The following is a 55372-nucleotide window of genomic DNA, read 5'->3' as shown; positions in this document are numbered from 1 at the left end:
CGGGATAGGCGCCGTATACTCGTCGATGCCGACGACAAGCGCGTAGGAATCGGCGGCCAGTGCCGGTGCTGTGAGCAGCATGGCCGCTCCCGCCAGCACGGCCTTGACCGGCATCAGAAGGCTTTGGCGTCGCGCCACGTCTCGGTCCCCAGTCTGCGCCGCCGCGCGTCATCCTCACTCCGAGCGGCCCGCCGGCGGGGCGTGCCTCAAGACTTCTTCGGCGCCTTGCCCGGAATAGCGGGCAGGCTGACCAGGAAGGTGGCGATGGCCTTGCGGTCATCGTCGCTGAGGCGGCTGGTGTTCTGGATCACCTCCGCCATGCTGCCGCCGGCCGAATCGAATTCCGGCGTCAGGCCGCTCTTCAGGAACTCCACGATATCCGCCTCCTTCCAGGATCCGATGCCGTCGGCATGGGGGGTGATGTTCGGCACCCAGCCCTTGCCTTCCGGATCGGGACCGCCGGAAAAGCGCTTGTCCGCCTCAATAGCGCCAAAGGCATTGCGCGGACTGTGACATTCGGAACAGTGCCCGGGCCCGAGCGCCAGATAGGCTCCGCGGTTCCACTCCGGACTCTTGCCCGGATCGGGCGTAAAGGGTTTGTCGTCGAAATAGAGGAACTTCCAGGCGCCGAGCAGCCGGCGGATATTGAAGGGAAAGCCGATGTCATGCGGCTTGTCGGCGGAGTCGACCGCCGGGAGCGTCCTCATATAGGCATAGAGATCCCGTGCATCCTCCAGCTTGAGCTTGGCATAGGAGGTGTAGGGCAGCGCCGGGTAGAGATGCTCGCCCTCGCGGCCTATGCCGCGCTGGACGGCATTCACGAAGTCCAGCTCGCTCCATGCGCCGATGCCTTGCTTGGGATCGGAAGAGATGTTGGGGGCGTAGAAGGTGCCGAAGGGCGATCCAAGCGCGAGGCCGCCGCCAAGCTTGAGCCTGTCGTCCTGGCCGGGGGTCTTGTGGCAGGAGACGCAGCCGCCGATCGTGAAGATCGTCTCGCCATTGGCGAGGTTCGGCTTGTAGCCGGCCGTGAGGGCCGATGCGGGCAGTGGCGAAGGCTGCGTGACGAACCAGAACACGCCCAGGCCGATGACACCGAGCACAACCAGTCCGCCAATAATTTTCTTCCAAGACATCCGGGAAAGCCCCCTTTTCCGGCCTGAACGCGATTACCCAGGCTCAACGCCTGAACACTTCCATCAGCCCCTCTATTCGAAAGGTGAATGCCGCAGACCGGGATGCCCCTTATCCAGACGGCCTGCCGTGATGCCTGCGTGAATCATGTCACCGGGACAGATTCAACGGTGCTCAAGCAGCATTACCGGGACGAACCCGGTAATGCACGAAGCGGTCGGCACGCTCGGATGCGTGCCGTATCTGCCAGGACCATCAATCCTTCTTGATGCGGTAGGCGCCGTGGCAGCTGTTGCAATTGGACGCAAGCGTACCGAAGGCCTTGGCGAAGCTGGCCTGGTCGGTTGCGCCCATCGCCGCCGTGGCATCGGCGGAGAGCTTGGCCGCATGGGACTTGAAGCCGGCCATGTCTTCCCAGATCTTCGGCGAGGCGGTGGTGGGATCGGTGCCGCCCGTCTTGGAATCATCCGGGAAGAGAGTGGGCAACTTCGCAGCGTCGTCGACATAGACCTGCAGCAGCGCCTTCACCTTTGCCGCGTCGAACGGCGTGTCACCCTTGGCATAACCCGCCGCTTCCTTGGTGTTCTTGGCCATGGCCTTCATAAGTGCCTGGCGGTCCTCGATCGGACCAGCGAAGGCAGTCGTGACGCCGACGGCGACCAAAGCGGCGGCGATGACAAAACGTTTCATGCAAAGTTCTCCCTGACCTGGGCATAGCGACGCGGTGGCGAAATAGCACCTTGTTTTGGCGTCGATCGCAAGTGGGTATATTTGAATTATTTCAAATCACATGATGGATTTCGGACTTGACCTTTACGCTTGTCATGATGGTGTCACCGTGTTTGCGATGACCGTCCGGCACGCGGCCACACAGACATGTGCGTTGCCTCGATCCCCTCGTAATATGCAAATCTATGCTGGCGGATACCTGCAGAACGCTGTTTGCGTCGTGGATTCGACGCCAATTTCGATTCAATGCAGGGTTGCATTTCCCAGTGTCGCACCCCTATCGTCCGACCATTGACCGGACTCGACCGGCCCCTCAATATCGCGGCCCGGGCGTACCCATGCCGTGCCGCGACCTCACGAGAAAATGATAGGAAACGACCATGCCGACCAGCAATTCACGAATGACGGCCATCGTCTGCCATGGCCCCGAGGACTATCGCGTGGAGGAGGTCGCCCGGCCGGTCGCCGGCAACAATGAACTTGTGGTGAAAATCGGCGCCTGCGGCATCTGTGCCAGCGACTGCAAGTGCTGGTCGGGTGCGCAGATGTTCTGGGGCGGCAAGAATCCCTACGTGAAGCCGCCTGTGGTGCCAGGCCACGAATTCTTCGGCTATGTCGAGGAACTCGGCCCCGGCGCTGCCGAACATTTCGGCGTCAAGCCCGGTGACACCGTGATCGCCGAGCAGATCGTGCCCTGCGACCGTTGTCGCTATTGCCGGTCGGGCAGCTACTGGATGTGCGAGGTTCACAACATCTTCGGGTTCCAGCGCGAAGTCGCCGACGGCGGCATGGCCGAGTACATGAAGTTTCCCTCGACGGCGCGGGTCCACAAGATCCCCGCCGACATGCCGCTCGATGACGCGGCGGTGATCGAGCCGCTTTCCTGCGCCATCCACACGGTGCAGCGGGGTGACATCCAGCTCTCCGATGTCGTGGTGATTGCAGGCGCCGGCCCGCTCGGCCTGCTGATGACACAGGTCGCGCGCCTGAAGACGCCCCGCAAGCTCGTGGTCATCGATCTCATGGACGACCGACTGGAGCTTGCGCGCGGTTATGGTGCCGACGTCACCATCAATCCCAAGAAGGAGGATGCCGACGAGGTGGTGCGTTCGCTCACCGACGGCTATGGCTGCGATGTCTATATCGAGACGACCGGCCATCCCAGCGGCGTGACGCAGGGTCTCCAGATCATCCGCAAGCTCGGCCGCTTCGTCGAGTTCTCGGTGTTCGGTTCGGAGACCTCGGCGGATTGGTCCATCATCGGCGACCGCAAGGAACTCGACATCCGCGGCGCCCACCTCGGCCCCTATTGCTACCCGATCGCCATCGACCTCCTGTCGCGCGGGCTGGTGACCTCCAAGGGCATCGTGACCCACCACTACGACCTGGGCGACTGGGACGAAGCGATGAAACTCGCCAACTCCACCAACTCGATCAAGGTACTGCTGACGCCCGGGGTGAAGCGGTAGAGCCATTCCGGACGCACGGACATCCTGCTCGCAGACGATGGCTTGCAAGGCAGGCGCACCAAAACACGGCGGGGCGATCATCGGTCGCCCCCATGCCCTCCCTCCCCGTCGTAATCGGGTATGATGCCATGGCGATCCCAACGCCCGGGACTCGAGCTTGCATCCTCCTCGGCGAGGCCACATATGGCCCCTATGAACTACCTCGCCCACCTGCTGCTCTCACCGCCCGATGCCGCGTTCCGGGTGGGCAACCTGCTACCCGATCTCGTGCATCTGCCCGAGCAGGAAAAGTTCACGGGTCGCTATCGCGAGGGCATCGAGATGCACCGGCGCATCGATGCCTTCACCGATGCGCACCCGGTTACCCGGCGCAGCCGGGAACGACTGTGGCCGACCTATCGCCGCTTCTCCGGCATCATCGTCGACATCGTCTACGATCATTGCCTGATCGAGCGCTGGCGGGCGTATCACCCCTGCTCCCTGTCCGACTTCCTGGACGAGGTGCGTAGCGGCCTGCCGCCGTTGGAGGCCGATCTGCCGGAGACGACCTACCGCCACATCCGGTCCATCACGCAATGGGCAGGCGACTACGCCACGCTGGAAGGCGTCAGCGACGCCATGAAGCGGGTCGGCAGCCGCCTTCGCCGCCCGGTCGACTTTTCCGGCTTGTACCCCGAGCTGGAGCGCCATCGGCAAGGGTTCCTCGATGATTTCGATTGCTTCTTCCCCCAATTGCTCGCGGCAACGGGAATCGATGCCCAAGCCGTGCAATCCGCGTCCTGACTCCCCCGGCATCCCCCAACATTACCAATGGATTAAATCTGCATCCGGATTCACGCCTCGTTAAGCAGCGGAGCGGGAACAATTCTCCCGTATTCCCGAAGAGGCTTTTTGAAATGACGGCTCAGCTTTCCATTCTTGCATTCCTGATCTTATCCCTGATCGCCACCAGCGCCTTCGCCGCGACACCCAAGACCCTCGGCGTATTCGGCAAGTGGAGTGCATGGACCTACACGGAAAACAACGGGCCCCGCTGCTTCGTATACTCGAAGCCCGACAGCATGAAACCGGCCACGCTCGACCATGGAGATGTTTCATTCTTCGTGCGTACCACTCGCAGCGGCGAGGCTGGAACGGAAGCGAGCTTCCAGACCGGTTACGAGTTTGCACCGAATTCGGACATCCTGGCCGAGGTCGGCAACCAAACCTTCCACATGGTCGCTTCCGGCAACAGCGCCTGGCTGCGGCGCTCCGGTCCGCGCGAACACGAATTCCTCACGGCCCTCAAAGCGGAGCGCACCCTGTCCATTGCCGCCCGCTCGAAGCGCGGCAACAGGGTCGAGTACAGCTTTTCCCTCAATGGCTTGACCAGCGCCGTCAACCGCGCGCAGCAGGCCTGCCCCTGACGCCCCCTCGCCCGCCTCATCCATGCTGAGCAGGATCTCTTCGACATGCCGGCCGGCCGATAGCCGGCATGCTTAATGCTCCCACACCTCTCGTAAGGAAAGATTCACTATCAGGGCCGTAAGGTGACGGCCAAAGAAGTTCCTGTTGCGTTCGAGTGTTTTCATGAGTTCCTCCTGGCTTCCGCTTTCGCTCCAACACCGGGAGACGCAACGAAGCAGGCCGCCTCTCCCGGCCCGTTGGCTTGGTATCCTGGGCTTTTCGCTGAGCTTCGCCGTCGCGATGCCCGCTTTTGCCGACGACCAGCCGAACTACTCGCCCCACACCTACGACCTCACCCTCCGCGCCATCACGGACTACGAGGAGATCGCCGGCAATGGCGGCTGGCAGGCCCTCCCGCCCGGCGCCGCCGGCATGCGGATAGGTGCCCGCGGTAAATTCGCCAAGCTGCTGCGCGCAAGGTTGATGGCGACGCGTGACCTCGACCCGAGCCTGCCCGCGAGCAGCGAATTCGACCAGGCGACGCAGGACGCCCTCAAGCACTTCCAGGCCCGGCACGGCCTCAGCCTGACCGGCTCGATCGGCCGGCTCACCCTGATTGCACTCAACGTGCCTGTGGAAGTGCGGCTGCGCCAGCTCGACGCGTCTGCCAACCGACTCGCGACGCTGAAGTTCAAGTTCGGCGAGCGCTACATCGTCTCCAACATTCCGGCAGCAAGCCTCGAGGCGGTTTCGCACGGGGTGGTCGACCGTTCCTACACCACGGTGGTCGGCAGCCCGGATCGCGCCTCCCCGACGCTCACCACCAATGTCACCGCCATCAACATCCTGCCCTACTGGAATGTGCCGCAGTCGATCCTCAAGGCCGACATCATTCCCAAGCTGCAGCGCAACCCGGGCTATCTCACCGACAACCACATGCGGATCTTCAGGGGCCGGCAGGAGATCGATCCGCATAATGTCGACTGGTCGACGGCAAAGGCCACCGACTACCTGGTCAAGCAGGATCCCGGCGTGTGGAACTCCCTCGGCTTCCTGCGCCTCGACATGCCCAACAAGGATGCGGTCTATATGCACGACACGCCGCATCGCGAGCTTTTCCGAAACGATACCCGCTTCGGTTCGTCCGGCTGCACGCGCGTTGCCGGTGCGCAGGATCTCGCCGCCTGGGTGATGGAAGGCTCGGACTGGACGGGGCAGGCCATCCAGGACCAGATCGATTCCGGCGTGCCGAAGACGATCAAGCCGGCCAAGGCCGTGCCGGTGGCCTGGGTCTATCTCACCGGCTGGGGAGCGCCCGATGGCACCGTCCAGTTCCGGCCCGATGTCTACAGCATCGACACGCCGGCGGAGCCCGATCCGGCGCCGACCGATGCCGTGGCGGCCAGCGGTGCCACCACCGATCGCACTGCCTCAGTACCCGTCTCGGCCCCCGCACAGCCTCGCAGGCCCGGAGCGGCTTCGCCTGTGGCGGTAAAGCCGGTGACCACGACAATCGTGAAGACCCGTCCCATCATCATCGACGCTGCCGCGACGGCGAACTGACACGGGGCCGCGGATGTCCGGTCCGCGTTCCCAGCATTTCTCTTGCCGCGCGCCCAAAAGTGCTATTTGGTCCGCGCCATGTCCCCATCGCCCTCCTCCGCCGCGACCCAGACCCTGCCGCAGCTTCTCGTGACACCGGGCTTTGCCGATTACCGCCTGGTCGATTGCGGCGAAGGCCGCAAGCTCGAACGCTTCGGCAAACTCCTGGTCGACCGGCCCGAACCCCAGGCCATGGGAGCCAGGCGCAAGCCGGGCCTCTGGGAGAAGGCCGATGCGGTGTTTCTCGGCATGAACGCCGAAGACGAGGGTTCGGACGGGCGCTGGAAATTCGCCGGCAGGCCCGTGGAGACTTTCCCGGTCTCCTATCGCGGCGTTGCCTTCCATGGCCGCTTTACCCCCTTTCGGCACCTGGGCTTCTTCCCCGAGCAGGCTCCCCACTGGGATTACATGATCGAGCAGTTGCAGGCGCTCAGGCGTCCGGCCCGCGTGCTCAACCTGTTCGGCTACACCGGCGTCGCCTCCCTCCTCGCCGCCAAGCACGGCGCTCAGGTCACGCATGTCGACGCTTCCAAGAAATCGATCGGCTTTGCCCGCGAGAACCAGGCGCTTGCCGGGCTTTCAGATGCCCCGATCCGCTGGATCGTCGACGATGCCGTGAAGTTCACCGCACGCGAGGAGCGTCGCGGCTCGAAATATGACGTGGTGCTGCTCGACCCGCCAAAATATGGCCGCGGCCCGGGCGGCGAGGTCTGGGACCTCTTCCGCGACCTGCCGAAGATGCTCGATCTCTGCCGGGCCGTCCTGACGGACAAGCCGGCGTTCGTGATCGTCACCGCCTATGCGATCCGGGCTTCCTTCGTCGCCGTGCACGAACTTACGCGCGAGGTCTTCGGCGATCTCGGCGGCGACATCGCCTCCGGCGAACTGGTGGTCTCAGAGGAAGACTCCGGCCGCCTGCTCTCGACTTCACTCTACTCGCGCTGGAGCGCCGCATGAGAGGGTGGCCTTTCACCGGGAAGAGCGCGACGCCCATGGAAACTCTCGGAAGGCTGCGGCCATGAAGCCCCGTTTCCAGCGCCCTCGGCCGCAGCAATACACCCCCGCCGCACCGGCCTCGCGCGTGGTGACCAGCCTCACCAATCCGCTGGTCAAGGACATCCGTGCCCTCGAAATGCGCAAGGTGCGGCAGGAAGCCGGCCTGTTCATCGCCGAAGGCCTCAAACTGGTGGCTGACGCCATCGAAGCGGGCTGGCCTATCCGCATCCTCGTGCATCGTTCCGGCGAGGACAAGCCGATGCTCGCCCGCGCCGTGCGAGCGACGCGCCAGGCCGGCGGCGAGGTGCTGGAAGTCACCGGCGAAATCCTGGAGAAACTTTCCCGCCGCGACAATCCGCAAACGGTGATCGGCGTGTTCGAGCAGCGCCTGGAAAAGCTCGACGGCCTGAAGATAGCAGGGGGTGAGATCTGGATCGGCCTCGACCGCGTGCGCGACCCCGGCAATCTCGGCACGATCATCCGCACGGCCGACGCAGTGGGCGCCGAAGGCATCATCCTGGTCGGCGACACCACCGACCCCTTCGGCATCGAGGCGGTGCGCGCCACCATGGGCTCAATCTTCAACATACGCCTCGCCGCCGCCTCGTCCCAGGCCTTTCTCGCCTGGCGCAAGGGCTTCGAGGGCCTGGTTGTCGGCACTCATCTCGCCGGCACCCATGACTATCGAGACGTCGACTACGGAAAGGGGCCCTGCCTCCTCCTCATGGGCAACGAACAGCAGGGCCTGCCCGACGAACTTGCCAAGGCCTGCAGCCACCTTGTCAAGATTCCGATGCGCGGGCAGGCGGATTCGCTGAACCTCGCGGTGGCGACAGGCGTGATGCTGTTCGAGATCGCGCGGGGGCAGCTCAAGTTGGACTAGGCGTCCCTGGGACCGCGGGCGAGACGCCTGCGATCCAAGGTTACCTCACCCCCCACACGCTCGACTTCTTGATCTCCAGATCTTCCAGCTCTCGCGACACCGGCACCTGATAGCTCGCCAGGAGGCTGAGTTCCTCCTTTGGCAGGTAGGTCCGGCCGGGATCGCCAACCAGCACATGGGCGCCTCGCTGGCGCCAGCCCTTCAGCCAGGCGAGGACTTCGGCGGCGATCTCGCGGTCGTAGAAGATGTCCCCGGCCAGGACCACGTCGACGCCGATATCGAAGCGGCCGAGCACGTTCTCCGCGACCGGCTCTATCCGCACGCCGTTCACCTGCGCATTGAGCGTCATGGCCTCCAGCGCAAAGCCGTCGATATCCGCGGCGTGGGCAGAGGCCGCCCCCGCCTTCATGGCGGCGATGGCGACGAGGCCCGAACCGGAAGCGAAGTCGAGCACGCGCCGGCCGGCGACGATGTCGGGATGGTCGAGGATGTAGCGCGCCAGCGCCTGGCCGCCAGCCCAGGCAAAGGCCCAGAAGGGTGGCGGTAGGCCCATCTCGCCCAGTTCCTCCTCCGTCTTCTGCCAGAGCGGCGTGACTTCGTCGGCCAGATGAAGGGAGATCTCGGGCGTGTAGGGCACGGGCAGAACCCGCGTCTGCGCCGCGATGAAGCCTTTGCGATCAGCTATCACAGGCGCAACTGGCGCTCGTAGAGATCGGGCAGGTCGTTCTCCAGGAGCACGACGTCGCCGGCCCGCAGGTTCGAGCCCATCCAGCCTTGCGCCGCGGCGAAGCCCGCGCATTCCACCACTTCGCCGTCGGGCCTGGCCGCCTTGTAGGCATCGACGAGGTCGCGGATGCGATCGGGCGCCACGGCGAGGAGGATGTCCACGGTCTCGCCCGCCAGGGTGCCGATCTTCCTGTGCTCCTCGGCATGGGCGGCACCGAGCTCCACCATACCGGGCGTCACCAGGATGCGCCGGCCGCCCTCGCCCACCAGCAAAGGGAGAATTCCCAGCGCCGAAGCAAAGCCCGCGGGATTGGAATTGTAGGCGTCGTCGACGATGACGGTGCCGTCGGCCTGGCGCTTCACCTCCAGGCGATGGGCGATCTGCGGCGTCGAGCGCATGGCGATCTCCGCCGTCTCCGCGTCGATGCCCATGGCAAGGGCCGTGACGAAGGCCAGCGCCATGTTGCCGCCGTGATGGAGGCCGTAGAGAGGTGCCAACAGCGTATAGTCCTTGCCGAGATAGCTCAGCGCAACGGTGAGGCCGTCCTTGCCCTGCGTCACCGAATGGATCTTCGCTTCGCTCCCCTCGCCATTGCCGACCAGCACCATCGAGGCGCGATGGGCGTCGGTGAAGTGCTTCGCATCCTTGAAGGCGAGCACGGCGTCGTTGATGATAGCCTTGCCGCCCCGGGCAACCGCCGCGGTCGGCAATTCGAACTTCGTCCTGGCCACTGTGTCCAGCGATTTGAAGCGCTCGTAGTGAGCGGCACCCACCGCCGTCACCACCGCGATGTCGGGCGGGGCCAGACGGCACAGGCGTTCGATCGAACCGGGGCCGTAGGCACCCATCTCCACCACGAAATGGCGGTGATAGGGCTCCAGCTTCTCGCGGACGATGCGGGCAATGCCCATCGGCGTGTTGACCGAACCCGGCGTGATCAGGGCCGAGCCGGCGCTTTCGAGCAGGTGCCCGAGGATGTGCTTGGTCGAGGTCTTGCCATAGGAGCCGGTGACTCCGACGACGACGGGGGCAAGGCGCTTGAGCTTCTCATGTGCCTCGTTCCAGAAACCCTGCTGGATGCGGTTCTCGCCGGGCTGCAGAATCTTCACCGCCGCCACCAGCGCGAAGGGGATGAGCTGGACGAGCACCACCACCCAGACCGGCGCGACACCGAAGCCGACGCCGACCAGGCCGAGCAGCAGCACCAGCGCGAAGGCGACGCGCAGGATGCGCGTGGCGCGCTGCGTCATGGCAAGCTTCTTCTTGCCGGTCTGGCGCGGATCGCGCTCACGACGCGCCGCCACGAGGAAAATTACGCCGATGAAGAAGGCGAGCAGCAGCACCGGCGCCGGATAGAGCATGGCCATGGCGGAGAGCACGACCACGGCAAGGCTGACCCGGGTGTCGAACACCACGTTGTAGAGCAGCCAGTGCAGGAAGCGCCCGCCGTCATATTCCTCCTGCTGGAAGATGTGCAGGTAGGTCAGGAAGCGCTTCCAGGCGAAGGGGATGAAGCCCAGCAACACCAGAGCTGCCGCGACATGGGGCGAATTGAGCACGGGGGCGAGCGTTTCGAGCATCAGCCTTCCAGGAGTTTTGCGACGGTATGCGCGACCTGCGGGCCGCCGTCGGTGAGGATGGTATAGTGATCGAGCCCCGGCAGGATGTTCACCGTAGCGCCCGGGATCAGGCTCGCCAGGCGCTCGCTCATCTCGGGCGGGGCCTGGTCGTCCAGGGCACCGCAGAGAATGCGGACGGGAATGCGGATGGACTTGATCGCCTCGCTCTGGTCCTCGGCGATGACCTTGACGAAGACGGGGCGCATCGCTCCGGCGCTGCGATAATCGGCCGAGCCGAACTTGGCCTTTCGGGCGCTGACGTCGACGCCAAGTCTTTCCAGAAGCTTCAAGGCCTTGAACAGGCGCACGCGCCAGAAGATCTTCAGCCGCGTCGCAGGGCTGCGGATCGGCCTGAGGCCGTGCGACCCCACCAGCACCATGGCGTCGACGGCCTCGGAGTGGTTCGTCGCGAGGCGCAGGCCCACGCGGCCGCCGAAGGAATGACCGACCCACACGCGCCTGCCGCGCGGCAGAGTGCCGAGCCATTCTGCCACGGCGTCGGCATAGTCCCTGGTGTCCCACACGCCGGAATGGCCGTTCTCGGGCGGCACCGGACTCTGGCCGAAGCCCGGAAAGTCGATGAGCGTATGATGGGCGACGCGTTCGAGCGAATGGGCCAGGGCCAGGAAGGCATGATGATCCTGCCCCCAGCCATGCGCCCAGATCACGTGGGGGGTACCCGCATCCAGCGGTTTGCCGAACGAGACGATCGCGTGGGGAGTGCCCTTGGCTGTGAAGGTGGACAGGGTCAACATAGTCCTTCCGGCAGGTCCGTGGTTCCATACCACGCAGCCTGAGGCGCATTTGCGGCGCCCTGATCCCGCAAGGTCAGGATATGGAGCTGCGTTCCATGGTCGAAGTGCCAGAATTCGTACGCATAGTTGGTAAAGCCCGCGTTAACCATCGCATTGAACAGCACGCGGCGGTTGAGAAGTCGGGGATCGTCGGCGCCGATCTCGCCTCGCTGCAGCAGCCTTTCGTAGTGATCGGTGTAGGAGCGCTCATGCGTCTCGTCGAAGTCGGCGCCATGATCGAGCAACGCGCCGCTGGCCGCATCGACCAGCATCACATCCACCGATCCGCCGGTTGAGTGGATGGGCCAGGTGGTCTCGTCCCGCCGGTCGAAGCGGCGCGGATCTGACACGAAGGTGCGCACGATCGCCTCGCGTTCATCAGGCGAGAGCTCCGGCCGCTCCGCCGCAAGCTGGACTTCGAAGAAGCTCCACAGGCCCGCCTGCGTCTCGATGGGGCGATAGGCGTCCAACGCCTTGATACGCAGCCCCCTGCCAGCCACCGCCGCGTCGGCAGCCCTCAGAAGGCGGGAGACACCGGCGCGCGCCGCCACCACCTCGACCGCCCCCGCGATACGCTTGTGATACGGCGCATTGCCGCCATCCGTGCGCGCATACCAGGACTGGGTGAGCAGCCCTTCCGCAGCGAGGTCGACCAGTGGCTCGCCCCAGCGCGGATCGGCGCGGTCGAAGGGAACCAGATTGTAGCCGGAAGCGGTGCCGGCGGTGTCGGGACGAAAGGGGATGGGGGCGAGGAGATCGGTCATAGGGGTGGCGATAGCAGATCGGCCATGGCGATTCAAAGAATGGCACGCGACTGGGACCGCGGACTACAGGAACCGGCTCGCGATCTTGCCATGCGCCTGCCTGAGACCCCCCAGGTCCAAGCCCACGGGCAGGCCGTCCTCCACGCGCCATTGCCCTGCCACCATCACGCGGTCCGCCCGATGGGCACCGCAATGGACGAGTGCGGCGATCGGATGATGGGCGCCGGAGAAGCGCAGTTCGTCGAGGGTGAACAGGGCAAGGTCGGCCTCCAGCCCGGCCCTGACGGCGCCGATGTCGTCGCGGCCCAGGCAACGGGCGGAGCCTTCCGTGGCCCAGCGCAGGCAGTCGCGCCACGAAACGGCTTCGGCACCGCGAGAGAGCCGGTTGATCATCAGGGCGTGGCGCACGCCTTCCATCAGGTTCGACGAATCGTTGGAGGCCGAGCCATCGACGCCGAGCCCCACCGGAGCCCCTGCTTCCTCGAGCAGGCCCGTGCGGCAGAAACCGGAGGCGAGCACCGCGTTGGAGGTCGGGCAATGGCAGACGCCCACCCCGTGGCGGCCGAGCGTGGTGCAGTCATCGGCGCTGAAATGGATGCCGTGGGCCAGCCAGGTGCGCGGCGACATCCAGCCGACTTCGTCGAGCAGTTCGATCGGCCTGCAGCCATAGACCTGCTCGCAGAAGCGGTCCTCATCCTGCGTCTCGGCGAGATGCGTATGCAGGCGGCAGTCGAAACGCCCGGCGAGCTCGGCCGTACGCTGCATCAGGCTCTTGGTCACCGAGAAGGGCGAGCAGGGCGAGAAGGCGATGCGGATCATGGCGCCGGGCCTGGTGTCGTGATAGGCACCGGCCACCCGTTCGCAATCGGCGAGGATGGTGTCCTCGTCCTGCACCACGCTGTCCGGCGGCAGGCCGCCATCCTTCTGCGAGAGGTTCATCGAGCCGCGCGACACCGTCATGCGGATGCCGAGCGCCCGGGCCTCCTCGACTTCGATATCGACGGCCCGCTCCAGCCCCTTCGGAAAGACATAGTGATGATCAGCCGCCGTGGTGCACCCCGACATCAGCAATTCCACCAGCGCCAGCCTTACCGAGAGACGGAAGCTCTCGGGATCGAGCCGCGACCAGATCGGGTAGAGCGTCTTCAGCCACGGGAACAGCGGCATGTCGCAGGCATCGGGGTGGGCTCGGGTCAGCGTCTGGTAGAAATGATGGTGGGTGTTGACGAGACCGGGCAGCACGACATGGCGCGAGGCATCGAACACGCCATCCACCGGGGCCGTGGGCTCCCGGCCCGCCGGCACCAGTTCGGCGATGCGGCTGCCTTCGACGACGATGCCACGCTCCGCGCCATCGGCCAGGATGGCGAGCGGATCTTTCAGCCACAGGCGCATGGGATCTCCTCTACAGACGGAAAGCAGGACGATCGCCCATAGAAGCGCCTGCCGCGCCGCAGGCCAAGCCGCATTTGTTTGGAAAGTGTTTCCTCCGGCGGCGCGGGCTTCCCGCCCATGGGCGCCGGCCTTGCGGGAACGGGCCAGATGGACAGGGAGGGACGATCACCGATCGCCCTCTTCCCTGCCGCCCAAACGTGTCGCCTCCAAGATCTGGATGATGTCGATCGGGTGATCGACACTCCCATCCTGCGCTTCCCCCCCGATCAGAAGAAGGCCTGGATGCCCGTCTGCGCGCGCCCGAGGATCAACGCATGCACGTCATGCGTTCCCTCATAAGTATTCACAGTTTCGAGGTTCTGCGCCACGCGCATGACATGGAACTCGTCGGCGATGCCGTTGCCCCCATGCATGTCGCGGGCCATGCGAGCGATATCCAGCGCCTTGCCGCAGTTGTTGCGCTTCATCAGGCTGATGGCCGGCGGCGCGGCGGTGTGGGCGTCGAGCAGGCGGCCGAGCTGGAGCGCGCCGAGCAGGCCGAGCGCGATCTCGGTCTGCATATCGGCGAGCTTCTTCTGGACGAGCTGATTGGCCGCGAGCGGCCGGCCGAACTGCTTGCGGTCGAGCGTATACTGGCGAGCCCGGTGCCAGCAGAATTCGGCGGCGCCCATGGCGCCCCAGGCAATGCCGTAGCGCGCCTTGTTGAGGCATCCGAAGGGGCCGGAAAGACCCCTGGCGTTGGGCAGGAGATTGGCTTCAGGCACGACAACGCCCTCCAGCACGATCTCGCCGGTGATCGAAGCGCGCAACGAGAGCTTGCCCTCGATCTTGGGGGTCGAGAAGCCCTCCGCGCCACGCTCGACGATGAAGCCGCGGATGACATCGTCGAGCTTGGCCCAGACCACTGCGATATCGGCGATGGGCGAATTGGTGATCCACATCTTGGCGCCGTCAAGCCTGTAGCCGCCGTCCACCTTCACCGCCCGCGTCTTCATGGAGCCGGGATCGGACCCGGCATCGGGTTCGGTGAGGCCGAAGCAGCCGACCAATTCGCCGCTGGCGAGCTTGGGCAGGTACTTCTTGCGCTGGTCCTCGCTGCCATAGGCGTAAATGGGATGCATCACCAGCGAGGACTGCACCGACATCGCCGAACGATAGCCCGAGTCGACGCGCTCCACCTCCCGCGCCACCAGGCCGTAGGCGACATGACCGAGTCCGGCCCCGCCGTAAGCTTCGGGAATGGTGGCGCCGAGCAGGCCGAGTTCGCCCATCTCCGTCATGATGGCGCGGTCGAACGTCTCCTCGCGATAGGCCTTGAGCACGCGGGGCATCAGCCGGTCCTTGGCATAATCGCGCGCAGTGTCGCGCACGAGGCGCTCCTCCTCCGTCAGGAGCGATTCGAGGCCGAGCGGATCGGTCCAGTCGAAAGACTCGCTCGCCTTTTTGATCGCCTCGCCTGCGTCATGAAGCTTGATCGCGGCGTCCACCATGGCCCATACCCTCCTAACGTGATTTGGCGGGACATTGGTCGCGCCGCTTGAAGGCGTCAAGAAAAGAGTGGGCTCATGAGCGCAGTGGAGCATGGCGGCAATCTCGGCGAGGCGCGGCGGCTCTTCCCGCAGGCCTCGCAGCCCTGGATCGATCTCTCGACCGGCATCAATCCCTGGCCCTATCCGATTCCCGCCATTCCGCCCGAGGCGTGGACCGCACTGCCCTCGCCCGACGACACGCGCGAACTCGAGGCCGTGGCGGCACAGTGCTACGGTGTGCCGTTCGATGCCTGCGTCGTCGCCACGCCGGGCACGCAGGCGGCGATCCAGTGGCTGCCGCGCCTTTTCCCGGCGGGCAGCGTCGCCGTGCTGAGTCCGACCTACGCAGAACATGCGCGCGGCTGGACTCTCGCCGGCCATCACGTCGTCGAGGCCCGGCGATGGGAGGAACTCGACGGTGCGACCATCGCCGTGATCGTCAATCCCAACAATCCGGACGGCGGCTATTTCGGCCGAGAGGAACTGCTCGCACTCGCCGCCCAGAAATACGCCGAAGGCGGTGCGCTCATCCTCGACGAGGCCTTCGCCGACGTGGTGCCCCAGATCAGCCTCGCCTCGATGGCGGGTACGCCGGGCCTCGTCATGCTGCGCTCGTTCGGGAAGTTCTTCGGCCTCGCCGGCATCCGGCTCGGCTTCGTCCTGGCGGAGCCAGCCATCACCGGTCGGCTGCGCCAGGCCATGGGCGCCTGGGCGGTTTCCGGTGAATCGATCGCGATCGGCCGGGTAGCCCTCGCCGACATCCTCTGGCAGAACGGCACGCGCGCCTCGCTTCGCACCGCCCGACAGGAACTTGATGCCGATCTCATGGCTGCCGGCACGATCATAGGCGGCACGGATCTCTATCGCCTCCTGCAGACGCCGCATGCTCCCGCTCTGTTCCGCCAGCTCGGACAGGCAGGCATCTGGGTGCGCCGCTTCGCGGACCATCCGCGCTGGCTGCGCTTCGGGCTGCAGCCCCACGCCGAGGCCCAGGACCGGTTGCGTGCGGTGCTGGGCCGTTATCACAGTCGCGAGACCCGCGCGATGTAGCGTTCGCAGCGCGGCTATCGCTCCTCCTTGCGGAAGGGCTTGAGCAGGGCCGCGGGCGCCACGGCGTTGCGCGACATCAGTGCCATGGCGACGATGGTGAACAGGAAGGGCAGCATCAGGAAGGCCTCATAGGGAATATGCCCGAGGCCGCTCGCCTGCAACCGCAGTTGCAGGGCGTCGATGAGAGCAAACAGCAGGGCCGCACCCGTCGCCCGCACCGGATCCCAGCGCCCGAACACCACCAGGGCGATCGCCACCCAGCCGCGCCCCGAAATCACCCCGAACGTGAAGGCGTTGAACTGCGCGAGGGTGAGGAACGCGCCTCCCACGCCCATCAGGGCCCCTCCGATGATCACGGCCTGGAAGCGCCTTGCCATCACGTTGATCCCGGCCGAATCGGCGGCCCGCGGATTCTCGCCGACCATGCGCAGCCCAAGCCCCCAGGGCGTGCGATAGAGGATGAAGGCGACCAGAGCCACGGCCAGCAGCGCGAGATAGACCAGCGCGAACTGGTTGAAGACCACCGGTCCGACGAGGGGGATCTCCGACAGGCCCGGGATCGGCACGGGCTGGAACGCCGTCACCGTGGGAGGAGAGGATTGCTGGCCGAAAACCAGGCGGTAGAAGAAGTAGGCGAGCCCCGTGCAGAACAGGGTCACGCCGATCCCCGACACATGCTGGCTGAGACCCAGCGCCACCGTGAAGATGGCGTGGATCGCGCCCATCGCCGCCCCCGTGGCGACGGCGGCCAGGACTCCGAGCCAAAGGCTGCCGGTGAAATAGGCTGCGGTAAAACCGGTCATCGCCGAAAGCAGCATGATGCCTTCGATGCCGAGATTGAGCACGCCGGCGCGTTCCGAAATCAGTTCGCCGAGGGTCGCGAAGATCAGCGGTGTTGCGATGCGCAGCGTCGCCGCGAAGAAGCCGATCTGGAAGACCTGTTCGAGGATCGCATTCATGCGGCGGCTCCGACGCGGCGCAGGCGATAGGCGGTGAACAGGAGGGCGACCAGCATGGCGAGCAGCGCCGTACCCTGGATGACGTCGGCGAGAAAGACGGGCACGCCCGTTGCTCGCGACATCGCCTCGGCACCCGTCATCGCCGCAGCGAAGAAGATGGCCGCCGGCACCACGCCGAGCGGATTGAGACGGGCCAGCATGGCGATGACGATGCCGCTGTAACCGAACCCCGGTGACAGGTCGCTCATGACCTGGAAATGCACGCCGCCGACCTCGCCCACGCCCGCCAGGCCGGCAAGGCCTCCCGAGAGCAGGGCGGTGAGGACGAGGATGCGGTTCACGGCGATGCCCCCATAGCTCGCCGCCTCGGCATTCTCGCCGGTGACGCGAATGGCGAAGCCGAGCGTCGTGCGGGTAATCAGGAACCACACCGCCGGCGCCGCCAGGAAGGCCGCGAGCACGCCGAGATGCAGGCGGGTTCCCTCGAAGAAGACCGGGAAGTTGGCGCTGTCCTCGATGGGCGGAGAGATCGGATAGCCGGAAAGCGAATCCTTCCAGGGACCTTCGATCAGGGCCATTACGGCGAAATAGATCACCGAGTTCAGCAGCAGCGAGCTGACGACGTCGTCCACCTTGAGCCGCACGCGCAGGAGCGCCGGGACCAGGGCGGCAAAGCCTCCCGCCGCCGCGCCCGCGAGAGCCATCGCCAGCCAGGCGAGAGGCCCCGGCATGGGAAAGGTCCCGGCGAAACAGCTCGCCACGGCCCCCGCCATCAATTGTCCTTCGGCGCCGATGTTCCAGAACTTCGCGCGGAAGGCGACGGCGACCGCAAGCCCCGTGAAGATCATCGGGGCGGCCTTCACCAGCGTCTCGGTGGTCGAATAGAAATCGCCGAAGGCGGCCGCGAGCATGATACCGTAGGCGTCCACGACATTCGCGCCGGCCAGCGCGATCAGCCCGCTGCACAGGGCCAGCGCGACCGCGACGGCAGCGAGCGGCAAGGCGAGGTTGAACCAGACGGGCGTGGCCTGGCGAGGCTCGAGTCTCAGCATCAGTGTTTCGCTCCGCTCATCAGCAGGCCAAGCCGTTCGATCGAGGCTTCGCTGGACGCGAGGACACCGGCAACGCGCCCCTCATAGAGCACGGCGATGCGATCCGAGAGCGTCAGCAATTCCTCCAGGTCCTCGCTGATCACGACGAGGCCGCAACGCCGGCCACGCAGGCCGAGAAAGCGTTCATGCACGAAGCGCGCAGCGCCGATGTCGAGGCCGCGCGTCGGCTGGGCGGCGATCAGCACCTTGGGATCGAACGCAAGTTCCCGGGCCAGCAGAGCTTTCTGCAGATTGCCGCCGGAAAGCGAGCCGGCCCGCGCCATCGGGCCGGGGCATCGTATATCGAAGGCCCGGATCTGCTCCTCGGCGAAGGCGACGATAGCACCCGGCTTCAGGAGGCCTCGGGCCGAGAATGCGGCCGTGCGGACGCGCGGGAGGACCATGCTGTCGGCCAGCGGCAGGCTGGTGACCATGCCCTGCGTCATCCGGTCCTCGGGAATGCGACCAAGCCCCATCTCCTGGACGCGGCGGGGACCATAGGGCTCGACCTGCGCGCCAGCGATCTCGAACCTGCCGCCGACGGGCTTCAGCATTCCTGCCACGACATCCGCCAGCGCCCGCTGCCCATTGCCGGCCACTCCGGCAATGCCGAGGATCTCGCCCTCGCGCACCGCCAGGCTGACCTCCTTGAGCGCCATGCCTGCGTGTCCGGCCGTCGAGACCTTGTCCAGGCTGAGGACGACCGCACCGGGCTCGGAGACCGGCCGTTCCGGCGGCACGATCTCGTGGCCGCACATCAACCGGGCCATTTCGCTGGACGAAGTGCTGGCAGGCTCCGCGATGGAGGCGACCATTCTGCCATGCCGCAACACGACGCAGCGATCGGTCAGCCCCCGGACCTCGGTGAGCTTGTGGGATATGAAGATGATGCCGAGGCCCTGCGCCGTCATGGCTCGAAGAGCCTTGAACAAGCCTTCCGCCTCTTCGGGCGCCAGCACGGCCGTGGGCTCGTCGAGAATGAGGAGCCTGGCTCCGCGAAACAGCGCCTTGATCACCTCCAGCCGCTGCTGTTCCCCCACGGCGAGGGAGGACACGCGCCGGTCCGGATCGAGGCTCAGATTGAAGCGGCTGGCGATCTCCTTCAACCTGGACAGCGCACCGGCCCGGTCGAGCCGGCCTCCCCTGCCCGGCAGTCCAACGAGCAGGTTTTCGAGCACGGTGAGGCGCGAGGCCAGATGGAAATGCTGGTGTACCATGCCGATGCCTGCGGCAAGCGCGTCGGCCGAACTCCCGATGCGAGCCGGATGCCCGTCGATCCGGATTTCGCCGGCATCGGCTGCATAGGCGCCGAACAGGATGTTCATCAGCGTGGTCTTGCCCGCGCCGTTCTCGCCGAGCAGGCCCACGATCTCACCGGGACGGACCACGAGATCGACTGCCTCGTTGGCCTGCACGGCGCCGAAACGCTTGGAGATGCCGCGCATCTCGACGATGGAGGTGGTGGAGGTCATAGGCACAATTGCTGAAGTTTGAAGCCCCCCTCTCCCCCTGCGGGGGAAGGTCCCGACAGGAGGACGAGGGGCCTCGCATCACACTCGGAAAGGCTCGCGGCCGGGATTGGAACGTAGGAGGAAGGGGCCGGAAGTCTGCTCCTTCGCTCCTTGACGGCACCGTCGCCCCGTCGGGGGAGAAGGTATCCGGCCGTCTCCGTTCAATCCGAAACCGGCGTATTCTCGTCCACGTCGACGCGGAAATTGCCTTCGAGGATTTCGGTCTTCTTCTTCTCCACCAGATCCTTCACCTCGGCCGGAAGAAGCTTGTCGAACTTGTGGTAGGGCGCGAGAGTGGACCCGCCCTTGGCCATGCGCGAGAAGTCGCCGTAGTCCTGTGCGGTGAACACACCGGCCCGCACCACCTTGATGGCCTGCTCGACGGTCGGATACATGTCCCAGACCGGACCGGTAATCACGGTATCCGGGCCCTGGTCCGACTGGTCGGACATGTTGGAGATGGCATAGATCTTCTTTTCCTTGGCAGCATCGATCACACCGAAGCGCTCGGCATAGATCACGTCGACCCCCGCGTCGATCTGCGCGATGGCGGCTTCCTTGGCCTTGGGCGGGTCGAAGAAGGAGCCGATGAAGGTCACCTTCTTCTTGATGGCGGGATTGGCTTCCTTTGCGCCGGCGAAGAAGGCGTTGACGAGGCGGTTGACCTCCGGGATGCCCATGGCCGCCACGGCACCGATGGTGTTGGACTTGGTCATCTTGCCGGCAATCAGGCCGGAGAGGTAGGCGGGCTCGTGTATCCAGTTGTCGAAGACGCCGAAATTGGGTTCGGCCGGCCCCGCACCGGAACCGAACAGGAAGGCCGTCTTCGGGAACTGCTTGGCCGTCTTGCGAGATTCACGCTCGGCGGCGAAGGCGTCGCCGAGAACGAGCTCATAGCCGCCCTGCGCATATTCGCGCATCACGCGGCTGAAATCGGCGGCCTGGACCTTTTCGGAGAACTTGTACTCGATGCCGAGTTCCTTCTGCGCCTTGAGCAGGGCGACGTGGATCTGGTGATCCCAGGGCTCCTCGATGGGCGTGGCGAAGATAGCCGCGACCTTGAGCTTCTTCTCCGCCGACAAGGCCGGCAGCGGCAGACCAGCGGTCAGCAGGCCGAGAGTGCCGAGCTGGACGAAATGCCTCCGCGAGAGGCCCCCCGCCGCCCGCTTCTCTCGCTCGTTCTGGTTGCTGTGATGATCCGACATGTCATGCCCCCTCTGCCTGACGTCTATGAAAATTCGAACCCGGATGACGTGAGTACTTGTGCGAATGCGGAAGCTTCGACCGTTCCGCTCCATCAACTGTGGCGCTCCTTCGTGGCGCTGTCCAGATGGTCAAACCAGAAAACTGCACCTCGATTGGGCATACCCGAGTCATGCCCTTATTTTACACAAACAGCCTATCCGTCCGTCCTGGGCGCATAGCTGGAAGGATCGAGGTCCGCGGGCCGGCCCGGCAGATCGAGCGTGGCCTGGCGTGGCGGCGTCCGCGCGATCACCTTGCCGCGACGGATGACCGCCAGCCTCGTCGCCCGCATGCGCACCGCCTCGATGGTGTCGCGCGCCTGCAGGAGTACGAAATCGGCATTGCAGCCGGTGGCCAGCCCATAATCCTGGAGCCCCATCACGGCTGCGGGCACCGAGGTGACCGCTTCGAAGGCCCAGCGTATCGCCTCCCTGCTCGTCATCGGCACGGCATGGACGGCCATGTGGGCGACGTCGAGCATATCCGCACCGCCCAGGCCGTACCAGGGATCCATCACGCAATCCTGGCCGAGCGCGACCGGGATGCCGAGCGCGCGCATCTCGGGAATGCGCATCAGTCCGCGACGCTTGGGATAGGTGTCGTGCCGGCCCTGGAGGGTGATGTTGATCAGGGGATTTGCGATGGCGAAGAGCCCGGACTCCTTGATCAGCGGCAGCAGCTTGGAGACGTAGTAGGAATCCATCGAATGCATCGAGGTGAGATGCGAGCCGGTCGCCCGGCCACCGAGGCCCAACCGATGAGTCTCGGCGGCCAGCACTTCGATATGGCGCGAAAGGGGGTCGTCGCTCTCGTCGCAGTGGAGGTCTATCATCAGGCCGCGCTTGGCCGCGATGGCGCAGAGCGCCTTCACCGATGCGACGCCTTCCTCCATCGTGCGCTCGAAATGCGGAATGCCGCCGACCACGTCGACACCGAGATCGAGCGCCCGCTCAAGATTGCGCGCCGCTGTCGGCGAGCGGAAATAGCCGTCCTGCGGAAAGGCGACGAGCTGGAGGTCGAGATAGGGCTTCACCAAGCGCTTGACCTCGAGAAGCGCCTCCACGGCAAGAAGACGGTCGTCGCAGACGTCGACATGGCTGCGTACGGCAAGCAGGCCCTGGCTGACGGCGAGGTCGCAATAGCGCAGAGCCCGTTCGATCACCGCCTCATGGGTGAGAATGGGCTTGAGTTCGCCCCACAGCGCTATGCCCTCCAGCAGGGTTCCCGACTGGTTGAGGCGAGGCAGCCCGAGCGACAGCGTCGCGTCCATGTGGAAATGGCAGTCCACGAAGGGCGGGGCTACCAGCAGGCCGCCGGCATCGATGGTCTCGGCCGCCTCGCCCGTGATATCGGGCCCGATGGCCGCAATCCGCCCGCCGCTGACACCAATGGCCTGTCCGCTGCGCCCATCGGGCAGGACCGCATTGGTAACGAGAAGATCGAAGGCCATGATTCCGGTTCCCCCTGTATCGCCGCGTGAATGGAGCAGAGATTGGCACCGCTTCGCAAGACGAAACCGGGACCGTCCCGGGGCGGCAGTCCCACGCTTCTCATCGCAGGGGTTGACTTCCGGAATTTGTGATCACAAAATTGGGATCACAATTTTCCCGAAAGCTTGGATCATGACCCTGCATCAGACCAACCTGACGACATCGGAACTGCGCGAGATCGATGCGGCGCATCACCTGCATCCGTTCACCGACACCAAGGGCCTCAACACCGAAGGCGCGCGCGTCATCGTCAAGGCCAATGGCGTGCATCTGTGGGATTCCGAGGGCAACAAGATCATCGACGGCATGTCGGGCCTGTGGAACGTCAATATCGGCTACGGCCGGGAGGAGATTGTCGAGGCGGTTGCGCAGCAGATGCGGGAGCTGCCTTTCTACAACACATTCTTCAAGACGACTCATTTGCCGGCTATTGAGCTCTCCCGCCTGCTCGCCGAAGTGACGCCGCCGCAGTTCCAGCGCGTGTTCTTCACGGGATCCGGCTCCGAGTCCAACGACACCGTGATCCGCATGGTGCGTCACTACTGGGCGGCACAGGACAAGCCGGGCAAGTTCACCATCATCTCGCGAAAGAACGGCTATCACGGCTCGACCATGGGCGGCGCTTCGCTCGGCGGCATGAAGCCGATGCACGCCCAGGGCGGCCTGCCCATTCCGGGAATCGTCCATATCGCCCAGCCCTACTGGTATGGCGAGGGCGGGGACCAGAGCCCCGAGGAGTTCGGCCTGTGGGCGGCTCGGGAGCTCGAGCGCACCATCGACGAACTCGGGGCCGACACTATCGCCGCCTTCGTCGCCGAGCCGATCCAGGGTGCCGGCGCCGTGATCATCCCGCCTTCGACCTATTGGCCCGAGATCCAGCGCATCTGCCGCGAACGCGACATCCTGCTGGTGTCCGACGAGGTCATCTGCGGCTTCGGGCGCACGGGCGAATGGTTCGGCTGTGAATATTTCGGCTACGAGCCGGACATCATGTCGATGGCCAAGGGTATCTCCTCCGGTTACCTGCCCATCGGCGGCGTGATGGTGAACGAGAAGGTGGCCGAGGTGATCGCCAATGCCGGCGACTTCAACCATGGCTATACCTATTCCGGCCATCCGGCCTGCGCCGCCGCTGCGATCGCCAATATCAAGATCCTGCGCGAGGAAAAGATCGTCGAGCGCGTGAAGAACGACATCGGCCCGTACATGCAGAAGCAATGGCTGGCGCTTGGCGATTACCCGATGGTTGGCGAGGCTCGCATGGTGGGTCTGGTCGGCGCCCTCGAACTGACCCCCAACAAGAAGGCCCGTGCGTCCTGGCCGGTCGAGACAGGTACGGTGGGTCTTATCGCCCGCGATTTCTCCTTCAGCAACGGCCTGGTGATGCGTGCCACGCGCGACACCATGATCATTGCTCCTCCCCTGGTGATCAGCCACGAGGAAGTAGACGAGCTGATTGCCAAGGCCAGGAAGACGCTGGACCAGACGTGGGACGAAGTGAAGCGCAGGGGATACGTGTAACCCCCTCCCGGGATAGCAGGCGTCCCTGCCTGCTCCTTCTTTCCAGCAAGCGGTCCGTTTCCAAGGGCAGGCAGGGATGCCTGCTATCCCGGGGATTCCCATGTCTGTTCTCGCCGGTATAGACCAAGCTCGCGTCGAGTCCTTTTTCAAGGCCGAGAGCACCCTCTACGCCGCCGCCCGCCCCCGCTCTCGAACAATGGCGGAACAGCTCAAGCACGGCTTCTACCAGGGCGTGCCGATGCACTGGATGCGTGACTGGCCGATGCCCTTCCCCATGATGGTCGCCCAGGCACGCGGAGCCACCATCACGGATATCGATGGCAACAGCCTGTCCGATTTCTGCCTCGGCGATACCGGCTCGATGTTCGGCCATTCGCCGGAGCCGGTCGCCAGAGCCATCGCGGCACAGGCCGGAATCGGCCTTACCTATATGCTGCCCACCCCGAAAGCTGCCGAGATAGGCCCCTTGCTCAGCCAGCGCTTCGGCCTGCCGAACTGGCAGATCGCCGCGACGGCTACGGACGCCAACCGCTACGCCCTCCGCGTTGCCCGCGCCGTGACCGGCCGCAACAGGATCCTGGTCTTCAACGGCTGCTACCACGGCACCGTGGACGAGACCTTCGTGCGGCTGGTGGACGGCAAGCCGGTACCGAGGGCAGGCCTCATCGGCCAGGCCAACGATCCCACCGGCAATGCAGCCGTGGTGGAATTCAACGACACTCCGGCCCTGGAACGAGCACTGGCGGGCGGTGATATAGCCTGCGTCATCACTGAGCCGGTTCTCACGAATTCCTCGATGGTGCTGCCCGAATCCGGCTTCCACGCAGCGCTGAGGCAGTTGACGAGAACGGCAGGCACCCTGCTGCTGATCGACGAGACGCACACCATCTCCACCGGGCCGGGCGGTTATACGAGGCGCTACGGCCTGGAGCCTGACCTCTTCGTGCTCGGCAAGCCGATCGCCGGCGGCGTGCCGGCGGCCGTCTGGGGATTTACCGACGAGGTGGCAGCAAAGCTCGATGCCGTGCGCGCCATGCTTGCGCCGGGCCACTCGGGCATGGGCACGACGCTCTCGGCCAATGCGCTCGTGCTCGCGACCATGCATGCAACGCTGACGCAGGTGATGACGCACGACGCCTACGCCCATATGGAACGGCTGGCCGGGCTCCTCCAGGAGAGCTTGTCGGCCGTGATCGCCGGCGCCAAGCTGCCGTGGCACGTCGCCCGCGTTGGCGCCCGCGTGGAGTTCATCTTCGCCCCGGCGCCCCTGAGGAACGGAACCGAAGCGGAGGCGACCCACATCCACGAGCTCGAGGCGGCCGTGCATCTCGGCCTGCTCAATCGCGGCGTGCTGATCGCACCTTTCCATAACATGATGCTGGTCTCGCCCGCGACGACCGAGGCGGACGTTGCGAAACTGGCGGCGGCGTTCGCAGATGTGGTCGGCTCGCTGGCCGGCTTTTCCGGGACCGCCGGCTCCCAGCCGGCCTCCCGAACGAGCACCGCTTCCGATTGAGGCAGGCGCGGCGCCCCACCCTGAAACTCCTTCGTTTCAAGGGCCGGCCGGAAGCCGGCCGCCCCACGGGAGCTACTCCACCCGGCCCGGCGTGACCTTGTAGACCGCCGCCCTGTCGGCAATCGCCTCGAATGCCGCCGGATCGGCCCCCGTGAGCCAGACCTGCGCCCCGAAGCTCTCCAGCCGGTCATAGAGTGCGGCGCGGCGGCTTGGATCGAGATGGGCGGCGACCTCGTCGAGCAACACGATAGGAGTCATGCCGGTGAGGCGCGCCACCAGCTTCGCATGCGCGAGCACCAGTCCCAGAAGCAGCGCCTTCTGCTCGCCGGTCGATGCGCGCTCCGCAGCGATGCCCTTCGGGCCATGCACGACGAGAAGATCGGTGAGGTGCGGCCCTTCCAGCGTGCGCCCCGCCGCGCGGTCGCGCGAGCGTCCATCCCGCAGGACCTGGCGATAACGCTCCTCCACCGCCAGCGCCGGTTCATCGAGAACAGCGTTCTCGATGGCGCCGTCGAGCGCGATGCGGGCATGGGGAAAGGGTGACGAGGGGTCGATTTCCTCGTCGATCAACCCGGCGAGGCGGCGCACCGTATCCGCCCTCGATGCGGCAACGGCGATCGCAAGATCGGCGACCTCATGCTCCGCGGCGTCGAGCCAGCGCAGATCGGCATTGGGCTCTTCCAAAAGGCGATTGCGCGAGCGCAGTGCCCGTTCGAGCGCGTTGACCCGGGTGCCGTGGCCGGCATCGACGGCCAGCACCAGACGGTCGAGGAAGCGCCGGCGCTCTCCCGCGGAACCTGAGAACAGCCCATCCATGGAAGGCGTCAGCCAGACGAGCCGCAGGTGATCGGAGAAGGCGGTGGCGGAGGAGACGGGCTGGCGATCGATGCGATATTTGCGTGGACCTGCGTCCGGCCCTTCGACACCGGTGCCGAGATGCACCGGCCCCAGAGCGCCATCCACCTCGACGGCGACGGCAAAGCCGCCGGGGCCTTCCTCGCTCGCCATGTCTTCCAGTTCGGCACGGCGCAGGCCCTTGCCCTGGGTGAGCAGGGAAATTGCTTCCAGCACGTTGGTCTTGCCGGCGCCGTTCTGGCCGGTGAGCACCACCATGCCGGAATCGACGGCAAGATCGAGACGCGAATAGGAACGGAACGTCGTGAGGATCAGGCGGGTGATGCGGGGCGAGATCATCCTGGGATCCCGGGTGCGCGGACATCATGTCCGCTCTACCCTTGTCTTGAAGCGTGCCGTTTCCGGGATGCGGGCAAAAAGGTCCTCGCCTGCAGGCGATTTACACCCGCATCGGCATCAGCACATAGAGCGCAGCGGCGCCCTCACGGTCCTGCACCAGCGTGGGCGAACCGGGATCGGCGAATTTCAGGAGCGCGGTGTCGCCATCGAGCTGGGCGGCGATATCGAGGAGGTAGCGCGAGTTGAAGCCGATATCTAGCGGGCTGGAATCGTAGTCGACCTCGATTTCCTCCGTCGCCGTACCAGAATCCGGGTTGGTGACGGTGAGGACCAGGCGCCCCTCATTCAACGAAAGCTTGACGGCACGGCCGCGCTCCGAGGAGATGGTCGACACGCGGTCGACGGCGGCCGTGAAGTCGGCGCGCTCGACGATCAGGGACTTGTCGTTGCCGGTCGGGATGACGCGGGCGTAGTCCGGGAAGGTGCCGTCGATCAGCTTGGAAGTGAGCACCACCGGGCCGATGGTGAAGCGCACCTTGGCCTGCGACAGTTCCACCGATACCAGCGCCTCGGCATCCTCCATCAGCTTCTGGATCTCGCCGACCGCCTTGCGCGGAAGGATCACGCCCGGCATGCCGTTGGCCCCCTCCGGCGCCGGAAGCTCGACGCGGGCGAGGCGGTGGCCATCCGTGGCGACGGCGCGGATGCGCTGCTCACCCTCGACATCCAGCGTGTGCAGATAGATGCCGTTGAGATAATAGCGCGTCTCCTCGGTGGAGATGGCGAACTGGGTCTTCTCGATCAGCTTGCGCAGGTCCGCGGCCTTGAGCTGGAAGGTGTGCGGGAAGTCGCCGGCAGCAAGATCGGGAAAGTCGGACGGCGGCAGCGTCTGCAGGGTGAAACGCGAACGGCCGGAGCGAACGATCAGCTGCGTGGCCTCTCCGCCACCCTCAAGCGAGACCTGCGCACCGTCGGGAAGCTTGCGCACGATATCGTAGAGGGTGTGCGCAGGCACCGTGGTGGCGCCTTCCATGATGACGTCGGCCGGCGAGGACTCGACCACTTCGAGATCGAGGTCCGTGGCCTTCAGCAGCAGACTGGCGCCCTGCGCTTCGATCAACACGTTGGAAAGGATCGGAATGGTATTGCGCCGCTCGACGACGCGATGAACATGGCCCAGCGATTTGAGAAGGGCGGTCCGTTCGAGCGTAACCTTCATGGAAAGCGTCCTGGCATAGCGAAACGCGGGCGAGGCTAAGGCCCAACCCACGCCGGAAAAGGGCGAAGACCATGCAATCTGCCGTGTGGAAAGGCAAGCGATCACACGCCTTTTTTGGGGTTATCCTGAATATCCGGGTGCACGGGCATCCTGCCCGTTCTTGCACCGGTCCGCTTGAAGCATAAGAATGGGCAGGATGCCTACGCACCCCGATGACCGTACCTCGGCGGTCTAGAGATGAGGCACCGGTTCCAGCAGGACCACGAGCCGTTGGACGATGGCGAGAACCGCGATGATGATGACGAGAATGCGGGCGATCTGCTTGAACCGCCCCTCCATGGGCAGGCGGTCGATGACATACATCAAAAGCCAGCAGACGACGCCGATGATGACGATGCCGATCAGCAGGGAGATCACCTCGGACAGCATGGGACTTCTCCAGATACAAAACCACGGCGCGAGCCGTGGCCTGTAACGCCGCCCGAAGGTGGAGGTTCCCGTACGTATCCGTCCTTACTTCGCCCGGATGAAACCGACGATGTCCTTCACCGAATTCATGATCGGCGCCGCAAGGGCGCGGGCACGCTGGGAACCATCGGCAAGCACCGCGTCGATATGAGCCGGATCGGCCATCAGGCGTTTCATTTCGGCTGTAATCGGCGAGAGCTTGGCCACGGTGAGGTCGGCCAGCGCGGTCTTGAATGTCGAGAATTGTCCGCCGCCGAATTCGCTCAGGATCTCCGCGACGCCCTGACCCGACAGTGCCGAGAAGATCGCGACGAGATTGTCTGCTTCCGCGCGGCCCTTGAGGCCCTCCGCCTCGCTCGGCAATGGCTCGGGATCGGTACGGGCCTTGCGGATCTTGGAGGCGATGGTGTCCGCATCGTCGGTCATGTTGATGCGCGAGAGATCGGACGGGTCCGACTTCGACATCTTCTTGGTACCGTCGCGCAGGCTCATCACGCGCGTCGCCGCGCCCTGGATCAGCGGCTCGGGCAATGGAAAGAAGCCATCGTTGAAGCCATGCCCGATGATGGATTCGGCGTAGTCGTTGTTGAATTTCGTGGCGATGTCGCGCGCGAGTTCCAGGTGCTGCTTCTGGTCCTCGCCCACCGGCACATGCGTGGCGCGGTAGACCAGGATATCGGCGGCCATCAGCGCCGGATAGGCGAACAGGCCGACCGAAGCGGCCTCCTTGTCCTTGCCTGCCTTTTCCTTGAACTGCGTCATGCGATTGAGCCAGCCCATGCGGGCCACGCAGTTGAAGACCCAGGCGAGCTCCGCATGCTCGGCCACCTGGCTCTGATTGAAAACGATATGCGCCGTGGGATCGATGCCGGCCGCAATGAAGGCCGCGGTCACCTCTCGGATGGCATTGCGGAGCGCCTTGGGATCCTGCCAGACGGTGATGGCGTGCTCATCCACCACGCAGTAGATGCAATCGTAGTTCTTCTGCATCTCGACGAAACGCTGAATGGCGCCGAGATAATTGCCCAAATGCAGGTTGCCCGTCGGCTGAACGCCCGAAAAGACGCGCTCCACGAACTTCGTCATGGTTCTCGATTCCGTAAGCAGGAAAATTCCTGGAAGTGTCGAGCGCTTATGGCGGGCAGCCGGAGAGGATGCAAGTGCGCAGGCCACCCGGAGGCGCAGATTGCCGCGGAGATCCGCGACGATTTGACGAATTCTGCGGGAAGTCCAATCAAACTATGGCACTGCAGCAGAAACCTCGCAAAGGCACTCGATGCCCCCTCCCGAAACATCCCTGCGCCTCCTTATCGTCGGCGGTTATGGCGTGTTCGGCGGGCGCCTCGTCGAATTGCTCGCGGACGAGCCGCGCCTGACCATTCTGGTCGCTGGCCGGACGCTGGAAATGGCAAGGCTTTTCTGCGCTCGCCACGTCTCCAGGGCCACGCTTGTTGCCACGGCCTTCGACCGGGACCATCCGCTCGCCCCGCAGTTGGAAGTCCTCAGGCCTGATATCGTGGTCGATGCCAGCGGCCCCTTCCAGAACTATGGCGAGACACCCTACCGCCTCGTCGAGGCGGCGATCTCCTACGGCGCGGACTATTTGGACTTCTCCGACGGCGCAGCATTCGTACGAGGCATCAGTCGCTACGACGGCGCGGCGAAGGCAAGGGGCCTGACTGTACTGGCCGGGGTCAGCAGCTTTCCAGTGCTGACGGCGGCCGTGGTGCGGCATCTCACGCGCGACGGCGTGCGCCTGACCTCCATCCGCGCCGGCATCGCCCCCTCCCCGCATGCGGTGGTGGGCGAGAATGTCTTCCGCGCGATCTCCTCCTATGCCGGGCAAGCCGTGCGCACGCGACGGCGCGGCCAGACGGCACTCGCCCATCCTCTCACGGAGACGATGCGCTACACCATAGTCCCACCGGGTCGCCTGCCTTTGCCGAACACGCTCTTCTCATTGATGGACGTGCCCGATCTCCTGCTGCTCGCGGACTTCAAACCGGAGGTGGAGACGGTCTGGATCGGCGCCGGGCCGAGGCCGGAAATCCTGCACCGAGCCCTGATCGGCCTCAGTCTCTTGGTGCGGGCAAGGCTGCTGCCCTCGCTCTCGCCGCTGGCGCCCCTGTTCCAACGCGCCAATCGCCTCCTGCGCTGGGGCGCCCATTGCGGCGGCATGTTCGTCGAGATCGAAGGCCGCAACCACCGTGGCGCCGCGGTCCGGCGCTCCTGGCATCTCAATGCGGAGGGCGACGACGGTCCCTATATTCCCTCGATGGCCATCGAGGCGCTCCTTCGCAAGCGGCTCGCGGGCGAGCGGACCGACCCGGGGGCACGCCCGGCTATGGGAACTCTCGACCTTGCAGACTATCACCGGGTCTTTGCCGGGCGAACCTTCAGCCACGGCGTACGCGACGAGGTCGCCCTTGCAGGCAAGCCTCTCTACCCGCGCCTTCTCGGAGAGGCATACGACACATTGCCACCGAGCATACGCAACATTCACGCCCTCGGTGATGCCGCCCGGCGCATGTGCGGGCGTGCCCGCGTGACCCGTGGCAAGGGACTCGCTGCTCGCCTCGTCGCGGGGCTCGTCGGCTTTCTGCCGGAAGCGGATGATGTCCCCATTGCCGTGACCTTCACGCGGAAAGCCGGGGGCGAACTATGGCTACGCGATTTCGGCGGCCGTCGCTTCTCGAGCTTGCACGTACCGGGCAAGGGCCGCTCGGCCGGGCTGGTGGAGGAGCGTTTCGGTCCCTTCCGCTTCGGCCTGGCCCTCGTGGTGGAGGATGGGAAGCTCCATCTCGTCGTATGCAACTGGAACGTCCTCGGCATGCCCTTGCCGCGTTTCCTGGCGCCCGGCGGCAACAGCTTCGAAAGCGAGGAGGAAGGCCGCTTCAACTTTCATGTCGAAATCGGCCATCCGCTGCTGGGACTGATCGTGCGCTATCAGGGCTGGCTCATCCCCGATAACCCGCCCTGAACGGCGTTATTTTCACGGCAACGCTTTCGTTCCCCGCTGCGGCGGTGTATGAGGCGCCACACTTATCAAGTTTCAGGACATCATCGTGAAGGTTATCGCCAGCCAGATTCGCAAGGGCAACGTCGTCGAGATCGACAATCAGCTTCTCGTCGTACTCAAGGCCGAGAGCTTCTTCCCCGGCAAGGGCACGCCCACCACCCAGATCGACATGCGCCGCCTGTCGGATGGCGTGAAGACGGTGCAGCGCTACCGCACCACCGAGCAGGTCGAGCGCGCCTTCATCGAGACCAAGCCCTACACCTATCTCTACGAAGATGCCCACGGCTTCGCCTTCATGAACATGGAGAGCTATGAGCAGGTTTCCGTGCCGGCCGATGTGATCGGCGACCAGTCGGTCTATCTGGCCGAGAACATGGAAAGCCAGCTCAGCCTCTACAACGGCGTGCCGGTCGCCATCGAGTTGCCGGCGCGCGTGGTGCTGGAAGTGACCGATACGGAGCCGGTCACCAAGGGCCAGACCGCCTCGTCCTCCTACAAGCCCGCCACCCTCTCCAACGGCGTGCGCACCACCGTGCCGCCCCACATCACCGCGGGAACCCGCGTGGTGATCATGACGGAAGACGGCTCCTACGTGGAACGTGCGAAGGACTGATTTCACGGAAGCGCCGGCTTCGGCCGGCTCTCGCAAACAGAAATGTGAAAAGGCGCGACCGCAGAAAACGCTCGCGCCTTTTCACTTCCGGCAGCGTGTCAGGAAGCAGCCGGGAGCCGGCCGCTCCAGGATGCGTCGGCGCTCGCGGCGATCTCCGCCTGGATGGCCTCGGCCACGGTTTTCGGATCTGGCGCGGCCACGATGGGACGGCCGACCACGAGATAGTCGGCACCGGCGCGGATGGCATCTGCGGGCGTCATGATGCGCTTCTGGTCTCCCGCGTCGGCTCCGGCCGGGCGCACGCCGGGCGTGACCAGCAGCATGCTGTCGCCGACCCGGTTGCGCGTGGCGGCGGCCTCCTCGGGAGACAGGATGAGGCCGGGCACTCCGAGTGCCATGGCCTGCGCGACGCGCTGGGACACGAGTTCGCTCACGCTCTGGCGATAGCCGGCTTCGGCCAGGTCGGCATCGTCATAGGAGGTCATGACCGTCACGCCCAGGATCTTGAGATCCGAGCCGCGCGCGCCCTCCACTGCTGCCTTCATCGTCTGCGGGAAGGCATGCACCGTGAGGAAGGTCATGCCCATGCGGGCGATGGCCTCAACCCCCTTGGCGACCGTGTTGCCGATATCGTGCAGCTTCATGTCGAGGAAGATCTTCTTGCCCGAGCGGGCGAGATCCTGGGCGAACGGCAACCCCCCGTTGAAGACGAGCTGGTAGCCGATCTTGTAGAAGGCGACGCTTTCGCCGAGTTGCGTCACCAAGGCCTCGGCCCTGGCGACACTATCGACGTCCAGCGCGCAGATCAGGCGGTCCCTCGTATCCAAATCCATCGCTTGCAACTCATTTCCTCGGCAGCTGTGTATAGGCCCAGACGCGGGCCGGCGGGACATTGCGCCAGATCCGCGGCGAGGCCTTCCATGTGAAGAAGGCGTTGCGGGTCGGAATCGGCGAGGTAAGGGAATAGGTGAACTGAACGAAGGGCGCGCCGGGCTGCATCAGCGTGAAGGCCTGGGCCAGCAGGTCGAGCCGCTGCGCTTCGGGACGGGTCAGCAGGGGCAGTCCGCAGACGACGGCCGCCGCCTTGCCCCCGAGCTTGCCGTCGAGCGTCCTGGCGAGCGCATAGGCGTCGCCCTGCACGACCGATGCCTTCGGGAAGCGGCGCGCCAGCAGGTCGCAGAACTCCGGGCTGTATTCCACCAGAACGAGACGCTCTTCAGCAACGCCGCGCTCGACCAGGGCCTGGGTGATCGGACCGGTACCGGGGCCGATCTCCACCACCGGGCCGAGGGAAGCGGGATCGACGTGACTGGCCATGACCTTGGAGAGGATGCGGCTCGAGGGTGTCACCGAGCCCATCTGCATGGGCTTTTCGGTCCAGCTCCTGAAGAACTGCGCTGCCTCACCGAACCTTCCCTTCGGCCTGGGCCCGCAATTCGTCCGTCGCGCGCCACCTCTGTGGATCATCGCATGCTCCTTGCTTGCCCCGCCAGCATGGCTATTGGCGAACGGCTGTTGCGTCAAGGAAATGTCATCGAGATTACGACGACATGCTCCGAGGTCGAGGAGCAGCGGGTGCCGGATGGCCGGCCCGGCGCCATTCCCCGCGCACCTCCTCGTCGTCCTCGCGGTCACGATCGTCGAGACGAGCGGTCAATCGTTGCGGCGCGAGGCGGGAAAGAGCCCAGACCGCCATGGCGCGCACGAGGGCCGAGCGGTCGTTGAGAAGGGCCTCGGCCTCGATCCCAAGGCCGGCATCGCCGGAATTTCCGATGGCAATCAGGACGTTGCGGATGAAACGGTCACGGCCGATGCGCTTCACCGGATTCTTCGCAAAGTGCGCGCGGAAGGCGGCATCGTCCAGTCGCGCCAATTCCGCCAGCTTCGGCTGGCGCAGAGCCTCGCGTGCCATCAGCTTCTGCTCGCGCGCCGCCACGGCGAACTTGTTCCAGGGACACGCGGCAAGGCAATCGTCGCAGCCATAGATACGATTGCCGATCGCCTCGCGAAACTCTTCGGGGATGGGCCCCTTGTTCTCGATGGTGAGATAGGAGATGCAGCGCCGCGCATCGAGCCTGTAGGGTGCTGGGAAGGCTGCCGTCGGGCAAGAGTCGAGGCAGGCGCGACAGGAGCCGCAATGGTCGCGCTCGGGCTCGTCGGCTTCGATTTCGGCGGCGGTGAAAATCGAGCCGAGGAAGAGCCACGACCCGAATGTGCGGCTGACGAGATTGGTGTGCTTGCCCTGCCACCCCAGTCCGGCAGCGGCAGCCAGCGGCTTCTCCATGACGGGAGCGGTGTCGACGAACACCTTGAGCGGCAGGCCGGTCAACTCGCCCCACCAGCGCCCGAGGCTCTTCAGCTTCTTCTTGACGACGTCGTGATAGTCGTCGCCCTGCGCATAGACCGAGATCAGGGCGGTGGCCGGGTCGGCGAGTCCGGCCATGGGATCACCTACCGGACCGTAATTCAGGCCGAGCATGACGATGCTGCGCACGTCGGGCCAGAGCATTCGCGGATCGCCGCGCTGGTCGGACCGGTCATTCATCCAGCCCATTTCGCCATGGAAGCCCCGATCGAGAAAGGCTCGCAGGCGCGCGGGTGCCGATGGAATGGCGTCGGGCGTGGTGACACGGACGACATCGAAGCCCTCGGCTTCGGCATGAGCAAGAAGTTGGGACTTCAGGGAGGTCATGGACTGCTCGGGAGCGCAAACCTCCCCAGGTCAGAAATCCAGATCGGCATAGGTCGAGGAAGGCGGCGTTCCCCGCACGGTTTCGGCCAGGAGCGGCCGAAAGGAGGGGCGGGATTTGAGGCGCGCATACCATTCCTTGGCAGCGCTGTCCTCGTCCCAGGGCACGTCGCCGAGATAGTCCACGATGGACAAATGCGCCGCCGCGACGAAATCGGCATAGGAGAGCCTGTCACCCGCCAGCCAGTTGCGGCGCCGAACCAGATATCCGACATAGCGCAGATGATAGCGCACATTGGACTTGGCTGCACGGATGGCGGCCGTATCCGGCGAAGATCCACCCTCCCCGACGGGGAGGAAGCGCTTCAGGATCTTCTCGGTGATGAGATATTCGCTCACCTCGGCGTTGAACTTGATGTTGAACCACTCGATGAGGCGGCGCGTCTCCACGCGGGCGCGCGGGTCGCGCGGCAACAGCCGCTGTTCGCCGAGGGCGTCGCCATAGGCTTCGTCGAGATACTCGCAGATCGGCGAAGCGCCGGGGACCGTCAGGCCGGTCGCGTCGATCATCACCGGCAGCACGCCGGCGGGGTTCATATGCAGGAAGGCCTCGCGGCGCTCCCAAGGCTTCTCCTCGACAAGATCGGTCGCGACATCCATTTCGCTCAGCACGAGGCGAATGAAACGGGATTGCGGATCGACGGTGTTGTGAAAGAGCTTTGCCATTGAACCCAAAAATCTGGAAAAGCGGACAGGAAGCCCGGAACGCGAGGCGGAAGCCCGGTATACGCCCCTGTGTAAGCCCCGGGCAACAGCCTTGAGCAAGTAGAACACAGGCACCGGGGCCAGGGGGCCAAAAAGGGAGTCGGGGGTTAACGGGGAGTTAACCCCTGTGGCCGCCGGCATCCCTGCCCGCCGCTCATGCCGAAGCGCCCGGCAGTTAAGGAGGCGGGCAAGGTCGCCACGCGTGCGGGGATTGCGAAGCGAGCTGCCGGCCTGGAGCGGCGTTTCAGCCCGCGGAAACCACGCCAATGCGCGTCCTGGCTGCCTCTTTCGTTCCCCGAGGCCAGAAGCTCCCGAGCCCGAGCCGGAAGCCCGCGATCCCCGGGAATTACGCCGACAACCCGCCGGCCAGGCTCGGCAGGTCGAAGGGCCGGAAACCGAAATGCGAGAGCCAGCGCACATCCGCGTCGAAGAAGGGACGCAGGTCCGGCATGCCGTATTTCAGCATGGCGATGCGATCGATGCCCATGCCCCAGGCGAAACCCTGGTATTCGTCGGGGTCGAGGCCGCAATTGCGCAGGACATTGGGATGCACCATGCCGCAGCCCAGGATCTCCAGCCAGTCCTCGCCCTCGCCGAAGCGGATCTCACCGCCCTTGCGGGAGCACTGGATGTCGACTTCCAGCGAAGGTTCCGTGAAGGGGAAGAAGGACGGCCGGAACCGCATCTTCACCGAAGGCACCTCGAAGAAGGCGCGGCAGAACTCCTCCAGCACCCATTTCATGTGGCCGACATGGCTGGTCTTGTCGATGACGAGCCCCTCGACCTGGTGGAACATCGGGGTGTGGGTCTGATCGCTGTCGCACCGATAGGTACGCCCCGGGATGACGACGCGGATCGGCGGCTTCTGGCTGAGCATCGTGCGCACCTGCACCGGGCTGGTATGGGTGCGCAGCACCTTGCGCTCGCCGCTCTCGTCCGGGGCGAAGAAGAAGGTGTCGTGCATCTCGCGCGCCGGATGGCCGGGCGGGAAGTTCAGCAGCGTGAAGTTGTATTCGTCCGTCTCGATGTCGGGACCCTCGGCAACGGCGAAGCCCATGTCGGCGAAGATCGCGGTGATCTCGTCGATGACCTGGCTGATCGGATGGAGGCGTCCGACCTCCGTGCCGCTCTCGCGTGCCGGCAGTGTGACGTCGAGGGCCTCGGCCTGCAGGCGGGCTTCCAGGGCGACCGCCTTCAGCACGCCCCTGCGTTCCGCGAGAGCAGCGGTGACGCGGTCCTTCACTTGGTTGATGGCGGCGCCAGCCGTCTTGCGCTCCTCCGGAGCCATCCTGCCCAGGCCGGCCAGCCGCTCCGAGATCGAGCCCTTCTTGCCGAGCGCCCCGACGCGCAGCGCCTCCAAGGCCGTCTCGTCGGCGGCGGCATCGATGTCGGTCAGAAGGCTGTTTTCAAGGCTCGCAAGGTCGTTCATAGGCTGTTCCTCAATCGAGGGGCCTTCTAGAGCATCGTGCCGAAAAGTGGAAGCCGCTTTTCCGTCGGAAGGGAACGCGGCTGCAGGAACCTCGCCGGCAGCTTGGGCTGTCGCGAAAGCCGCTGCATTCCCCGCCTCTCCCAAATAGGGCGTCATTTACAACACCGGAGGGATTGCAGTCGCGGGATCGAGAGCCCACAACAGATCATGCGTATCGTATGTGAGTACAGGCTATGACGCCGGCCCCCGACAACTCTTCTCCCACCAATATGCTCTCCACTGCCGAGGCCCTGGCCCCGGAAACCCGGGCGAAGGTGAGCGAACTGCGCCAGACCGAAGCACCTGCCTACCGGCTCGCCGCACTCGATCCCGATTTCATGCTTGGCGATTCCACCCGGGGCATCCGCTTCCAGCTGGAATATATGAAGGCCCAGGAAGGCTTGAGGGCGGCGCATATTCGCTCCACCATCGTGGTATTCGGCTCGGCGCGGGTGCGCGAGGATGCGCCGGGCAACCACGGCCGCTGGTACAAGGAGGCTCGCGCCTTCGGCTATATCGCATCCCGGCGCGGCGGCGCCATGAACGAGATAGGCGAAGGACGCTTCAACGTCATCGCCACCGGTGGCGGTCCCGGCATCATGGAGGCCGCCAATCGCGGAGCCAGCGAAGCTGGCGCACCGACCATCGGCTTCAACATCACCTTGCCGCACGAGCAATATCCCAACCCCTACACCACGCCGTCCCTCACCTTCCGCTTCCACTATTTCGCCATGCGAAAGATGCACCTGGCGATGCATGCGGCGGCGCTGGTGGTCTTCCCCGGCGGGTTCGGGACCTTCGACGAGTTGTTCGAGATCATCACGCTCCGGCAGACCGGAAAGATGTCCTTCTGCCCCATCATCCTGATCGACAGGGCCTATTGGACCAGGGTCGTGAACTTCGAGGCACTGGTGGAAGAGGGCCTCATTCGCTCCGAGGACCTGACGCTGTTCGACTATGCCGAGACCGCCGAGGAATGCTGGGCGATCCTCGAGCGCCATGGGCTGACGGCGCCAGCGGAGTAATCGCGGGTGTTCGGACATCCTGTCCGCCCTTTCGCCAGGCCCGCGCAGCCGGAAACGAAAAAACCCGCTGCCGGAAGGCAGCGGGTTTTCAATGGAAGGGTTCGTCGGGCAGCGCTTACGCGGCAGCCTTGACCTTCTCGACCAGGGCCTTGAAGGCTTCCGGCTCGCGGATAGCGAGGTCGGAGAGAACCTTGCGGTCGATCTCGATACCAGCCTTGGAGAGGCCCGCGATGAACCTGGAATAGGTCAGGCCGAATTCGCGGACAGCAGCATTGACGCGCTGGATCCACAGAGCGCGGAAGGTGCGCTTCTTCAGCTTGCGACCGATATATTCGTACTGCATCGAACGATCGACCGCCTGCTTGGCGATACGGATCGTATTCTTGCGGCGGCCATAAAAGCCCTTCGCCGCGTCGAGTGTCTTCTTGTGCTTCGCATGGGCGGTAACGCCCCGTTTCACGCGTGCCATCTGCTGATCTCCTTAAGGTTTCGCGTTGCCGTGGCGATCAGCCGTTCGGCAGGAAATACTTCTTCACGTTCTCGCCGTCCGTCTTGAAGAGGACGCGAGTGCCGCGAAGGCTGCGGATCTGCTTGTTGGTACGCTTGATCATGCCGTGGCGCTTGCCCTGCTGAGCATGCATCACCTTGCCCGATCCCGTGATCTTGAAGCGCTTTTTGGCGCCCGACTTGGTCTTCATCTTGGGCATTTTGCTCGTCTCCGAATAGTAAAAGGCGCCGAAACCTCATCGGTTCCGCCACCGGTAAGCCGTGTGCTTTTGGAAAAGCGCCCGAGCCGACAACATCGCCACGGCAGCCCTTACCAGCCGGTCGATGCGGGGAAGCCGGGTCTATAGTCGGAAGGGCGCAGAAAAGCAACAGGCGGGCCCAGAAATTCCTCGGAGTACAGACCTTCCCGGGACTGCCGACCTCTTGTACCCCTGCGCCGCTGGAAGAAGACGAAAGTTCAGGCCAGGCACCCGTACGCTCCACAGGCGGGGTGCTCCATCTTCGACTGTCGTCGTTTCAAGAAGCCGGCAGGATGCCGGCAGTGCCGGGAGCGTCTGCGCTCCCGGGTCCCCTCGCCAGTCGCCGAATCGCCTGCGGGGGTTGGCCGAAGGCGCGCAGGAAGGCCCGGCGCATGCGCTCTCGGTCGGCAAAGCCAGTCTCCTGCGCCACGATATCGATCGGATGCGAACTCTGCTCCATCATCAGCCGAGCGGCCTCGATGCGCAGATTCTCCACAGCCTTGGCCGGAGACTGGCCCGTCTCCTGGCGAAAGGCCCGGCTGAACTGGCGGGGGCTGAGATGAGCGACCTCGGCGAGTTCCTCCACTGAGAGCTCCGCCTTCAGGTTGCGCTTGGCATGGGTCAGCGCCGTCTGGATGCGATCCGACTTCGCATCCAGATCGAGCAGGTTGGAATGCTGCGACTGGCCTCCCCCGCGCCGATGATAGAGGACGAGTTGCCGGGCCACCATGCGGGCCAGTTCGGCTCCATGATCCTCCTCCACCATGCCGAGCGCGAGATCCACGCCGGCGCTCATGCCGGCCGACGTCCAGATCTGGCCGTCGATGATGAAGATGCGGTCTTCATCCAGCCTCAGCCGCGGAAAGCGTGCCTGAAGTTCGCGCGTCCATTTCCAATGGGTCGTGACGCGCCTGTCGTCGAGCAGGCCAGCCTCCGCGAGCAGGAACGCGCCGGTGCAGATCGAGGCGACGCGCCGCGACAAGGCTGGGGCACCGCGCACATAGTCAATCTGGGCCGACGTGGAGGGATCGACCTCCGGCGTGCCGCAGACGATGAGTGTGTCGAATTCCGGCGTATCGAAAGGTGTGGTGTCCAGCATGAGCCCGACTGAATTTCGCACCAGCCCACCCTCCTCGGAAACGACCGCTATCTCATAGAGCGCCTCGCCGGCGGCATAGTTGGCGAACTCGAAAGCCGAGAGAGCCGCGACGCTCATCATCTGAAAATTGGCGGTGACGAGGAAACCAATGCGCTGCATGAGGCTATCTCCTTTGTCTTAAAAGGTGGCATATATGACATTTAAGACAAAGGCCAGCGGATCTATTCTCGCCTCCATCGAAACTTCACCCCAATGGAGACTTCCAATGTCCGCCAGCGCAAAAGGCACCGTCCTCATCACCGGCGCCTCCTCCGGTATCGGTGCCGTCTATGCCGACCGGCTCGCCCACCGCGGTTATGACCTGATCCTCGTCGCCCGCAGCGAGGATAAGCTCAAGCTTCTCGCTGAGCGCATCGAAAAGACGACCGGCCGGCAGGTGCGCATCCTTGCCGCCGACCTCAACGCCAGGGAGGATCTTGCCCGGATCGAGGGCGTGCTGAAGACCGACAAGAGCATCACGGGTCTCGTCAACAATGCCGGTTTCGGCAGCGCGGCGCCTCTGCTCGAGGCCTCCGTCGACAAGATGGAGGAAATGATCGGCCTCAACGTCACGGCCCTCACGCGGCTGACCTATGCTGCCGTCCCCAGCCTCGTCGAGCGCGGGGGTGGCACCATCATCAACATCGCTTCCATCGTGGCCATCGCCCCGGAACTGCTCAATGGCGTCTATGGGGGCAGCAAGGCCTATGTGCTGGCCTTCAGCCAGAGCCTGACTCACGAGCTGGCCGACAAGAACATCCGCGTCCAGGCGGTGCTGCCCGGCGCTACCGCCACCGACTTCTGGAACGTCCTCGGCGTGCCGGTCGAGCAGTTGCCGGAGAGCATCGGGGTCATGGCGGCGGAGGACATGGTAGATGCCTCGCTGGCGGCCCTCCAGCAAGGCGAACGGGTGACCATCCCGGCGCTGCCCGAGATAGCGGACTGGAATGCCTACGAAGCCGCCCGCAAGGCGCTGATGCCGAACCTCTCCCACAGCAAGCCGGCCAGCCGCTATCGCACGGAGCAGGCAAGCGCCGCGTAGGCAGCCTGGAGGCACGGGCTCTCCGGCCGGCACCCTCGAAGCCGAAACGTAAAAAAGAAGGGCGGCCCCAGGGCCGCCCTTCCACTATATCGTCCTGAAAAGCCAAGCCTTATTCGGCGGCTTCGCCATCGGCCTTGGCCTTCTTCTCCAGGTCTTCGCCGGTGGCCTGGTCGACTGCCTTCATCGAGAGGCGGACCTTGCCGCGCTCGTCGAAGCCGAGCAGCTTGACCTTGACCTTGTCGCCTTCCTTGATCACGTCGGTGACCTTGTTCACGCGGTTCGCAGCAAGCTGCGAGATGTGGACCAGGCCGTCCTTGGCGCCGAAGAAGTTGACGAAGGCGCCGAAGTCGGTGGTCTTGACCACGGTGCCCTCATAGATTGCGTTCAGCTCGGGCTCGGAAGCGATCGACTTGATCCAGTTGATCGCGGCCTTGATGGCCGTGCCGGAGGAGGAGGCGACCTTGATGGTGCCGTCGTCCGAGATGTCGATCTTAGCGCCGGTCTTCTCCACGATCTCGCGGATGACCTTGCCGCCCGAACCGATCACTTCGCGGATCTTGTCGACCGGGATGGTGATCACTTCGATACGCGGGGCATGCTCGCCAAGCTCGGCGCGGGCGCCGGACAGGGCCTTGGCCATCTCGCCGAGGATGTGCAGACGGCCACCCTTGGCCTGCTCGAGAGCGACCTTCATGATCTCTTCGGTGATACCGGCGATCTTGATGTCCATCTGCAGGGAGGTGATGCCGTTCTCCGTGCCGGCGACCTTGAAGTCCATGTCGCCGAGGTGATCCTCGTCACCCAGGATGTCGGAGAGCACGGCGTAGCGCTCGCCTTCCAGGATCAGGCCCATGGCGATGCCGGCGACAGGCGCGCGCAGCGGCACGCCGGCATCCATCAGCGCCAGCGAGGTGCCGCACACAGTCGCCATCGAGGACGAGCCGTTGGACTCGGTGATCTCGGAGACGACGCGGATCGTGTAGGGGAACTCGTGCTGCGGGGGCAGCATCGGATGGACGGCGCGCCAGGCGAGCTTGCCGTGGCCGATCTCGCGGCGGCCGGGCGAACCCATGCGGCCGGTCTCGCCGACGGAGTAGGGAGGGAAGTTGTAGTGCAGCAGGAAGCGCTCCTTGTAGGTGCCTTCCAGGCTGTCGATGAACTGCTCGTCATCACCGGTGCCGAGCGTGGCGACAGCAAGGGCCTGCGTCTCGCCGCGGGTGAAAAGGGCCGAACCATGCGTACGCGGCAGGATGCCTGCTTCGGCGACGATCGGACGGACCGTCTTGACGTCGCGGCCATCGATGCGGGTGCCGTTGTCGAGGATGTTCCAGCGCACGACCTTGGCCTGCAGCTCGTGGAACACTTCGGCGACTTCCTGCTTCGAGTAGGCGGGGTTTTCCGCGCCTTCCGGCAGGAAATGGGCCACGACCTTCGCCTTGGCGGCGTCGACGGCGGCGTAGCGCTGCTGCTTGGCGGTGATCGCATAGGCAGCGCGCAGATCGCTCTCGATCACGGCGAGCATCGCCTTCTCGAGTTCCGAGCGATCGGCCGGCTGGAAGTCGCGCGGTTCCTTGGCGGCCTTCTCGGCGAGGCGGATGATGGCCTCGATCACCGGCTGGAAGCCGGAATGGCCGAGCATCACGGCCTCGAGCATGGTCTGCTCGGACAGTTCCTTGGCTTCCGATTCCACCATCAGCACGGCGTCGGCGGTGCCGGCGACCACGAGTTCGAGAGAGGATTCCTTCATCTCGTCGATGGTCGGGTTGAACTTCAGTGCGCCATTGACGTAGCCGACGCTGGCGGCGCCCACCGGGCCCATGAAGGGCACGCCGGAGAGGGTCAAAGCGGCGGAGGCCGCGACCATCGCGAGCACGTCGGTGTCGTTGATGAGGTCATGCGAGAGCACGGTGACCACGACCTGCGTGTCGTGGCGATAGCCATCGACGAAAAGCGGGCGGATCGGACGATCGATCAGGCGGGAGATCAGGGTCTCGCGCTCGGAGGGGCGACCCTCACGCTTGAAATAGCCGCCTGGAATGCGGCCGGCCGCGAAGGCCTTTTCCTGGTAGTTGACCGTGAGCGGGAAGAAATCGACGCCGGCCTTCGGCTCCTTGGCCGAGACGACGGTGGCCAGCACGGTGGAGTCACCGTAGGTGGCGAGCACGGCGCCATCGGCCTGGCGGGCGATCTTGCCGGTTTCGAGAACGAGTTTGCGGCCAGCCCATTCGAGCTCTTCGCGGTAGATTGTGAACATGCGTTCAATCCTGTCTTTGCTGGGACCGGATGAGGCAAGGCCCTTCTGCGGAGCCCCTGAAACGCAAGCAGCCATCGCAAGATGGCAGGACGCATCCTTCGAGCTTCAACGCTTCGGGTTTGCGTCCTGCGATCCTGCCATGGCCTGCTGCCTATCCGGTCGGTTGGGTTCTCGCGGCAACCCCATGTCGCCACGTCCCGATGATGAAAAAGAGCAGCCCGGAAGGCACGGTGCCTTCCGGGCTTGTTTGTCTTAGCGGCGGATGCCGAGACGCTCGATGATGGACTTGTAGCGGGCCTCATCGCGCGACTTGAGATAGTCGAGCAGCGAGCGGCGCAGGGCCACCATCTTGAGAAGGCCACGACGGGAGTGGTTGTCCTTCACATGCGACTTGAAATGGCCGGTCAGATTGACGATGCGCTCGGTGAGGATCGCGATCTGCACTTCCGATGAACCGGTATCGCCGGCCTTCGAACCATATTCCTTGATCAGCGCGGTCTTGCGCTCTTGCGAAATCGACATCGATAGTCCTTTCATAGGCATTCGCGGCGCGCGGTTGCCGGTACCGTCTTGCGACGAAAAAGGCCGTCTGGCCGGGATCGCCGTCCACCTTGGCCCGGCCGGGATGTCGTCCAGCGGGGTCGGTAGCGGCGGGTAAAAACCGGAGCATCTGCACCGGGATGCGGCCCTATAGTCGAACATCCGCCAAAAAGCTAGGAAAAAGCAAAGCATACTCCGGCGAAGGGTAGCGGCTGCGGCGAGCAACCGGACACGAACCGCCCGGCGCCTGCCCCGCGGATCCGATGCCGGCCACAGGAATTGGGAATGCCGGGCCTGGCCGCCTGCGCCCGTCGCCATTCCGGCGCCGCTTTTGGGCATATAGTCACCGTCGGTATATCCGCCAGGCCGCCATTCCTACCGCCCTCATGGCACCCTTCCCAGATCCATGAGAGGCGGCAAATCGATCCTGCCAGCCCTTTCCGGACGATGCCGGAAGGGACAAATTCCAACTTCGCCCGGTCCGGCTGCGGCACTGGCGAGACGAAACAAATTCAGTTAAGCCAGATTCGTGTCCAATTCGCTCGCCACGCCCAACAAACCCGGCCGCTTCGGACTATCCGCGCGCCTCTTGGTGCTGACTGTGCTTTTCGTCCTCTTGGCGGAAGTACTGATCTACCTGCCGTCGGTCGCCACCTACCGGCGCAACTGGCTCACTAACCGTATCTCTTCCGCCGTCACGGCCGCCCTGGTGCTGGAAGCCGCACCGGACGGCATGGTTTCCGACAGCCTGGCGATGCAGATCCTTGGTTCGGTCGGCGCCAAGATGGTGGCGCTGAAAATGCAGGACACCAAGCGCCTGCTCGCTTCCTCCGAGATGCCGCCAACCGTGGCCCTCAGCACGGATCTGCGCACGCTTTCGGAGATGGATGCGATCGGTGATGCCATCGACACGCTGCTTGCGCCGAAGGGCCGGTTCATTCGCGTGGTGGGTGATGCCCCCATGCAGGGCCAGTTCGTCGAGATCGTGGTGGACGAAACACCGCTCCAGCAAGGCATGTATGCCTTTTCCACGCGCCTCCTCTTCGTATCGCTGATCATTTCGGCCATCACCGCGAGCCTCGTCTATCTGACGCTGAGCTGGATGATCGTCCGCCCGGTACGCCGTCTCACCAGCGCGATGATGCGTTTCGGCGAGAACCCCGAGGACGATTCACGCGTCGTGGTGCCCACGTCGCGCCGCAGCGACGAGATCGGTGTCGCCGAACGGGAACTCGCCACCATGCAGCGCCAGCTGCATGGCATGCTGCAGCAGCGAAGCCGCCTCGCCGCCCTCGGGCTCGCCGTCTCGAAGATCAGCCACGACCTGCGCAACCTGCTTGCCGGCGCGCAGCTCTTCTCGGACCGTCTTACCGAGACGGACGATCCGGTGGTGCAGCGCTTTGCCCCCAAGCTGATCCAGACGCTGGACCGGGCCATCGCGTTCTGCCAGTCCACCCTGTCCTACGGCCGCGCGGCCGAACCGCCGCCCTCGCGGCGCGTCGTCCTCGTCGAGCCCATCATCAACGACACCAGGGAACTGCTCGGCCTCGGGTCGGAGAGTGGCGACGGTGCCGCCGGGATCGTCTGGCGCGAGACGATCGAACCCGGGCTGCAGATCGACGCGGATCCCGACCAGCTTTCCCGGGTGCTCCTCAATCTCTGCCGCAACGCCGTGCAGGCGCTCGAAACCCATGCCCGGCCCGATGGCGCCGACAATTGCCTGCACATAAGCGGACGCCGCGACAGGATGCAGGTGGTGCTGGAGATCGCCGACAACGGTCCCGGCGTACCTGAAAAGTCGCGGCAGAGACTGTTCGAAGCGTTTTCCGGATCGACACGCCCCGGCGGCTCCGGTCTCGGCCTCGCCATCGCCGCCGAACTGGTGCGGGCCCATGGCGGCACGCTCGCCCTGCTCGACAGGTCCGCTGCCTCGGCCGGGACGGGGGCGACCTTCCGCATCTCGATACCGGATCGCGGGCCGTCGTAAACGGGTTTTCAACTCCGCCGGCCGGAAGGCGTGGACGCGCTGTCACACAAACGTTAAGGTCGGGATTGCCCGAAGCGTCGACGCGGGGGTCGTCGGAGCCCCTTCGGGAGAGCTTTCGCTCGGTCCGCGTTGGGGGGCCGTAACTGAGTGTTTCCATGTCCAAGACCAAGAACAGTGCCGATCTCGGCACGTCCATAGACATCAATGCGGTTCAGACGATACGTCGCTTCGTCCTCGGCACGCTCGGTGTCTTCGGCTTCGTGGTCCTGCTCTTTACCGACTCGACCTGGCAGAACACGGCCGGCAGCGGCATGGATGAGACCATCGAGAGCGTCGGCCTGGTGCTGATGGCGATCGCCATCGTCGGCCGGACCTGGTGCTCGCTCTATATCGGCGGCCGCAAGAAGCAGATCATCGTCGAGGAAGGCCCCTATTCCATCTGCCGAAATCCGCTTTACGTCTTTTCCTTCATCGGCGCGGCGGGAGCGGGGGCGCAGTTCGGTTCGGTTACCACCGCGATCCTAGTCTGCGCGATCACAGTCGCGGTGTTCGCCATCGTGACGCACAAGGAAGAACAGTTTCTGCGGGATAAATTCGGCCTGATCTACGAGGCCTATTGCGAGCGTGTACCGCGGTTCATCCCGGACTTCCGGCTCTGGCGCCCCGTGCCGACGCTCGAGATCCAGACCTCGCTGGTGACGCGCACCTTCCTGGATGCCTGCCTGTTCCTGGCCGCCTATCCGATCGCCGAAGCGGTCGAGTGGCTGCAGGACGCGCATTACCTTCCTGTCTACTTTCTTCTGCCCTAGCGCCTAAGCTTTTTGCATCAGGGACTTTGCCTGAAGGCGAATTCCTGCGATATCGCTGACGTTTGGTCGGCAAACGACGACGTGTCCAGGTTTTCCCCATGCGTATTCTCGCCATCGATACAGCCCTTGAAGCCTGCTCGGCCAGCGTGTTCGATTCGGATGACGGCGAGATTGCGTCCCAGACCATCCTGATGGCGCGCGGGCATGCCGAGGCGCTCATTCCGCTGGTGCAGCAGGTCGTGGAGCGTTCCGGGGGCTTCTCCCTGATCGATCGCGTCGCCACCACCGTCGGCCCCGGCTCCTTCACCGGCCTTCGCGTGGCGATCTCCGCCGCCCGGGCCTTCGCCCTCGCCTTGCGGGTTCCCTGCGTCGGCATTTCCACCCTCGCCGCGATCGCCGCCCCCCATATCGACGAGAATGACGGCCAGCATGTCGCGGTCGCCATCGATGCCCGCCACGGGAATGTCTATTTCGAACTGTTTTCCAATCGCGGCCGCAGCATCATCGAAGCAAGCTGCATATCGCTGCGCGAGGCCGCCCGCGTGCTGGGTCCGACGACAGTAAAGATGGCCGGGCCGGCCGCTCCGCTCCTGTTCAACGAGGCCAAGGCTGCCGGCACCGCCGGCATCGTCGTCGATTCCAGTCCCGCTCCGGACATCACCTGGGTCGCCCAGCTCGGCCTGCTGGCCGACCCGGTCGATTCGCCGCCGCGCCCCACCTATCTCAAGCCGGCCGACGCAACGCCCCAGCAGAACGGGCAGGTGGCACGTCAATGAGCTGGTTCGGCAAGAAGCAGCCGCCCGCGATCTCCGACGCCAGAGTCGATGATGCGGCAAGCCTGGCAGCCATCCACGCCACCGGCTTCGAGCGCGGCTGGGATGCGATCGAATTCGAACGGATGCTTGCCGACCGGCTTATCCTCGCCCATGTAGCCCGCCCCGGCGGCAAGGGCGCGCCTACCGGCTTCGCCATGTCCCGGGTCGTGGTGGACGAGGCGGAGGTCCTCACCGTCGCAGTCATCCCATCCGCACGCCGCGCGGGCCTCGCCACATCCCTGCTGCAGCATCATCTCGCCCGTCTGGCGACGGCAGGCGCCAGGAGAGTTTTCCTGGAAGTCGCCGAGGACAATGTGGCCGCGATCAAGCTCTACCAGCGCCACGGCTTCGACGAGATCGCCAGGCGCAATGCCTATTACGCCCGCGCCAAGGGGCCGCCTGCGACGGCGATCGTGATGGAACGGGTTCTGTAACACCGGGGGCGCGGACCTCCCGTCCGCCTCCTGGAAACGAAATCGTCTGTGGAAAGGAAGCGGACGCAACGTCCGCGCTCCCAGGGAGAATGCATCATGGCCGACATGCGGCTCGTCGTGGCAGGCGCCCAAGGGCGCATGGGACAGACCCTGATCCGCCTGATCGCGGAAACGCCGGGCGTCGTGCTCAGCGGTGCGATCGAAAGGCCCGGCTCGCCGGCCGTCGGCCAGGATGCCGGCAAGCTCGCCGGCCTGGAGCCCAACGGCGTGCTGGTGACGGACGATCCGCTGACGCTGCTGACCGCAGCCGAGGGCATCATCGACTTCACCGCGCCGGCCGCGACGGTCGAACTCGCGGCCCTCGCTGCCCAGATGCGCATCGTCCACGTGATCGGCACGACGGGCCTCTCGAAGGAGGATTTCTCGCGCCTGAAGGCTGCCGCCCGGCACGCGGTCATCGTGCAGTCCGGCAATATGAGCCTGGGCGTCAATCTGCTCGCCGCGGTTGTGAAGCGCGTGGCGAAGAGCCTGGACGAGGATTTCGACATCGAAATCCTCGAAATGCATCACAACCGCAAGGTCGACGCGCCCTCCGGCACCGCCCTTCTGCTTGGTCAGGCGGCTGCGGCAGGCCGTGGCATCGACCTCGACACCCATGCTGACCGCGTCCGGGACGGCCACACCGGCGCCCGTGAGAAGGGCCACATCGGCTTTGCTACGCTTCGGGGCGGCACGGTGGTCGGCGATCACACGGTGATCTTCGCCAGCGAGGGCGAGCGCATCGAGTTCGCCCACAAGGCGGAAAGCCGCGTGATCTTCGCCAAGGGCGCGCTCAAGGCGGCAATCTGGGGCTTCGGCCGCAAGCCCGGCTACTATTCGATGGCCGACGTGCTCGGCCTCGCCGAACTGTAGTCCGCCGGCTCCGTCATGGATGATATCGGAATCGTCGTGGCCGGCCCTTCGGGCCGCATGGGACGAACGCTGCTCCGGCTGATTGCGGAGACGCCCGGCTTCGTCCTGGCCGGTGCGCTTGCGCGGCCAGGCTCGCCGATAGTCGGCGCCGATTGCGGCAGCCTCGCCGGCCTCGGGCGGAACGGGATAGCCGTGACGGACGATCCGCATGCCCTGCCCGACACCGCGCGGGCCTTCATCGACTTCACCACGCCTGCGACGACGGTAGAACTGGCCGATTTCGCCACGCGGCGGGAGATTGCGTTCGTCAGCGGGACCACGGGCCTGTCTCGATACGATTTCTCACGGCTGCAGCGTGCTTCCCGTGACGGCGTCGTGGTGCATTCGGGCAATATGGGCCTCGGCATCAACCTGCTTGCGGCCATGGTGGGACAGGCGGCGCGGTCTCTCGATGCCAACTTCGACATCGAGATCCTCGAAATGCACCATAACCGCAAGGTCGACGCGCCCTCCGGCACGGCCTTGCTGCTGGGCCAGGCCGCGGCGGAGGGCCGAGGCATCGATCTGGACATCCATGCGGATCGCATCCGCGACGGACATCCCGGCGCGCGCGAGAAGGGCCATATCGGCTTCGCCGTGCTGCGCGGCGGCACGGTCATCGGCGAGCACAGCGTGATCTTCGCCGGCGAGCATGAGCGCATCGAGCTCCGGCACCGGGCCGAGGATCGCAGCATGTTCGCAAGGGGAGCGCTGAAGGCGGCGGTCTGGGGAATCGGCCAAGCCCCGGGGCTCTATTCGATGGCGGATGTTCTGGGGCTGGCGGCCCTGTAACTGCTTGCCCGCAGCGCACGGCACGTCGACGCCGATCGACATCCTTCGCCTGACGCCCATCGGGAAACGCGGGAGATTCAAGAGCGGGCATCGCGACATGCAAGCATGCCGCTGAGATGCCCGCGCTCGCAGGTCAGGCCGCGTGCGAGGTCGGCTCGTCGCACAGGATCGAATAGAGGCCGGCCGCGTCGTTGGTGGCGCGCAACTTCTGCACGATCGAGGGATCACGCAGCATGCGGGCGATGCGGGACAAGGCCCGCAGGTGGTCTGCACCGGCGCTTTCCGGCGCCAGCAGCAGGAAGATGATGTCGACCGGCTGGCCGTCCAGGGCCTCGAAGTCGATGGGACGTTCGAGGCGGGCGAACAGACCGAAGATGCGATTGAATTTGGCCAGCTTGCCATGCGGGATAGCAATGCCGTTGCCCACGCCGGTGGAGCCAAGGCGCTCCCTCTGAAGGAGTGTATCGAAGATTTCCCGCTCGCCGAGGCCGGTCAGTTTGGCAGCATCTTCGGCGATTTCCTGCAGAGCCTGTTTTTTCGAATTCACCTTGAGCGCAGGAATCACTGCATCCTGCGGCAGCAGATCGCTCAAAGGCATTGCGTTCCTCGCGGGGGTTCGAGCCGATCGAAGGCGATGACGATCCGCTCAATAGCACGGCACCCGCCTCTCATCGAGGCGGGCGCTTGATCGGGTGGGGCCCTGTCAGGTCGACTCGGCCGCAGCCTGCGGCAAGTCGATCCAGCCAATATGGCCATCGGAGCGGCGGTAAACCACGTTCACGCGGCCATGTCCAGCGTGACGAAAGACAAGCGCCGCGGCGCCCGTCAAATCAAGGTCCACAACGGCCTCGCTGACGGACAGGCGCTTCATGCGGGTGGTGTTCTCGGCCACGATCACCGGCGTGAATTCGTCCGGGACGGCCTCCTCCTCACTGGGAGCAGTGATGATGTAGTCGGTGGATTCGGTTGCGGTGACCGTATCCGGGCCGGCATGATAATCCTTGATGCGATGCTTGTAGCGCTTGAGGCGCTTGGTCAGGCGCTCCGTGGCCAGATCGACGCTGGCATGGGGGTCATGCGCCATCGATTCGGTTTGCAGGGTTAGCCCGGTCGGAAGATGGATGCGGCAATCGGTCCGGAAACCGGTGCCTTCCTTCTTCACGGTGACCTGGCCGGTATAGGATTGGTCAAAATACTTCGACAGGCTGTCCGCAACCCGCGCCTGGACGTGGGTTCGCAAGGCATCACCGATGTCGAGATTTTGTCCGGAGACACGCAGCGTCATGCTTCGCTCCGCTTCTTTGAGACAGGCAGGGCCTGATGGCCTGCATCCTGACGGAGCATAGGAAGGCTCCGTCACCCATTTAGGTAAGACCGTCCGCGGGCCGCGTCAACGTTACATTATTTTCACCCGATCCGGGGGCCGTCTTGCCCTCTAGTAATGCCTCGACCTATCCACAGGCGCGTCGAAGGGCAGCCCGCGCTCATGCCGCTCGATCTGCCGCAGGACGAACCGGCCGACGGCGTCCTCGTCCGAGATCGCCGAATTGTGCGGGGTGACGGTGACGGCCGGATGCGACCAGAGAGGGCTGCCCTCGGGCAACGGCTCGGTTTCGAAGACATCGAGCGTCGCCGCCCGGAGTACTCCCTCGTCCAGGCAGGCGACGATGTCCGTCTCGACCTGCAGCCCCCCTCGGCCGGCATTCATCAGGACCGGCGCACCGAGCACGCCGTCACGGGCGAGCTTCTCGAAAAGCGAGCGGTTGAGCATGCCCCTGGTCTCCGGCGTCAGCGGCAGGAGGGAGACCAGCAGGTCCGTGCGGGCGAGGAAAGCGTCGAGTTCATCGCCACCATAGGTGCGAATACCGTCGATTGCCTTCGGCGTGCGGCTCCAGCCGGCAACGTCGAAGCCGATGATCTTCAGCTTGCGGATGGCATCGAGGCCGAGCACGCCGAGGCCCATCACGCCGACGCACAGTTCCCCGGCGGCGGGAGAGGGCATGATCTCGCGCCAGAGCTTCTGGCGCTGAAGCAGATCATAGTCTCGCTGGTGGCGTAGATGGATGAGGGCATGCATCACCACCCATTCGCTCATCCGCGTGGTGAGATTGCCGTCCACCACCCTGCCGAGCGGCACATCCGGAAGAGTCGCGTCCGAAAGGACGTGATCCACCCCGGCGCCGAGTGAAACAATCCCCCGGAGGTTGGGAAAGCTCGCCAGGAGACCCGGCGGCTGCTTCCACACCGCAGCATAGGTGATGTCGGCTGGATCGCCGACATCCGGCCAGGCCCGGATATCGCGGCCTGGCGCCAGGCGCCTGAGACGGTCGAGCCAGGGAGCGACATCCCATTGGGTGATGCAGAGCAGAAGAGCCATGGTGAACCTGGGAAAACGGAATCATGATTGAGGCTGGCGCCACGCCAAGCGGCGACGCCGCGCGCAGCCTAGCCGATTTGCCCGGCGCGAACAGCGCTGCTGGTCGCCAATGGCAAAAGCCGGGGAAACGAGCGGGACACCCCCGGTTCAGAGGAAGCGGACCATCAACACCTCGTCGGCATAGCCCGAGGCACTCTTCAGGGCGCGCGGCTCGACACCATAGACTTCGAAGCCGTTGCGCTCGTAGAGCGCGATGGCGCGTCGATTGGTCGCCACCACGGCCAGGATCAGTTGCTCGATTTCCCCGCGTGCTGCGCCGACGAGCGCCAACAGCAGTGCCTGCCCGATACCGCGGGACTGGAACTCCGGTTCGACGAACACTCCCCAGACGAAACCCTTGTGAGCATCCTTGAGCCCCTCCGCCTGCTTGTAGCCCGCCATGCCGACGATGCGGTCCTCCACATAGGCGCCCATCACCACGGACGATGCCAGTCGCTCGGCGAAGGCCCCGGCCGGCCGCCTGGCCTCGACCTCATACAGGGATCCGAAGGCCTCGGGCGCGAGCGCCAGCGCCCTCAGGCGGATGGTGCGATAGTCGTGCCAAGCGGCGGCCAGAACGCGACGAATGATCATCCGGCGGCGGCCGCGCGACGCTGCACTGCGTTGGAGGCCTGCTGAATGACGGCGGCTTTGAAGGCTCCTGCATCGCCCGCCTTGGTCCAGGCGGTCACCAGCACTTCGACTCCCCTGTCGTTGAAACCGGTGGGATCCACGCTGGGTGCCGGTAACGGCAGCACGCGGTTGTCGCGGCTGAGAGCGTCGCGGATATGGGTGGCGGCGGCCTCCACATCGCCTCCGTAAGGCACGGTCACCTTCACGCTGACGCTGCGGGTGGGATAGGCCGAGTTGTTGGTGATGGGCGAGCCCCAGACCTGTCCGTTCGGAATGAGAACCTGCACATTGTCGCCGCTGGCAAGCTCCGTCATGAACAAATTGAGGCTCTTCACGGTGCCGGCCTTACCCGCCACCTCGATGGCGTCGCCGAGCCGAAAAGGACGGAACACCAGAAGCATGACACCGGCGGCCATGTTGGAGAGCGTTCCCTGCAAGGCGAGACCGATGGCCAGGGAGGCAGCGCCCAAGACGGCGACGAGGCTGGTGGCCTGGATGCCGACCACCTGCAGGATCAGCACGAACATCATCACCATGATGGAATAGCGGACCAGGCTCGCCAGGAAGGTCGCCACGATCGGGTCCATATGGGAGCTTGCCGTCAGCGCCCTTAGGGTGAGTCGCTCCAGGAGGGCCGCCGCCCACCAGCCGACGAGGGCAATGAAGATGGCGCCGAGGCAGTTGATGCCATAGACGATGAAGAGGTTTCCCAGACCGTTGAGATCGATCGGCACGGGCTGTCTCCTTGCTTGTTGGCATGAGCGCGCATTGTGTCCGCTGAAACTCGATTCATGCAACCGAAGGTCCCGGAGGCTCCGGATCCCTCTCCGCAGCCCTTGCCTTGCCTCGGAAGCGGGTACATACCCTTACCGATGACCGAGTGTTATTGCTTCTCCCTCCGCAAGGCTGCCCGCAAGGTCTCGTCGATATATGACGAGGCTCTCGCGCCGGTCGGCGTCAATATCGGCCAGTTCGGGATGCTTCGTCGCATCGATCGGGCAGGCATGGTGTCCCTTACCGTGCTGGGCCGGCTATGCGCCCTCGATCGCTCGACGGTGGGACGCAATGTGAGGGTACTGGAGCAACTGGGACTCGTGCGATCGGCCACCGGTGCGGACCAGCGTGAGGCCGTGCTGACGCTGACGGATCGCGGCAAGCAGACCCTGGCGGAAGGCGCTTCCCTGTGGGATGCGGCCCAGGCGAGGATCGAGCGGACGCTCGGCGAGCCGGATGCCGGCCGTCTTCTGAGCCTGCTTCAAGCTCTCTAGGGCTCCTCTATCGGGTCGCCTCGCCCAAGATCCAGTCGAGCACGACCTGCTCGTGCGCGGCCAATGAGCGTCCGGCGGCGTGCGTGATGAAATGCCCACGCTCGCCCGTCAACTCGACATCGGAAAGGCGTAGGAGACCTCCCTCCTGCAGCGCGCTGTCGGCAAGCGGACGGGAGGCAAGAATGGCGCCGGCACCATTTCGCGCGGCTTCGAGGGCCACGGCGAAACTGTCAAACACATAGGAGGCCGATGGCGGCAACGGCAGGGCGGCGCGCGCGAACCAGTCCGGCCACATCTCACGCGCCCCCGCCACGGACAGCAGCGGCAGACGCGGCCAATCCCCGGGATCGGCCAGCGAGGACAGGAGGACCGGCGCGGCTGCGGGCACCAGCCTTTCCCAGGTGAGGCGATGGCTTTCGCGTCCCTCGAAGGGTCCGATACCGAAACGGATATCGAATCCTTCCGGATCGCCCGCGTAGTCGGCGGGGACATGGATGGTGCTGAGTTCGAGCCGCAACCGCGGCATGGCCTGGCGAAGGCGGCTCAGGCGCGGGGCAAGCCAGAGCAGGGAGAAGGAGACCGGGCTGCGCAGGACCACGCGCCCTGCTCCCTGCCCGAAAAGCTCCGTCGTGCTGCGAGCGAGCGAGCGGAAGACACTCTGGACATGCGGCAGGTAGGCCCCTCCTTCCGGGGTAAGCTCCACCCCCCGCCGAAGGCGAATGAACAACAATGCACCAAGTTCGGCTTCGAGGGACCTGACGTGCTGGCTGACGGCCGCCTGCGTAAGGCCGAGTTCTGCCCCGGCGCTGGTGAAGTTCAGATGGCGCGCGCAGGCCTCGAAGGTGCGAAGCCAGGGCAGAGGAGGCAGCCGGATACTTTCAGCCATAAAAATACCAGGGTCATTATCCGATTTTTCATTGTTTGAACGATGGTCAGGAAGATTGCAAGAATGGGATGAATGAAGGTGGAGGCATCCTTGAAGGCGAAAAACGTCGAGATCATCGAGGCGGGACATGCTCTCCGCATCCAGTGGAGCAACGGAGAGCAGAGCCGTTTCCACGCGCTCTGGCTGCGGGACAATGCGCTCGATCCCAAGACGCGTAGTTCCGGAAACGGCCAGCGCCTGATCACCGTCCTCGACATCCCCGCAGACACCGTCATCGACTCGGCCACAGTAACGGCCGAAGGTGATCTAGCCGTGGGTTTCGCGCCCGGCGGACACCAGGCCGCCTTCCCTGCCCGATGGCTGCACGAACGGATCTACGACAGGCCGCAAGCCCGGACCGCGGGATGGCTCGCCGATCGGATCGAGCCCTGGGACGGCAGCCTGCAGGCCGGCGTTCCCAGGGCTTCCTATCCGCTGCTTCGGCAGGATCGGCGCGCCCTCGGCGACTGGCTTGCCGCCGTGCGGAGCTATGGCTTCGCCGTCCTGACGGAAGTGCCGACGACATCGGGCAGCCTGTGCGACATCGCCGCGCTGTTCGGCTATGTTCGGGAGACCAACTACGGGCGCTGGTTCGAGGTACGGGCGGAGGTCAACCCGAACAATCTCGCCTACACCAATCTCGGCCTTCAGGCGCACACGGACAATCCCTACCGCGATCCCGTGCCGACCCTGCAATTGCTGTCCTGCCTCGAGAACTCGGTGGATGGCGGCGATTCCATCGTGGTCGACGGCTT

The 55372-nt window shown here is 65.0% G+C and carries 54 protein-coding genes and 1 pseudogene (2 of these 55 running past the window's edge); 21 read left to right on the top strand and 34 right to left on the bottom strand.

The window, feature by feature from the left end; all coding sequences use genetic code 11:
* From AC6H34_RS14305 to AC6H34_RS14295, 3 genes are all read right to left on the bottom strand, one after another.
* Window positions 1-138, bottom strand: the start of a protein-coding gene (locus AC6H34_RS14305) for a caspase family protein (RefSeq protein ID WP_448149326.1). The gene continues 1473 nt to the left of window position 1, outside the view; only the first 138 of its 1611 coding nucleotides appear in the window; it begins with the start codon at window positions 136-138; its stop codon lies off the left edge, out of view.
* Between the two features lie 68 nt (window positions 139-206).
* A complete protein-coding gene (locus tag AC6H34_RS14300) occupies window positions 207-1133 on the bottom strand; it encodes a c-type cytochrome (RefSeq protein ID WP_497539210.1) in 927 nt (308 codons plus the stop codon).
* Between the two features lie 253 nt (window positions 1134-1386).
* Entirely contained in the window at window positions 1387-1821 is a 435-nt protein-coding gene (locus tag AC6H34_RS14295; RefSeq protein ID WP_448149328.1) for a c-type cytochrome, read from the bottom strand.
* A gap of 419 nt (window positions 1822-2240) precedes the next feature.
* Here AC6H34_RS14295 and AC6H34_RS14290 point away from each other — a divergent pair, with 419 nt between their 5' ends.
* From AC6H34_RS14290 to AC6H34_RS14265, 6 genes and pseudogenes are all read left to right on the top strand, one after another.
* The gene (locus AC6H34_RS14290) at window positions 2241-3329 is read left to right on the top strand and encodes an alcohol dehydrogenase catalytic domain-containing protein (protein WP_448149329.1); all 1089 of its coding nucleotides are present in this window, start codon (window positions 2241-2243) and stop codon (window positions 3327-3329) included.
* A gap of 183 nt (window positions 3330-3512) precedes the next feature.
* Window positions 3513-4112, top strand: a complete 600-nt coding sequence (locus AC6H34_RS14285) for an acyl carrier protein phosphodiesterase (protein ID WP_448149330.1) — start codon at window positions 3513-3515, stop codon at window positions 4110-4112.
* A gap of 113 nt (window positions 4113-4225) precedes the next feature.
* Complete coding sequence (locus AC6H34_RS14280) at window positions 4226-4735, top strand: invasion associated locus B family protein (RefSeq protein ID WP_497539209.1); 510 nt, start codon at window positions 4226-4228, stop codon at window positions 4733-4735.
* 163 nt (window positions 4736-4898) lie between these two features.
* Window positions 4899-5858, top strand: a pseudogene (locus tag AC6H34_RS14275) (L,D-transpeptidase family protein); the annotation flags it as partial.
* 498 nt (window positions 5859-6356) lie between these two features.
* On the top strand, window positions 6357-7274 hold the full coding sequence (locus AC6H34_RS14270) for a class I SAM-dependent methyltransferase (protein ID WP_497539208.1): 918 nt from the start codon (window positions 6357-6359) through the stop codon (window positions 7272-7274).
* Window positions 7275-7335: 61 nt separating this feature from the next.
* Window positions 7336-8196 (top strand): TrmH family RNA methyltransferase, encoded by an 861-nt coding sequence (locus tag AC6H34_RS14265; RefSeq protein ID WP_448149333.1) that lies wholly within the window; start codon window positions 7336-7338, stop codon window positions 8194-8196.
* 40 nt (window positions 8197-8236) lie between these two features.
* On the opposite strand, the gene AC6H34_RS14260 is transcribed toward AC6H34_RS14265, so the two are convergent.
* From AC6H34_RS14260 to AC6H34_RS14235, 6 genes are all read right to left on the bottom strand, one after another.
* Window positions 8237-8995: a class I SAM-dependent methyltransferase gene (locus AC6H34_RS14260; protein ID WP_448149334.1), complete on the bottom strand. Its 759-nt coding sequence runs from the start codon at window positions 8993-8995 to the stop codon at window positions 8237-8239.
* Entirely contained in the window at window positions 8881-10503 is a 1623-nt protein-coding gene (locus AC6H34_RS14255) for a Mur ligase family protein (RefSeq protein WP_497539207.1), read from the bottom strand. Before AC6H34_RS14255 ends, AC6H34_RS14260 begins: the two co-directional genes overlap by 115 nt.
* Window positions 10503-11297 (bottom strand): alpha/beta fold hydrolase, encoded by a 795-nt coding sequence (locus AC6H34_RS14250; RefSeq protein ID WP_448149336.1) that lies wholly within the window; start codon window positions 11295-11297, stop codon window positions 10503-10505. Before AC6H34_RS14250 ends, AC6H34_RS14255 begins: the two co-directional genes overlap by 1 nt.
* The gene (locus AC6H34_RS14245) at window positions 11291-12100 is read right to left on the bottom strand and encodes a M15 family metallopeptidase (protein WP_497539206.1); all 810 of its coding nucleotides are present in this window, start codon (window positions 12098-12100) and stop codon (window positions 11291-11293) included. Before AC6H34_RS14245 ends, AC6H34_RS14250 begins: the two co-directional genes overlap by 7 nt.
* Window positions 12101-12163: 63 nt before the next feature.
* A complete protein-coding gene (locus AC6H34_RS14240) occupies window positions 12164-13495 on the bottom strand; it encodes an 8-oxoguanine deaminase (RefSeq protein WP_497539205.1) in 1332 nt (443 codons plus the stop codon).
* A gap of 266 nt (window positions 13496-13761) precedes the next feature.
* On the bottom strand, window positions 13762-14985 hold the full coding sequence (locus tag AC6H34_RS14235; RefSeq protein WP_497539204.1) for an acyl-CoA dehydrogenase: 1224 nt from the start codon (window positions 14983-14985) through the stop codon (window positions 13762-13764).
* 75 nt (window positions 14986-15060) lie between these two features.
* Here AC6H34_RS14235 and cobD point away from each other — a divergent pair, with 75 nt between their 5' ends.
* Window positions 15061-16074 (top strand): threonine-phosphate decarboxylase CobD, encoded by a 1014-nt coding sequence (gene cobD / locus AC6H34_RS14230; protein ID WP_497539203.1) that lies wholly within the window; start codon window positions 15061-15063, stop codon window positions 16072-16074.
* A 14-nt stretch (window positions 16075-16088) separates the two neighbouring features.
* On the opposite strand, the gene AC6H34_RS14225 is transcribed toward cobD, so the two are convergent.
* The 5 genes from AC6H34_RS14225 to AC6H34_RS14205 all read right to left on the bottom strand — a co-directional run bounded on the left by AC6H34_RS14225 (window position 16089) and on the right by AC6H34_RS14205 (window position 22330).
* Entirely contained in the window at window positions 16089-17033 is a 945-nt protein-coding gene (locus AC6H34_RS14225) for an ABC transporter permease (RefSeq protein WP_497539202.1), read from the bottom strand.
* A complete protein-coding gene (locus tag AC6H34_RS14220; protein ID WP_448149342.1) occupies window positions 17030-18085 on the bottom strand; it encodes an ABC transporter permease in 1056 nt (351 codons plus the stop codon). Before AC6H34_RS14220 ends, AC6H34_RS14225 begins: the two co-directional genes overlap by 4 nt.
* Complete coding sequence (locus AC6H34_RS14215; RefSeq protein WP_497539201.1) at window positions 18085-19596, bottom strand: ABC transporter ATP-binding protein; 1512 nt, start codon at window positions 19594-19596, stop codon at window positions 18085-18087. Before AC6H34_RS14215 ends, AC6H34_RS14220 begins: the two co-directional genes overlap by 1 nt.
* 200 nt (window positions 19597-19796) lie before the next feature.
* Complete coding sequence (locus tag AC6H34_RS14210; RefSeq protein WP_497539200.1) at window positions 19797-20840, bottom strand: BMP family protein; 1044 nt, start codon at window positions 20838-20840, stop codon at window positions 19797-19799.
* Window positions 20841-21034: 194 nt separating this feature from the next.
* A complete protein-coding gene (locus tag AC6H34_RS14205) occupies window positions 21035-22330 on the bottom strand; it encodes an amidohydrolase family protein (protein ID WP_448149345.1) in 1296 nt (431 codons plus the stop codon).
* A gap of 172 nt (window positions 22331-22502) precedes the next feature.
* Between AC6H34_RS14205 and AC6H34_RS14200 the strand changes: the two genes are divergently transcribed.
* The gene (locus tag AC6H34_RS14200; RefSeq protein ID WP_497539199.1) at window positions 22503-23891 is read left to right on the top strand and encodes an aspartate aminotransferase family protein; all 1389 of its coding nucleotides are present in this window, start codon (window positions 22503-22505) and stop codon (window positions 23889-23891) included.
* Between the two features lie 100 nt (window positions 23892-23991).
* Window positions 23992-25407 carry an aspartate aminotransferase family protein gene (locus AC6H34_RS14195; protein WP_497539198.1) on the top strand — a complete coding sequence of 472 codons (1416 nt, stop codon included), beginning with the start codon at window positions 23992-23994 and terminating at the stop codon, window positions 25405-25407.
* A gap of 72 nt (window positions 25408-25479) precedes the next feature.
* On the opposite strand, the gene recF is transcribed toward AC6H34_RS14195, so the two are convergent.
* The 4 genes from recF to trpS all read right to left on the bottom strand — a co-directional run bounded on the left by recF (window position 25480) and on the right by trpS (window position 29374).
* Window positions 25480-26601, bottom strand: coding sequence for a DNA replication/repair protein RecF (gene recF, locus AC6H34_RS14190; RefSeq protein WP_448149348.1), 1122 nt, complete (start codon window positions 26599-26601; stop codon window positions 25480-25482).
* A 100-nt stretch (window positions 26602-26701) separates the two neighbouring features.
* On the bottom strand, window positions 26702-27820 hold the full coding sequence (gene dnaN, locus AC6H34_RS14185; RefSeq protein WP_448149349.1) for a DNA polymerase III subunit beta: 1119 nt from the start codon (window positions 27818-27820) through the stop codon (window positions 26702-26704).
* Window positions 27821-28051: 231 nt separating this feature from the next.
* Complete coding sequence (locus tag AC6H34_RS14180) at window positions 28052-28249, bottom strand: Thivi_2564 family membrane protein (protein ID WP_448149350.1); 198 nt, start codon at window positions 28247-28249, stop codon at window positions 28052-28054.
* 84 nt (window positions 28250-28333) lie between these two features.
* Window positions 28334-29374, bottom strand: a complete 1041-nt coding sequence (gene trpS, locus AC6H34_RS14175; RefSeq protein ID WP_448149352.1) for a tryptophan--tRNA ligase — start codon at window positions 29372-29374, stop codon at window positions 28334-28336.
* A 190-nt stretch (window positions 29375-29564) separates the two neighbouring features.
* Between trpS and AC6H34_RS14170 the strand changes: the two genes are divergently transcribed.
* On the top strand, window positions 29565-31268 hold the full coding sequence (locus tag AC6H34_RS14170; RefSeq protein WP_497539197.1) for a saccharopine dehydrogenase family protein: 1704 nt from the start codon (window positions 29565-29567) through the stop codon (window positions 31266-31268).
* Between the two features lie 82 nt (window positions 31269-31350).
* Window positions 31351-31920, top strand: a complete 570-nt coding sequence (gene efp / locus AC6H34_RS14165) for an elongation factor P (protein WP_448151353.1) — start codon at window positions 31351-31353, stop codon at window positions 31918-31920.
* Window positions 31921-32018: 98 nt separating this feature from the next.
* Here the strand turns inward: efp and pyrF are convergent, their stop codons facing one another.
* The 5 genes from pyrF to pheS all read right to left on the bottom strand — a co-directional run bounded on the left by pyrF (window position 32019) and on the right by pheS (window position 36803).
* Window positions 32019-32753, bottom strand: coding sequence for an orotidine-5'-phosphate decarboxylase (pyrF, locus tag AC6H34_RS14160; protein ID WP_448149354.1), 735 nt, complete (start codon window positions 32751-32753; stop codon window positions 32019-32021).
* 10 nt (window positions 32754-32763) lie between these two features.
* A complete protein-coding gene (locus tag AC6H34_RS14155) occupies window positions 32764-33387 on the bottom strand; it encodes a class I SAM-dependent methyltransferase (RefSeq protein WP_448149355.1) in 624 nt (207 codons plus the stop codon).
* A gap of 73 nt (window positions 33388-33460) precedes the next feature.
* On the bottom strand, window positions 33461-34612 hold the full coding sequence (gene queG / locus AC6H34_RS14150; protein ID WP_448149356.1) for a tRNA epoxyqueuosine(34) reductase QueG: 1152 nt from the start codon (window positions 34610-34612) through the stop codon (window positions 33461-33463).
* 30 nt (window positions 34613-34642) lie between these two features.
* Window positions 34643-35335 carry a glutathione S-transferase family protein gene (locus tag AC6H34_RS14145; protein WP_448149357.1) on the bottom strand — a complete coding sequence of 231 codons (693 nt, stop codon included), beginning with the start codon at window positions 35333-35335 and terminating at the stop codon, window positions 34643-34645.
* A gap of 385 nt (window positions 35336-35720) precedes the next feature.
* Window positions 35721-36803, bottom strand: coding sequence for a phenylalanine--tRNA ligase subunit alpha (gene pheS / locus AC6H34_RS14140; RefSeq protein WP_448149358.1), 1083 nt, complete (start codon window positions 36801-36803; stop codon window positions 35721-35723).
* A gap of 233 nt (window positions 36804-37036) precedes the next feature.
* Between pheS and AC6H34_RS14135 the strand changes: the two genes are divergently transcribed.
* Window positions 37037-37867, top strand: a complete 831-nt coding sequence (locus AC6H34_RS14135; RefSeq protein WP_497539196.1) for an LOG family protein — start codon at window positions 37037-37039, stop codon at window positions 37865-37867.
* 115 nt (window positions 37868-37982) lie between these two features.
* Here AC6H34_RS14135 and rplT read toward each other — a convergent pair whose 3' ends face one another.
* The 3 genes from rplT to AC6H34_RS14120 all read right to left on the bottom strand — a co-directional run bounded on the left by rplT (window position 37983) and on the right by AC6H34_RS14120 (window position 39871).
* Entirely contained in the window at window positions 37983-38336 is a 354-nt protein-coding gene (gene rplT, locus AC6H34_RS14130; protein ID WP_448149360.1) for a 50S ribosomal protein L20, read from the bottom strand.
* A 37-nt stretch (window positions 38337-38373) separates the two neighbouring features.
* On the bottom strand, window positions 38374-38574 hold the full coding sequence (rpmI, locus tag AC6H34_RS14125; protein WP_448149361.1) for a 50S ribosomal protein L35: 201 nt from the start codon (window positions 38572-38574) through the stop codon (window positions 38374-38376).
* Window positions 38575-38890: 316 nt separating this feature from the next.
* The gene (locus AC6H34_RS14120) at window positions 38891-39871 is read right to left on the bottom strand and encodes a GlxA family transcriptional regulator (RefSeq protein WP_448149362.1); all 981 of its coding nucleotides are present in this window, start codon (window positions 39869-39871) and stop codon (window positions 38891-38893) included.
* 106 nt (window positions 39872-39977) lie between these two features.
* On the opposite strand from AC6H34_RS14120, the gene AC6H34_RS14115 reads away from it, so the two are divergent.
* Window positions 39978-40793, top strand: coding sequence for an SDR family NAD(P)-dependent oxidoreductase (locus AC6H34_RS14115; protein WP_497539195.1), 816 nt, complete (start codon window positions 39978-39980; stop codon window positions 40791-40793).
* A gap of 109 nt (window positions 40794-40902) precedes the next feature.
* Here AC6H34_RS14115 and pnp read toward each other — a convergent pair whose 3' ends face one another.
* Together pnp and rpsO are read right to left on the bottom strand one after the other, a co-directional pair.
* Window positions 40903-43047 carry a polyribonucleotide nucleotidyltransferase gene (gene pnp / locus AC6H34_RS14110; RefSeq protein ID WP_448149363.1) on the bottom strand — a complete coding sequence of 715 codons (2145 nt, stop codon included), beginning with the start codon at window positions 43045-43047 and terminating at the stop codon, window positions 40903-40905.
* 252 nt (window positions 43048-43299) lie between these two features.
* Window positions 43300-43569 (bottom strand): 30S ribosomal protein S15, encoded by a 270-nt coding sequence (gene rpsO, locus AC6H34_RS14105; protein ID WP_448149364.1) that lies wholly within the window; start codon window positions 43567-43569, stop codon window positions 43300-43302.
* Between the two features lie 547 nt (window positions 43570-44116).
* Here rpsO and AC6H34_RS14100 point away from each other — a divergent pair.
* From AC6H34_RS14100 to dapB (AC6H34_RS14075), 6 genes are all read left to right on the top strand, one after another.
* On the top strand, window positions 44117-45574 hold the full coding sequence (locus tag AC6H34_RS14100; protein ID WP_448149365.1) for a sensor histidine kinase: 1458 nt from the start codon (window positions 44117-44119) through the stop codon (window positions 45572-45574).
* A gap of 155 nt (window positions 45575-45729) precedes the next feature.
* Window positions 45730-46383, top strand: a complete 654-nt coding sequence (locus AC6H34_RS14095; RefSeq protein WP_497539194.1) for a methyltransferase family protein — start codon at window positions 45730-45732, stop codon at window positions 46381-46383.
* Window positions 46384-46481: 98 nt separating this feature from the next.
* On the top strand, window positions 46482-47159 hold the full coding sequence (gene tsaB / locus AC6H34_RS14090; RefSeq protein WP_448149367.1) for a tRNA (adenosine(37)-N6)-threonylcarbamoyltransferase complex dimerization subunit type 1 TsaB: 678 nt from the start codon (window positions 46482-46484) through the stop codon (window positions 47157-47159).
* Window positions 47156-47632 carry a GNAT family N-acetyltransferase gene (locus AC6H34_RS14085; protein ID WP_497539193.1) on the top strand — a complete coding sequence of 159 codons (477 nt, stop codon included), beginning with the start codon at window positions 47156-47158 and terminating at the stop codon, window positions 47630-47632. Before tsaB ends, AC6H34_RS14085 begins: the two co-directional genes overlap by 4 nt.
* Before the next feature lie 96 nt (window positions 47633-47728).
* Window positions 47729-48544, top strand: a complete 816-nt coding sequence (gene dapB / locus AC6H34_RS14080) for a 4-hydroxy-tetrahydrodipicolinate reductase (protein WP_497539192.1) — start codon at window positions 47729-47731, stop codon at window positions 48542-48544.
* A 15-nt stretch (window positions 48545-48559) separates the two neighbouring features.
* The gene (gene dapB / locus AC6H34_RS14075; protein WP_448149370.1) at window positions 48560-49375 is read left to right on the top strand and encodes a 4-hydroxy-tetrahydrodipicolinate reductase; all 816 of its coding nucleotides are present in this window, start codon (window positions 48560-48562) and stop codon (window positions 49373-49375) included.
* A 133-nt stretch (window positions 49376-49508) separates the two neighbouring features.
* Here dapB (AC6H34_RS14075) and ptsN read toward each other — a convergent pair whose 3' ends face one another.
* The 5 genes from ptsN to AC6H34_RS14050 all read right to left on the bottom strand — a co-directional run bounded on the left by ptsN (window position 49509) and on the right by AC6H34_RS14050 (window position 53158).
* Window positions 49509-49973, bottom strand: coding sequence for a PTS IIA-like nitrogen regulatory protein PtsN (gene ptsN / locus AC6H34_RS14070; protein ID WP_448149371.1), 465 nt, complete (start codon window positions 49971-49973; stop codon window positions 49509-49511).
* Between the two features lie 105 nt (window positions 49974-50078).
* Window positions 50079-50660 carry a ribosome hibernation-promoting factor, HPF/YfiA family gene (gene hpf / locus AC6H34_RS14065; protein ID WP_448149372.1) on the bottom strand — a complete coding sequence of 194 codons (582 nt, stop codon included), beginning with the start codon at window positions 50658-50660 and terminating at the stop codon, window positions 50079-50081.
* Window positions 50661-50810: 150 nt separating this feature from the next.
* Window positions 50811-51752 carry a 2-hydroxyacid dehydrogenase gene (locus AC6H34_RS14060; RefSeq protein ID WP_497539191.1) on the bottom strand — a complete coding sequence of 314 codons (942 nt, stop codon included), beginning with the start codon at window positions 51750-51752 and terminating at the stop codon, window positions 50811-50813.
* A gap of 147 nt (window positions 51753-51899) precedes the next feature.
* The gene (locus AC6H34_RS14055) at window positions 51900-52385 is read right to left on the bottom strand and encodes a GNAT family N-acetyltransferase (protein WP_497539190.1); all 486 of its coding nucleotides are present in this window, start codon (window positions 52383-52385) and stop codon (window positions 51900-51902) included.
* A complete protein-coding gene (locus AC6H34_RS14050) occupies window positions 52382-53158 on the bottom strand; it encodes a mechanosensitive ion channel family protein (RefSeq protein ID WP_448149375.1) in 777 nt (258 codons plus the stop codon). The genes AC6H34_RS14055 and AC6H34_RS14050 overlap by 4 nt, the downstream gene beginning before the upstream one ends.
* 138 nt (window positions 53159-53296) lie before the next feature.
* Here AC6H34_RS14050 and AC6H34_RS14045 point away from each other — a divergent pair, with 138 nt between their 5' ends.
* Window positions 53297-53692, top strand: coding sequence for a MarR family winged helix-turn-helix transcriptional regulator (locus tag AC6H34_RS14045; protein WP_448149376.1), 396 nt, complete (start codon window positions 53297-53299; stop codon window positions 53690-53692).
* A 7-nt stretch (window positions 53693-53699) separates the two neighbouring features.
* Here the strand turns inward: AC6H34_RS14045 and AC6H34_RS14040 are convergent, their stop codons facing one another.
* Window positions 53700-54578 carry a LysR family transcriptional regulator gene (locus AC6H34_RS14040; RefSeq protein WP_497539189.1) on the bottom strand — a complete coding sequence of 293 codons (879 nt, stop codon included), beginning with the start codon at window positions 54576-54578 and terminating at the stop codon, window positions 53700-53702.
* Between the two features lie 90 nt (window positions 54579-54668).
* Between AC6H34_RS14040 and tmpA the strand changes: the two genes are divergently transcribed.
* Window positions 54669-55372 carry the 5' portion of a 2-trimethylaminoethylphosphonate dioxygenase gene (tmpA, locus tag AC6H34_RS14035; RefSeq protein WP_497539188.1) on the top strand. The gene runs 454 nt beyond the window's last position, so 704 of the gene's 1158 nt are visible here — the first part of the coding sequence; the start codon lies at window positions 54669-54671; its stop codon lies beyond the right edge, outside the window.

The sequence above is a fragment of the Labrys sp. ALF-8 genome, from assembly GCF_059699065.1.
This window is presented reverse-complemented; position numbering and strand designations above follow the sequence as displayed.

What these genes read in the sequence shown, in the direction of transcription:
- rplT (WP_448149360.1), bottom strand. Translation starts at nt 38,336, where the DNA reads ATGGCACGCGTGAAACGGGGCGTTACCGCCCATGCGAAGCACAAGAAG.
- AC6H34_RS14045 (WP_448149376.1), top strand. Translation starts at nt 53,297, where the DNA reads ATGACCGAGTGTTATTGCTTCTCCCTCCGCAAGGCTGCCCGCAAGGTC.
- ptsN (WP_448149371.1), bottom strand. Translation starts at nt 49,973, where the DNA reads ATGCCTTTGAGCGATCTGCTGCCGCAGGATGCAGTGATTCCTGCGCTC.
- pnp (WP_448149363.1), bottom strand. Translation starts at nt 43,047, where the DNA reads ATGTTCACAATCTACCGCGAAGAGCTCGAATGGGCTGGCCGCAAACTC.
- AC6H34_RS14200 (WP_497539199.1), top strand. Translation starts at nt 22,503, where the DNA reads ATGACCCTGCATCAGACCAACCTGACGACATCGGAACTGCGCGAGATC.
- queG (WP_448149356.1), bottom strand. Translation starts at nt 34,612, where the DNA reads ATGACCTCCCTGAAGTCCCAACTTCTTGCTCATGCCGAAGCCGAGGGC.
- AC6H34_RS14225 (WP_497539202.1), bottom strand. Translation starts at nt 17,033, where the DNA reads ATGAATGCGATCCTCGAACAGGTCTTCCAGATCGGCTTCTTCGCGGCG.
- AC6H34_RS14115 (WP_497539195.1), top strand. Translation starts at nt 39,978, where the DNA reads ATGTCCGCCAGCGCAAAAGGCACCGTCCTCATCACCGGCGCCTCCTCC.
- AC6H34_RS14255 (WP_497539207.1), bottom strand. Translation starts at nt 10,503, where the DNA reads ATGCTCGAAACGCTCGCCCCCGTGCTCAATTCGCCCCATGTCGCGGCA.
- AC6H34_RS14205 (WP_448149345.1), bottom strand. Translation starts at nt 22,330, where the DNA reads ATGGCCTTCGATCTTCTCGTTACCAATGCGGTCCTGCCCGATGGGCGC.
- AC6H34_RS14120 (WP_448149362.1), bottom strand. Translation starts at nt 39,871, where the DNA reads ATGCAGCGCATTGGTTTCCTCGTCACCGCCAATTTTCAGATGATGAGC.
- rpmI (WP_448149361.1), bottom strand. Translation starts at nt 38,574, where the DNA reads ATGCCCAAGATGAAGACCAAGTCGGGCGCCAAAAAGCGCTTCAAGATC.
- rpsO (WP_448149364.1), bottom strand. Translation starts at nt 43,569, where the DNA reads ATGTCGATTTCGCAAGAGCGCAAGACCGCGCTGATCAAGGAATATGGT.
- AC6H34_RS14210 (WP_497539200.1), bottom strand. Translation starts at nt 20,840, where the DNA reads ATGTCGGATCATCACAGCAACCAGAACGAGCGAGAGAAGCGGGCGGCG.
- AC6H34_RS14285 (WP_448149330.1), top strand. Translation starts at nt 3,513, where the DNA reads ATGGCCCCTATGAACTACCTCGCCCACCTGCTGCTCTCACCGCCCGAT.
- AC6H34_RS14245 (WP_497539206.1), bottom strand. Translation starts at nt 12,100, where the DNA reads ATGACCGATCTCCTCGCCCCCATCCCCTTTCGTCCCGACACCGCCGGC.
- AC6H34_RS14280 (WP_497539209.1), top strand. Translation starts at nt 4,226, where the DNA reads ATGACGGCTCAGCTTTCCATTCTTGCATTCCTGATCTTATCCCTGATC.
- AC6H34_RS14040 (WP_497539189.1), bottom strand. Translation starts at nt 54,578, where the DNA reads ATGGCTGAAAGTATCCGGCTGCCTCCTCTGCCCTGGCTTCGCACCTTC.
- AC6H34_RS14085 (WP_497539193.1), top strand. Translation starts at nt 47,156, where the DNA reads ATGAGCTGGTTCGGCAAGAAGCAGCCGCCCGCGATCTCCGACGCCAGA.
- AC6H34_RS14250 (WP_448149336.1), bottom strand. Translation starts at nt 11,297, where the DNA reads ATGTTGACCCTGTCCACCTTCACAGCCAAGGGCACTCCCCACGCGATC.
- AC6H34_RS14290 (WP_448149329.1), top strand. Translation starts at nt 2,241, where the DNA reads ATGCCGACCAGCAATTCACGAATGACGGCCATCGTCTGCCATGGCCCC.
- AC6H34_RS14180 (WP_448149350.1), bottom strand. Translation starts at nt 28,249, where the DNA reads ATGCTGTCCGAGGTGATCTCCCTGCTGATCGGCATCGTCATCATCGGC.
- pheS (WP_448149358.1), bottom strand. Translation starts at nt 36,803, where the DNA reads ATGAACGACCTTGCGAGCCTTGAAAACAGCCTTCTGACCGACATCGAT.
- dnaN (WP_448149349.1), bottom strand. Translation starts at nt 27,820, where the DNA reads ATGAAGGTTACGCTCGAACGGACCGCCCTTCTCAAATCGCTGGGCCAT.
- cobD (WP_497539203.1), top strand. Translation starts at nt 15,061, where the DNA reads ATGAGCGCAGTGGAGCATGGCGGCAATCTCGGCGAGGCGCGGCGGCTC.
- AC6H34_RS14265 (WP_448149333.1), top strand. Translation starts at nt 7,336, where the DNA reads ATGAAGCCCCGTTTCCAGCGCCCTCGGCCGCAGCAATACACCCCCGCC.
- AC6H34_RS14195 (WP_497539198.1), top strand. Translation starts at nt 23,992, where the DNA reads ATGTCTGTTCTCGCCGGTATAGACCAAGCTCGCGTCGAGTCCTTTTTC.
- AC6H34_RS14220 (WP_448149342.1), bottom strand. Translation starts at nt 18,085, where the DNA reads ATGCTGAGACTCGAGCCTCGCCAGGCCACGCCCGTCTGGTTCAACCTC.
- dapB (WP_497539192.1), top strand. Translation starts at nt 47,729, where the DNA reads ATGGCCGACATGCGGCTCGTCGTGGCAGGCGCCCAAGGGCGCATGGGA.
- AC6H34_RS14055 (WP_497539190.1), bottom strand. Translation starts at nt 52,385, where the DNA reads ATGATCATTCGTCGCGTTCTGGCCGCCGCTTGGCACGACTATCGCACC.
- AC6H34_RS14170 (WP_497539197.1), top strand. Translation starts at nt 29,565, where the DNA reads ATGCCCCCTCCCGAAACATCCCTGCGCCTCCTTATCGTCGGCGGTTAT.
- AC6H34_RS14060 (WP_497539191.1), bottom strand. Translation starts at nt 51,752, where the DNA reads ATGGCTCTTCTGCTCTGCATCACCCAATGGGATGTCGCTCCCTGGCTC.
- hpf (WP_448149372.1), bottom strand. Translation starts at nt 50,660, where the DNA reads ATGACGCTGCGTGTCTCCGGACAAAATCTCGACATCGGTGATGCCTTG.
- pyrF (WP_448149354.1), bottom strand. Translation starts at nt 32,753, where the DNA reads ATGGATTTGGATACGAGGGACCGCCTGATCTGCGCGCTGGACGTCGAT.
- AC6H34_RS14270 (WP_497539208.1), top strand. Translation starts at nt 6,357, where the DNA reads ATGTCCCCATCGCCCTCCTCCGCCGCGACCCAGACCCTGCCGCAGCTT.
- AC6H34_RS14300 (WP_497539210.1), bottom strand. Translation starts at nt 1,133, where the DNA reads ATGTCTTGGAAGAAAATTATTGGCGGACTGGTTGTGCTCGGTGTCATC.
- AC6H34_RS14145 (WP_448149357.1), bottom strand. Translation starts at nt 35,335, where the DNA reads ATGGCAAAGCTCTTTCACAACACCGTCGATCCGCAATCCCGTTTCATT.
- AC6H34_RS14215 (WP_497539201.1), bottom strand. Translation starts at nt 19,596, where the DNA reads ATGACCTCCACCACCTCCATCGTCGAGATGCGCGGCATCTCCAAGCGT.
- dapB (WP_448149370.1), top strand. Translation starts at nt 48,560, where the DNA reads ATGGATGATATCGGAATCGTCGTGGCCGGCCCTTCGGGCCGCATGGGA.
- AC6H34_RS14240 (WP_497539205.1), bottom strand. Translation starts at nt 13,495, where the DNA reads ATGCGCCTGTGGCTGAAAGATCCGCTCGCCATCCTGGCCGATGGCGCG.
- AC6H34_RS14260 (WP_448149334.1), bottom strand. Translation starts at nt 8,995, where the DNA reads ATGCGCGGGCTTCGCCGCGGCGCAAGGCTGGATGGGCTCGAACCTGCG.
- tsaB (WP_448149367.1), top strand. Translation starts at nt 46,482, where the DNA reads ATGCGTATTCTCGCCATCGATACAGCCCTTGAAGCCTGCTCGGCCAGC.
- AC6H34_RS14155 (WP_448149355.1), bottom strand. Translation starts at nt 33,387, where the DNA reads ATGATCCACAGAGGTGGCGCGCGACGGACGAATTGCGGGCCCAGGCCG.
- AC6H34_RS14295 (WP_448149328.1), bottom strand. Translation starts at nt 1,821, where the DNA reads ATGAAACGTTTTGTCATCGCCGCCGCTTTGGTCGCCGTCGGCGTCACG.
- AC6H34_RS14135 (WP_497539196.1), top strand. Translation starts at nt 37,037, where the DNA reads ATGACGCCGGCCCCCGACAACTCTTCTCCCACCAATATGCTCTCCACT.
- trpS (WP_448149352.1), bottom strand. Translation starts at nt 29,374, where the DNA reads ATGACGAAGTTCGTGGAGCGCGTCTTTTCGGGCGTTCAGCCGACGGGC.
- AC6H34_RS14235 (WP_497539204.1), bottom strand. Translation starts at nt 14,985, where the DNA reads ATGGTGGACGCCGCGATCAAGCTTCATGACGCAGGCGAGGCGATCAAA.
- recF (WP_448149348.1), bottom strand. Translation starts at nt 26,601, where the DNA reads ATGATCTCGCCCCGCATCACCCGCCTGATCCTCACGACGTTCCGTTCC.
- AC6H34_RS14095 (WP_497539194.1), top strand. Translation starts at nt 45,730, where the DNA reads ATGTCCAAGACCAAGAACAGTGCCGATCTCGGCACGTCCATAGACATC.